The sequence below is a fragment of the Snuella sedimenti genome, from assembly GCF_016428595.1.
GTDB classification, from domain to species: Bacteria; Bacteroidota; Bacteroidia; order Flavobacteriales; family Flavobacteriaceae; genus Snuella; species Snuella sedimenti.
This window is the reverse complement of record NZ_JAELVQ010000006.1, coordinates 115,344-173,014: the sequence shown is the minus strand read 5'-3', so window position 1 is coordinate 173,014 and position 57,671 is coordinate 115,344. Positions and strand designations below refer to the sequence as shown.

The window sequence follows — 57,671 nt, the reverse complement described above, 5'->3', positions numbered from 1 at the left end:
TGTAGTTGTCTTCTTCGGAGATGGTAATACCGGTGTCAAATAAATGTCCTGTAAAATGCGAATTAATAGTAATAGGTGTGTTCGATAGATTGGTAATTGTAAATTGTTGTAAAGCAGTATGTCCCGATAGAAATACCAACACGAGTTTAACCTTTATGGTTTCGTTTTTATAGGTTTGTTCCAAATGACTTGCGTAGCTGTTTTGGCTCACAAGATCGTTTTTCCAATCGATAAGGTTTTTGTTGTCCGAGCCATTGCCAAGGTGGAGCTGTGTTAAACAAGGGGTTAGCCATGTGCCATTGTCCTGTGTCATTAAATAGGGGCCTGAGAACCCACCGTAATTAGGTGTACTATTGTTTAAACCATATGCAAACCACGTACCTTGATCGGAAAACATTAAACCCGATTTATCTTGAGGTTGTTTAGGCGTGATTTTATAATTTAAAATATTGTTTGATGTCTTGAGGTGCTTTGTAGGAGGTTTAGTTTTTTGGTAATTAGAATTGGATTTAGCACAGCTAAACAAGCTTAAAATAATTGTGATTACAAGTATGCATTTGTTGTCCATGATCAAAAGATATTAAATCTCTATAACAGATTTATAGAGATTTGTTAAAGAAATAACCTTCTTTTAATTAAAAACGAAATGAAGTAGCAACTAAAGGAAAAACGTTGTTGCTTCGTATTTGGACGGGTGCAATGTACAATTTTTTTTTAAAGTAGCTATTCGATATTATGGAATTCTAATTTTTTATCATTAATATTATCCCTAACTTTTAGCTAACTTTGGCGCATATTATTTGATATATTTTGGATTCTAATTCTGTTTTACAGGAAATACAAAAGAAAAATCGTTTTGTCTTTAAAAAACTTTTTAATGAGCTCTACCAAGATATGGTAAGTTATGCCATGGGGTATTTGTTTGATAAAGGTAGTAGCGAAGACATTGTACAAGATATTTTTGTTTACCTATGGGAAAAATCAGAGACTATTAATATAGAATCCTCTTTAAAGGGGTATCTTTTTATAATGGTTAGGAATAGATGTTTAAACCATTTGAAATCGATTAAGATAACCGATAATACAAATGTGCTGGCTTTGCATACTATACTGGATGAAGCCTACGATCTGGAGGTGTTTTCTGCGGAAGACAAATCGATAATCTACAATCAGGTTCTTAAAATAATAGAAACCTTGCCTGGTAAAATGAAGCAGATTGTAAAGTTGCGATTTATAGATAACTATAAGTATGCTGAAATAGCAGATGAAATAGGCGTTTCTGTAAATACAGTGAAAACACAACTTAAAAGGGCAAAGGTAAAAATTACACATTCTTTGGGAGCTGTTATCGTTTTGTTGTTAACTAATCAATAACAGTGCTTGTTTTTTGCTGAATCGACGTTTTTAAATGTGTAAAATTAAATTTTTCTTAATTTTTTTTGTCACCCATTTTAATTTTTCGTTGTCGTATTAGTATATGGCCGATTAAATTGGATGGATGCTATGGAGTTTAAACTCATTTTAAAGAAAATAAATAACACTCTTACTAAAGAGGAGGAAACGGTTTTTAACGCTTGGTTTTCGGAGGACGAAACCCATAGAGCGTATTTCTATAAGGTGCAAGAGTACTATTTAAAGTCTCCTGATGAGGTTGATGTTCAAAAGGGTTGGAGTGAAGTTTCCACTAAAATCAATCCGAAGGCTAAAGCAAAAGGAGATTGGAAATATGCAGTGGCAGTTGCGGCAGTTTTGTTACTAGGAATTTTTGTTTTTGTAGAGAAAAAGGAGGAACCTACTGTAGTTATACCTAAAGTTGTTGAAACAAATTCTATAGAGATAGGTACCGATAAAGCTACTCTAACTTTAGAAGATGGTTCTAATATAGTGTTGGAAAAAGGAGCATCTTTTGAAGGTGAAAACCTAACCAGTAATGGTGAGCGTATAGTTTATACTGCAGCGCCTAAAAGAGCTAAGGAAAACAAACCCATTGCCTATAATGTGCTGACAATACCCAGAGGCGGACAGTTTTTTATAACCTTGTCTGATGGTACAAAGGTTTGGCTAAATTCAGATTCACAATTAAGATACCCAGTAGTGTTTGCAAAAAACAAACCAAGGCAAGTTGAACTTGTTTACGGAGAAGCTTATTTTGATGTGTCCCCAAGTTCTGAACATAATAATGCCCATTTTATGGTTAACACACGCGAACAAAACATTGATGTTTTGGGAACGGAGTTTAATGTTAAGGCATATAAAGAAGATACAGCCATAGCAACCACTTTGGTTGAGGGGAAAATACTGTTGAAAGCGAATGAGGTTTCAAAGTACTTGGCTCCAGGGCAACAAGCAAAATTAAGTATAGGGTCAAATCAAGTTAGTATTTCAGAAGTTAATGTGTCAGATATAATTTCTTGGAAAGATGGCTTTTTTAGCTTTAAGGATAAACCACTTAAAGAGATTATGTTAGTGCTTTCTCGTTGGTATGATATTGAATTTGAGATAGAAAATGAAACTATTGGAGAGGTTAAGTTCAATGGTGTATTTAATAAAAAACAACATATTGAGAACATTTTAAAAATTATAGAAAATACGAATGAAGTAAAATTTGAAACTAAAGGAAAAACGGTCAGAGTCAAGTAAAAAAGGGAATGAAGTTTAGATCTGGACAATTTAGAACTTCATCCCCAAGGATTATTAATTATTTCTAACTAATACAAACAAATTTATGAAAACTAAATTTATTAAGGTACCTATAGGGTATAGAAAAAAACTTTTAATTACGGTTATGAGAGCTTTTATTTTTTTATGCTGTATGGCGACCTTTGGACTGGGGGGTAACAATGGGTTTTCCCAAAACACAAAAATTGTTATTAAAGCCGATGCAGAGCTGTCTGTAGAAGAAGTCTTTGATCTTATAAAGGAGCAAACAGACCATCCTTTTATCTACAGATCAGATTTATTTATTAATGCGCCCAAAGTCCGTGTAAAAAAAGGTAAGATTAATGCAGGCGATTTATTGAGGAAAAGCTTGTCTTTTGGTGATTTTGAATACAAATTCTCTGAAGACGGTTCTATTCTTTTGAATAAAAAAGCAGTTAAGCTTATCGAACAAACGCAACAAGTAATTACCGGTTTGGTTTCCGATACGTTTGGAAACCCATTACCAGGGGCGACAGTAACTATTAAGGGAGACGAAACAAAAGGTGCTCAAACAGATTTTGACGGCAACTACTCTATTGAGGTTTCTAACGCTCAAGTTGTTTTGGTCTTTAGGTATTTAGGATTTGTAACTAAAGAAATACGCGTTGGTAATCAAACTAAAATAGATGTTGTTTTAGAGGAAGATGCACAAAGTTTAGCCGAAGTTGTATTAGTAGGGTACGGTACTCAAAAAAGAGAAGAAGTAACAGCGGCCATTACGTCGGTAGATGTATCAGAGCTTCAAAAAATACCAACAGCAGATATTGCTACATCCTTGCAAGGTCAAGTTGCTGGAGTTAATGTATCTGTGGCTTCTGGAGCTCCGGGAAGTGATCCTGTAATTCGTGTTAGAGGTCTTGGGACGATTGGGAACAACAATCCATTATTTGTAATCGATGGTATCCCGGGAGATTTATCTTATGTAAACCCGGCAGATATTGCCAACATCAGTATTTTAAAAGATGCCTCGGCAGCAACAATATATGGGTCAAGGGCCTCAAATGGTGTTGTTATTGTAACCACAAAGCGGGGGAAAAAGGGTGAGCCTAAAGTAACTGTAAACTCTTATTTAAGTACACATGCGATTACAAATAATATTTCTGTAGCCAATAGGAACCAGCATGATCAGATAAAATTAGAAGCCTATAATAATGCTGGTGTTACACCTGCTCCCTATTTAACGAATGGGATGGATTATGCAGATTCTGATTGGGTTGGAGCTTATTTAAACAATGCTTTCGAGCAAAAACATGATATTGGTATATCTGGAGGCTCTGAAAAGATGGCTTATAACTTCTCCAGTGGTTATTTTGAGAATACAGGAACCGTAATCAATACGGATTTTAATAGGCTTAACACGCGTTTGAACATGGATTTCAAACTGTTGGGAGATAAGTTAAAAGTATCCCCTGGTATTGGTTATACTAGAGAAAATACCCGTGATATTTTTGAGCCGATAGGAGGAGGTAATGCCAGCTTCTCTCCATTTTTAAGTATCTATTCACAATTACCGCATAAAGCCATTTATGATCCGAATTCGGTTAACGGGTTTGCAACGCCTGCAGACGGACTGGGATCTGAAAATCCAATTGGCGTGGGCGAATTAACCGATCGTACCAATCAAAATGATTACTTACAGTTTAATTTATCGGCTACCTTAGAGATTGTTGATGGGTTAACCTATCAGTTTCAATATGGAGCCAATGTAGAAAATACACATTTTTCATTCTTTTTACCAACTTATAATTTTGGACCCCAATCAACAAATGAAGATCCATTTTTAAGTGAGACAAGAACACGAACAAATGACTGGACGCTAAACAATACCGTAAATTTTCGTAAAGCATTTGGAAGTCATGATTTGGATGTTTTATTAGGAGTTTCTCGTGAAAAAAGTGAATTTAGATCAGTTGGAGGTTCGAATAATACTTTGGCATCAGATCAGTTATTGGCGTTAAGTGCAGGTATAGGTGATGAATCTGCTTTTGGGTTTAATTCAACTAACACATTACAGTCTTATTTTGGACGTTTAAATTATGATTATAACAATAGGTATTACGTTCAAACAAGTGTAAGAAGAGATGGTTCCTCGCGATTTGGAGCCGATAATAAGTATGGAACGTTCTATTCTGTATCATTGGGCTGGGCTTTGCATAACGAAGCGTTTTTTGATTCGGGATTAGTAAGTCAGTTAAAACCTAGATTTAGTTATGGTACTTTAGGTAATCAGCTTATAGGGGAGCATTTGTTTTTAGCTCGAATTGGTTCTGGGGGACAACAGTTAAATTATCCCTTTGGAGAAGGTGTGAGTCAAAACGTATTAGTTGGAGCCATAGCCAATTCATTGCCAACACCAGATATACAATGGGAAGAAACGGCGACAACCAATATAGGAGTCGATTTAGCCCTGCTTAATAATCGCATTAAAGCAACCTTCGATTATTTTATGTCCAAGACAACCGATATGTTGGTGTCTGTTCCAATACCTGCGAGTTCTGGAATAACATCGTTCCCGTTAACCAATGGCGGTAATCTTGAAAATAAAGGATGGGGATTGTCGCTTAATTATAGTAGTGACTCAGCTAAAGATTTTACTTTTGATGTTTCCGCAAACATAAGTACCTCAAAAAACAAAGTAACAAAATTAGGAGTGGCTAACGAGTCGTTTACTGATGGTTTTATAGAATTTAATAACTTTCCAACAACACGTACAGAGGTTGGAGGCGAAATAGGTCGTTTTTATTTATTTCAAGCCGATGGTATTTTTCAAAGTCAAGCAGAAGTCGATGCACATGGCATCCAACCCGATGCTGCTCCTGGTGATTTAAGATTTGCAGATGTGAACGGTGATAGTGTTTTGGGAGATGACGATAAAAAATATATGGGTAGTGGATTGCCAGATTTTGAATACGGAATAACATTTAATGCTAAGTATAAAAACTTTGATGCCAGTTTGTTTTTTCAAGGCACTCAAGGGAATAAAATTTATAATGGTGTGAAGATGTGGTTATATAGAACCGATAGAAACAACATGTCTTCCGATTTATTAAATGCTTGGACACCTGAAAATTCAGGAAGTAATATACCTAGAAATGCTTTTGGAGATCCTAATAACAATATTCGCCCATCAAGCTACTTTTTAGAAGATGGTTCTTATTTAAGGTTAAAAAACATCCAAATAGGGTATACACTACCAGAAGATGTAACATCTAAAGTAAAACTTTCAAGAGCCAGAGTTTACATTACAGCCAATAACTTGTTTACAATAACGAATTACTCAGGATTCGATCCAGGACTTGGTAATGGAGGTACGTTTACAAGAGGGGTAGATAGAGGGTTTTACCCATTGACAAAATCTTTCATTTTTGGTGTTAATCTATCCATGTAATTAGGCATTAATTAAAAAAACAAAACGATGAAAAATATTAATTATATAATAATTGCAATTCTATTTTTTGGGTTTGCAAATTCATGTAGTGACAATTTTATTGAAGTTGAAAATAAAGAGGTGCTAACAGAAGAAAGCTTTTGGCAAACCGAAGATCATGCAATGCAGGCCTTAACCTCTGCCTATGCAGCTATACAAGGTGCTGATGGAAGTAAATGGACTTTTTTTGAGGAAATGTATACATCTATGGCGTACCGAGCAGATGATGTGGCCAATAATACAGCAGAAACTTACGGACGTTCTTTAGCAAGTTTCTCTAATACAACCGAAGAAAGTGGCCCTTTTAATATCTGGAAGGCTAGTTATGCAGGTATTGGTAGAGCCAATCAAATATTACAGAAAGTGCCAGATATGGAAGCGCTTTCAGATGCTACTAAAAAAGGCTTAATTGCAGAAGCGAAATTCTTGAGGGCTTACTACTATTTTTGGTTGGTAACCGGATTTGAAAATGTTCCTTTAATTACAACTTTTAGTGGAGAATTGGATAATTTGTTTCCAAATCAGGCAGAACCATCAGCTGTATGGGCACAAATAGAAACAGACTTATCTGAGTCAGAATCAGATTTGCCAACAGATTATCCTTCAGAATGGAAGGGGAGAGCAACTAAGGGTGCTGCTAAAGCCCTATTGGGTAAAGTGTATTTATTTCAAGAAAAATGGGGGCAAGCAGAATCTAAACTGGAAGAAGTGACAGGTATGGGCTATGCATTGCTGCCAAACTATGGCGATAATTTTAACGGTAATGCAGAAAATGGCGTAGAAAGTATTTTTGAGATTCAATTTTCAGGAGACCGATCTAATGGAAATGACGAACGACAAGTGTTTAATTTTCAAGTGTCGCCATATGCCTTTGGTGGTTGGGAGCTATTTTACCCCTCACAATGGTTGGTAGACGAAATGAAAACAGATCTAGATGCTTCAGGAGATCCTAGTGAGCGTGTTTATGAAAGCATTTTCTTCGACGATCCCAATTCTGAAATGTATAATATGGATGCGGGTGAAAATCAGTTGTATAGCGATGTGTCAGACGCATTAAACCATCCAAAATATTTCAAGAAATATTCTTGGAATGCCGATGAGAATTTTTATAACGGGACTAATATTTCTGTGATTCGTTATGCCGATGTATTATTGATGTATGCAGAAGCATTGAATGAGAATGATAAAACGACGTTGGCTATCGATCAGGTTAATCTCGTTAGGGAAAGAGGCGGAGCGGTTCCTTTAGGAAGTATGACAAAAGAGGCCTTAAGAGCTCAAATTAGGCATCATGAACGACCAGTAGAATTGGCTATGGAGTTTGGTATACGCTGGTTTGATTTGTATAGATGGCAACGCGGTAGCACTGCAACAGAATCTATAAAAACAACTTTAGAAAGTCACAATAAACCCTTTGCAGAGAACTTTCAGGAGAAACATATTGTGTACCCTATTCCATTACAGGAAATAAACATAAATGCTAACCTGCAGCAAAATACAGGTTGGTAAGTTATTTAGTAGTATTTGATTAGTTATTTTTAAGTGAATCACCTAAAGATTTTTTCGTCTTTAGGTGATTTCTATTGCTATTTTTAGAGCGTTTAATTATGGCCAAGTTTATTCAATATCTTAAGGTTTATCTGGTTGTTGCAATTATTATGTCGTGTAAGGATAGCGGTAATATTAAACCAGCTGTTAAACAGTTGCCATCAAAGACTTTATTTACGCAATTATCTGTGTCACAAACAGGCATCGATTTTATTAATGAAATACCAGAAAGTAGTGTTATGAATAGCATGGTATATGAGTATTTCTATAATGGAGGAGGTGTTGCTATTGGAGATATTAATAACGATGGTTTGCCAGATATTTACTTTACTTCTAACCTAAAGGAAAATAAATTATACTTAAATAAAGGCGATTTTAGATTTAAGGATATAACCGAAAAGGCTAAGGTGAAAGGAAGTTTTGGCTGGACTACAGGAGTAACCATGGTAGATATAAATGCCGATGGTTGGCTGGATATTTATGTGTCAAAGTCCGGAAAAGGAAAAGCAGCAAATAGACAAAATGAACTGTACATTAATAACAAAAATGAAACATTTACGGAAGCAGCCAAAGATTATGGCTTAAATTTTTCGGGATATAGCACCCAATCTGCTTTTTTTGATTTCGATAAAGATGGAGACTTGGATATGTTTCTGTTAAATCATAATGTCACACCCGTAAATACTAATAACCCCGAAGATTATAAAATGCAGGAGAATACCATGGTAGGTGATAAACTGTATAGAAATGATAATGGGAAGTTTGTCGATATTTCTAAACAAGCAGGTATTATAGGGAATACATTAGGGTTTGGTTTGGGAGTTTCCATAGGCGATTTGAATCAAGACGGTTGGCCAGATATCTATGTCGCAAACGACTATATTGAACAAGATTACCTATATTATAATAAAGGCAATGGTACGTTTAGGGAAGCCTTAAAATTAGCGATAAAGCACACTTCTAATTTCTCGATGGGAACCGACATTGCAGATGTTAATAATGATGGACTGTTGGATATTATGACTTTGGATATGGTGGCCGAAGATAATTATGGCATAAAGACCAGTATGAGTGGTATGAATCCTAAAGCATTCAATCATGCAGTCGATAATGGCTTTCATTATCAGTATATGTACAACACCCTACAACTTAATATAGGTGATCATAAGTTTAGTGATATAGCCCAGATGGCAGGTGTTTCTAATACCGATTGGAGTTGGGCACCTCTTTTTGCAGATTTTGATAATGATGGGTTTAAGGATTTATTTGTTAGTAATGGTCTTAAACGTGATTTTAGAAACAACGATTTTAGAAAATATAAGCTCAAACGTTTAGAGCAAGCTAAGCAGAATGGAGAAAAAATGAAGCTTGTTATCGAAGAGCTGGTTCAAAAAACACCCCAAAGAAAAACACAAAACTATTTTTTTAAAAACAAAGGTGATTTAACATTTACAAAAACAAATCAAGCGTGGGGAGTTACGAATACAACCTTTTCTAATGGAGCTGCATATGCCGATTTGGACAATGACGGCGATTTAGATTTGGTAATTAATAATATTGATGAGGCTGCAACAGTTTTAAAAAATAATTCAGATAAAAACTATCTCCAGTTTAAGCTAAGAGGGTCGGCTAAAAATCCATATGGTATTGGAGCAAGAATAGAAATAGAATCTAAAGGTAGAAAACAAGTTGTCGAGAATTATGTCACTCGGGGATATCAATCGGCTGTACAACCTTTGGTGCATTTTGGTTTGGGTAATAACGAGCATGTCGAAAAGGTAACTGTTACTTGGACAGATGGTAAAACCCAAGTTTTGGAAAACGTAAAAGCCAATCATGTAATGACACTGAACTATCAGGATGCAACTGAAAGGCAACATCATGATGAAGTAAATAAGCCCTATTTTAAAGATATTACAGAAGTCTCTAAGGTTGATTATCTTCATATTGAAAACGAGCATGATGATTTTGAAAAGGAGAGTCTGCTTCCACATAAAATGTCACAATTCGGACCAGCATTAGCAGTAGGAGACGTTAATAATGATGGCTTAGAAGATTTCTACGTTGGAGCTGCTAAGGGCTATACAGCAGCATTGTATTTACAAAAACTGGATGGTACATTCAGCGAATCAAATGATAAACTTTGGAAACAAGATAGCGATTTTGAAGATGTAGCAGCCGTTTTTTTTGATGCTGATAATGATGGCGATTTAGATTTATATGTAGTAAGCGGGGGTAATGAATGGCCTGATAAGCATACAATGTATCAAGATCGTTTATACATTAATAATAAAGGAAGGTATCATAAAGAAAATTTTAGGTTGCCTAAAATAGTGTCAAGTGGAAGCTGTGTTAAACCTTTTGATTTTGATAATGATGGGGATTTAGATTTGTTTGTTGGTAGTAGGTTGTTGCCTCAAAAGTATCCGTATCCAGGGAAGAGTTATCTGTTACAAAACAATGCAGGGCATTTTAAAGATGTTACAGAAACCGTTGCTCCCGAATTGGAACACTTAGGATTGGTAACCGATGCTATTTGGACCGATTTGGATAATGACAACCAAATCGAGTTGATAGTAGTAGGAGAATGGATGCCCATAACCGTTTTTAAGAAAGACTCCGAAACCTTTAGAATCAAAAGCGATGTATTTAAGAATACGAATGGTTGGTGGAATTGTATTAAAGAAGCCGATTTAGATAACGATGGCGATATGGATTATGTAGTAGGGAATCTAGGGTTAAACTATAAATACAGAGCCAGTCAAGAAGCGCCTTTTGAAGTGTATTCTATGGATTTTGATGATAATGGTACTAACGACATCGTACTGGGGTATTACAATCAAGGAGATTTGTTCCCATTACGTGGGCGTGAATGTTCATCTAACCAAATGCCTTTTATAAAAGCAAAATTTCCAACCTATAATGATTTTGGTAGTGCCAAACTAATAGACGTTTATGGAAAAGAAAAATTAGAAAAAGCTTTGCATCTAAAGACCTATATGTTTGCTTCTGTACTTTTGGAAAATAAAGGGCACAGTCAATTTAAAGTAGCCCCACTTTCAAACCAAGCTCAAATTTCTTCTGTCAATGATATAATTATAACAGATTTCGATAATGACAAGAAAAAAGATATTCTAATAGCAGGGAATATGTATCAGTCGGAGGTTGAAACACCAAGAAATGATGCCAGTTATGGTCAGTTATTAAAGAATGATGGGGAAAACGGTTTTACTCCTATTCCGGCTTTGGAAAGTGGAATTTTATTAGATGGTCAAATTAATAGTATATATTCTATACAGAGTAGGTCTAAAGAGAAAATAATCTTGGCCAGAAATAATGGTTCCTTATTGCTTATAGAAACTAATGATTAATAAAGCCAGTCGAGGAAACACTTCAAAAATCTGTTCTTAGCTACGAATAGAATATCCTAAAAGTTCCAAAAAATTATTCAAAATGATTCTCATTTTAAATGAGTTTATTAATAAGTAAAGTAAGTATAAATACATGAAGAAAGTTTTAATATTAGGAGCAGGTATGGTTGTAAAACCAATAGCTCATTATTTGTTAGATAATAATATAAAAGTCACCATAGCAAGTAGAACCAAGGCTAAAGCCGAAAGTGTGTTGGAAGGCTATAGCCATGGTGAAGCCATTGCTTGGACAATAGATGAGTTGGATGCTTTGGATACACTTATAAAAACACATGATATTATCGTGAGTCTGCTGCCTTACACCCATCATGTAACTATTGCGAAAAAATGCATTGCTAATAAGAAGAATATGTTGACAACCTCTTATGTTTCACCAGAGATGAAAGCATTGGATGTAGAGGCAAAAGAAGTTGGTGTTTTAATATTAAATGAAATAGGTGTCGACCCCGGTTATGATCACATGACCGCAATGCAAATAATAGATAGGGTACATGCCGAAGGAGGTAAAATAGATGCTTTTTATTCGTTGTGTGGTGCCCTTTGCGCCCCAGAAGTAGCCAATAATCCATTTCGATATAAGTTTTCATGGTCACCAAAAGGTGTGGTTATGGCAAGTAATAATGGTGCTCAATTTTTAAAGGAAGGAAACATTATTAATTTAGATACTTCCGATTTATTTAAAAATCCGTTAGTGGTGGATTTTCCTGAAGTTGAAGAAATGCATGTTTACCCTAATCGGGATTCCCTGCCTTATATTGATATTTATGGTATTCCAGAAGCCAAAACCATGTATCGGGGTACCTTCCGTTATAAGAATTGGTGTGTAGCAATGGATTTGCTAAAAGCACTCAAGTTAACCAGTTATGATATGTTGGATTTAAAAGGTAAAACCTTTGCCCAGATAACTTCAGAATTGAACGGTTTCAGTAGAGCGACTCTAGAAATTGATATAAAAAAGAAGTTTGGTGTTGATGAGAAACATGCAGGGTTACAAGCTATCAAGTGGTTAGGAGTATTGGACGAGAAACCGGTTCACTTGGAAACTGGTTCAGCTTTCGATTTGGTATCTGATCTTATGATAGAAAAAATGATGATGGATACAACCGAAAGGGATATGGTTATTATGCAGCATATGTTTAATATAACAAGAGCAGATGGAGAGCAAGAAACCATTGTTTCCAGAATGCTTGATTATGGAAACGATACCTATACCTCCATTGCGCGTACCGTTGCATTGCCTGCAGCTATTGGTGTTAAAATGATTCTTGATGGCGAAATAGCAGAAACCGGTGTCCATATACCAATCAAGAAAACGATTTATAAGCCCATTCTGACCGCGTTGGAAAAGCTTGGGATTAACATGGTGGAAATTAGTGAGACCTATGTAAACTAATTTGTTCTTTGTACTTTTATCACCATGTCAAAAATAACCTGTTTCGGTGAAGTCTTATGGGATGTATTCCCTAGTTATAAAAAGATTGGAGGAGCACCATTAAATGTGGCAAGTAGACTACAATCATTTAATCATGATGTGTCCATAATTAGTGCTATCGGACAAGATGAAAGTGGAGCAGATACTTTACAGTACCTTAAAGAATGCGGTATTGATACCAGTTGTGTTCAGGAACATAATGCGTATAAAACGGGTAAGGTAAAGGTAACGCTTAACAAAGAAGGGGTGGCATCTTACGATATTAAATATCCAAGAGCTTGGGATAAAATAAGGTTGACCAAAATGAACAAAAATGCTGTTGAAAATGCCGATGCCTTTATCTTTGGAAGCCTTGCCGCTAGAGATGATAGTTCCAGAAATACATTGTGCCAACTTATAGATCGTGCGAAATATAAAATTTTTGACCTTAATTTAAGACCTCCTTTTTATACAAAAGATATTTTAACTTATTTAATGGACAAAGCCGATTTTATAAAGTTTAATGATGACGAGCTTTATGAAGTTAGTAGGAACATGGGGGCTACATTTAATTCATTAGAACAAAATCTAAGGTTTATTGCTAATAAAACAAATACTAAGCACCTTTGTGTTACTAAAGGAGCACATGGAGCTATATTATTATACAATGATAAGCTATATTATAATAAAGGATTTCTTGTAAAAGTGATTGACACTGTTGGGGCAGGTGACTCATTTTTAGCTGCCTTAATTAGCCAATTGCTAAATAAAAAAGCGCCTCAAAAAGCTATCGATTTCGCATGTGCAGTAGGTGCTTTGGTAGCACAAAGAGAAGGGGCAAATCCTAAAATATCAGATTCAGAAATCATGGCATTTGTAAAATCATATTAAGATGTTGTTGTGGTTTTGTAGGATGGTAAGTGGTTTTTTAAGTTGTTTAAAGTTAATAAGTTAAGGTCTTGATAATTGTTTTAGCATTCTTTATTTCGTATTTTAGGAAGATTAATAATTAATTCAATAGTCATGAGAATGTTAGTTAATGTAACTTGCCCTATTGAACCTTTCAATTCAATGGTTAGAAATGGTACTGCAGGAGAGATCATTGGCCGTGTGGTCGAAGATATCAAGCCAGAAAGTATTTATTTTACCGAAGTAGACGGCCATCGGGGAGCTGTTATGATAGTGGATGTTGCTGAACCTTCAGCTATTCCCTCTATAGCAGAACCTTGGTTTTTAAATTTTGAAGCCGTTTGCGAGTTTAGAATTGCAATGACAACAGAAGATTTAATGAAATCCAACCTCACTATGCTTGCCGAAAAGTGGAATGGAGTTCAGATGAATTAAAAGAAAACTTTTTAATCTAAAGGAACCGCCTAATTATAAATTATGGTGGTTCTTTTTTTAGGGCATAGTGTAAATAGTATATTTTGGTTGTTGTATCTAACAAGGAGATAATTAATCAGGACGTATGCAACAAAAGGAGTATATCAAAATATGTTAATTCATTATTATTTAGTTAATTTACAGCCTCCAAGATATAAACAGACTTAATAAAACTTTTAATCTATAAATCTAAGGTGCTTACTAAAAGTGATTTAAAAAAAATATTTTACACATATTATGAGGCACTCGTAATATATGCAAATCGCTTTTTGATCTTTAAAGATGAGTGTGAAGATTTAGTGCAAGATATTTTTGTAAGTCTTTGGGAGAAAGATCAAAGTTTTCCAGATGAGGTGTCCTTAAAAGTATATCTCTATAAAGTTACCAGAAATAAATGTTATAATATTATTAAACATAACAAAGTAAAAGAACGTTATGCCGAAAGTGCATTATTGTCGGTTGAAGATGATAATTTATTTTTAAAGCAAGTCTTGGAAGAAGAGATTGTTAGACAGTTGCATAAAGCTATTGAGGTACTTCCCGATAGAAAACGGCAAATCATTCAACTAAGCCTTAAAGGTTTAAAAAATGCAGAAATAGCAGAAGTCCTGGATATTAAATTACAAACGGTTAAAACTTTAAAGTCGCAATCCTATAAAATACTACGAGAGCAGTTTAAAGATATGGAAACAATTATCTACTTCTTATTGACGTAGTTGCACGACTTTATTTGTTTCAGAGGTAACAAAAAATTGAATTTTACCCGTTGTTCATTTTGAATCAAAACAGTAAGAATATGCCATTTTGAGTGAATTTTTCGTTCCTCAAAATCACACAAGGGTTAAGTTTTTTTTTAAAAAAGTTTAAATTTTAATAGTACCTTTTTAATTATTGGTTGTTCTATATGTAAATGCATTAATGGAATGAATGATATATTTCAGATATCAAGACTAATAATTAAGAAAAAACTAAAAGTTTTAAGCGCAACAGGTAAAGAGCAATTAAAACAATTTAGAAAAACATATCCCTTTGTAAAGGATGTTGATTTTGAAAGTTTTGCAGATAAAATATCAGAATACAATACCATCGATAAAGACAATGCTTGGGATGAGGTTTTATTAAAGGCACAAAAGAAGCAAACAAAAACCGGTGTTGTAATCTTCAAGAAGCCTTGGTTTAAGTATGCAGCGGCAGCTTCCGTTGCTCTTATGGTAACATTAACCATATTCTTAAATAAAGAAAGTGAGACAGAGCGTATTGAACCAATCATTGTTAATATTAATAATATTGAAATAGGTACCGATAAAGCGACGCTTACGCTGGCTAATGGTGCCAATGTAGCCTTAGAAAAAGGAACAAGTTACCAAGATGATAATGTAAGCAGTAATGGAGAGGCACTTGTTTATGTGTCAAAAAAGAAAGCAAATAAAGCTGTTGAATACAATTACTTAACAATTCCCAGAGGCGGTCAATTCTTCATGACACTATCCGACGGAACTAAAGTATGGTTAAATTCAGAATCCCAATTAAAATACCCTGTAAGTTTTACAGAAGGTAAGCTACGTGAAGTAGAGTTGGTTTATGGAGAGGCTTACTTTGAAGTATCCCCAAGCTCAGCTCATAAAGGAGCAGGGTTTAAGGTGCTTAATAATAAACAAGAAATTCAGGTGCTTGGGACTCAATTTAATGTAAAGGCATATAAAGATGAGTCCCATGTTTATACAACCTTGGTAGAAGGCAAGGTAGCTGTAAGTTTTGAAGGAAACAAACAAAACTTAATACCTAATCAGCAATCAAATCTCGACCTTGAAACAAAAAATATTTCGGTAGCAACTGTTGATGTGTACAATGAGATTTCGTGGAAAGAAGGCGTATTTAGTTTTGATGAAAAGTCGCTTAAGGATATAATGCGCGTTTTGGCGCGATGGTATGATATGGAGGTGGTATTTAAGAACCCTGAATTGGAAAAAGAAGAGTTTAACGGAATGCTAGGAAAAGACCAAAAAATAGAAGAGATATTAGCAAGTATTAAAAATTTCGGAAAAATTACAGCCTATGAGATTCAAGATAAAAAACTAATATTAGAATAAAAAAAGAGGAGAGAAGCACAGACATTTGGCGGTATCTAACTTTCTCTCCCTTTATGTCGTATTAATTAAATGTTTAACTAACACCCAACAAATTTATGGAAATTAAATTAATTAATGTCCGTTTTCAAATCCGAAAACGGTTGTTACTCATGATTATGAAAACGTTTATCTTTTTATTGTGTGCTACAGTTTTTAGCTTTACAACCAAAAGTTCTTTTGCTCAGGAAAAGGTAATAATAGAAAAAGATCAGCTCATTATGGTTGATCAAGTATTTAAAATCATTAAAAAACAAACAGATTATCGTTTTATTTACCCCAAGAGTTTATTTAAGGACAGTCCAAAAGTACAATTAAAGAAAGGCGTTATAGAGTTAAGTAAACTATTAAACCTTTGTTTGAATGAGAATGCTCTTAACTTTGAGTTAACGCAAAACAATACAATTGTAATTAAGGAGAAGGAAAAAGAAGAAGTTAGCAGTGAAAACCAACAGCAAATTGAAGTAAAGGGAACTGTCACAGATCAGGATGGACAACCCCTTCCTGGGGCGACTGTCACAGTTAAGGGCGATGAAACTAAAGGGGTTCAGGTCGATTTTGATGGACATTATTCTATTGCAGTGTCAAGCTCCCAATCAGTTTTGGTGTATCGATTTTTAGGTTTTGTAACTAAAGAGATTGAGGTTGGAAACCAAACTGAAATCAATGCAATATTACAAGAAGAAGCTCAGGGTTTAAACGAAGTTGTAGTGGTTGGATATGCGACTCAAAAGAAGGCTAATTTAACTGGTGCTGTTTCTTCTATCAAGGGAGATGAGCTAACGACAAAGCCATTAACCGATGCGCGTCAGGCGTTGCAAGGTGTTGCAACAGGTTTAACTATTATAGACCGTGGAGGGTCGCCAGGAGGAGAGACCCTATCCTTTAAGATTAGAGGTAATGGTTCTGTGTCTGCCGGTACCGATCCTTTGGTTTTAATAGACGGGATCGAATCGCCTATCAGTGAGATTAATATGCAGGATATTGAAAGTATCTCTGTGTTAAAAGATGCCGCATCTTCATCTATATATGGTTCCAGAGCCGCCAATGGAGTTGTGTTAATTACCACAAAAAGAGGTAAAGAAGGAAAGCTTAGAATAAACCTCGATAGTTATACCGGGTGGCAAACAACAGCCACGTTGCCAGAATTGGTGGGACCCGAGGACTATTTAAATTTAGTAAATGAAGCTTTGGTTAATGCCGGACTTCCTGAGAAATATTCAGACGAATATATTCAAAACACCATTTCTGGGGCCGATCCTATAGCTTATCCATATACTGATATGTTTGAAGAGTTATTTAAGTCGGCACCTGTTCAAAATCACTCCCTTAGTGTTCGGGGCGGATCCGAATTAGCTAGGATCGCACTATCGGTGAATTATCTGGATCAGGATGGTATGCTGTATAACACCGGTAGTGAAAGAATAGGAACCAGGCTAAATACCGATCTAAAATTAAGTGATGCCTTTAGGTTAAGAGGAAACATTTATTTTAACAGCAGAGAAGCCAGAAAACCAAATAGGTTTGATGAAGCTATAGGTGCTATAGTTGGGAGTTCTCCGGTTAACGTACTACAATATCCTAATGGAGCCTATGGTTTAAATAAGGATAATACCAATGCCCTGGCAGCTTTAAAGGAGAGTGGTACAAACTTAAGAGTGTCGGAAGCTTTGAGCCTTAACTTAGGATTGGATTGGGACTTACTTAAAGGTTTGAAGCTATCTACAGACTACACTTATTTAAGAACACACATAAGAAATAAGAATTTTAAGGCGAGCTTTGATTTTAAAGACCCTAACGATTTAACGAATGTTGTGCACCGATGGACGCCAAATGAGTTGTCCGAAAGCCGGTGGGAAGAAACGCGGCATAAATTAAAAAGTATATTAAATTATGAAGTTACAATAGGTGATGAACATGCATTTAATGTCTTAGGAGGAATAGAAAGAATAGAAAATGCTGGCAATTACTTATGGGCGAGTCGACAAAATATTTATAATGAAGATTCTCCTGAGCTAAATACAGGTGATATTGTATCCAAAGATAATGCTGGTTATAGTGAAGACTGGGCTTTACTTTCTTATTTAGGACGTATTAATTATTCTTTTAAAGACAAATACCTATTTGAAGCCAATATTAGGCATGATGGCTCTTCAAGGTTTGCAGAAGGTCATAAGTGGGGTACTTTCCCATCCTTTTCAGGAGGTTGGGTTATTTCAAATGAAGATTTCATGAGTAATATCTCTGCCATTCAACACTTAAAGTTTAGAGGGTCGTGGGGACAACTAGGTAACCAAAACATAGGATTGTACAGGTTCGCATCAAATATAAATACGAACTATAGCTATAGTTTTAACGATGTTCAGGTTAACGGTTATTCTCAAAGCACTTATGCTAACGAGGATATTACCTGGGAAACCTCAGAGCAAACCGATATAGGAATAGACCTTTTGTTGTTTAGAGGGAAATTGGGTATTACAGCCGATTGGTTCCACAAAAAAACAAAAGATATGTTGCTAAACTTGCCTATATCGCCTTTAGTAGGGCTTGGGTCTTCCGAAATTAACATAGGTAGTGTGAGTAATAAAGGATGGGAGCTATCATTGAACTATAAAAACAGGGATCATGAATTTAAATATGCAATGGGCTTTAATATTACCGATATTAAGAACGAACTAACAAATTTTGGAGGTTTACCTCCTTCAATAAGTGCTTGGAGCGTATTGAAAGAGGGTGAGCCTATGTGGTCATTTTACGGTTATAAATCAGACGGGCTGTTTCAAACTCAGGAAGAGATTGATAACCATGCACCTCAGCCTAACCAATCCGAGTTAAAACCGGGAGATATTAAGTTAGTAGACTTAAATGGTGACGGAGAAATTAATGATGATGATAGAACCATTATAGGAAATCCAAATCCTAGATATGAGTACAGTTTTAATTTTTCGGCAGATTATAAGGGATTCGATATTAATTTCTTTTTGCAAGGAGTAGCTAAGGCCGAAAACTATTTTTATGGAGCAACCAATGAAGGACCGGCTTTTGAAATATTTACGACCACTAGGGTTTTAGACAGATGGACACCAGACAATCCAAATGCATCCTTCCCAAGATTGGAAGCAGCTTCAAATAAGAATAACTTTTTATATAATGATTTTTGGATACGTGATGCCTCGTACTTAAGACTTAAAAATATTCAAGTTGGGTATTCATTCAACAAAAACATATTGGATAAGTTAAAGTTATCAAAGGCTAGAATTTATACCGGAGCAACAAACCTGTTTACAATTACAGATGTAGAGTCTGGCCTGGATCCTGAAACGTATAGTGGTAGAGTAAATTATTATCCACCTACATCAACGTATACGATTGGCGTGCAATTGGCATTTTAATTATTCAAAACTTAAATTTTAGAAAATGAAACATCCATGGCTAAATTTCGAAACACAACGGAATGATCATATGGATGTTACATGTGACAATTTGAAAACAATAAATATAAACACATGAAACAATATAGATATATTTTTACCTTACTTACTATAGTCTTTATAGTAAGTTGTGATGATTCTTTTTTAGAAAAATCACCGAGTGATGCTATTTCAACAGCAACCTTTTTTAAACAGGAAAAAGATTTGGTATTTGCGGTTAATGCAGCTTATAATGTACTTGGATTTAACGATTGGGGAGAATGGGGAAGAGGAACCGATATGCTACGTTTGGATATAGTAACCGATGACGCTATTGATCATCATTCATGGGACCCGGCATACCGATTGGCAGATGGAACAGCAGGAGCAAGCGAAGGGTATTCTACAGCGCGTTGGAGAGAACGCTATAAAGGCATTCAACGGGTTAACAGAATTTTGGAAGGTGCCGATGGGGTTACCGATATCAATCCCGATTTTAAAGACCGACTTTTAGCGGAAGCTAAGGTACTAAGAGCCTACTTTTATTTTGACTTAACCTATTTATTTGGTGATGTTCCTTTTTTAACATCGAGTATATCACCAGAAGAACTTACACCAACAGTAAACGATGATGGAAGTTTAACACCAGCGGCTGGAGCAGCAAGAACCGATAGAAATATTATTTTGGATGCCTTGGTAGAAGAACTTGATGCCATTAAAATGGATTTACCATTAACCTATGGAGGTAGTGATAAAGGGCGTGTTACCAGGGGAACAGCTCTATTTTTAAAAGCTAAGATGTTGTTAATGCAGGAAAAATGGACTGAGTCGGCCGCAGCATCCAAAGAACTTATGGATCTAGGTGTTTATAGTTTATACCCTAGTTATGAAAACCTGTTTACTTATGAAGGTATTGGTAATAACGAAGTTATTTTGGATGTACAGGTAAAACAGGATGTTGATGAAGGTGAGTTCTATTGGTTAAATTTTGGTCCGAACTCCGTAGGTGGCTGGAGTGTATCGTGTCCCTTGCAATCGCTGGTAGATACTTACGAACTTACCGATGGTAAAACCATTGAAGACTCCCCTTTATACGATTCTGAGAATCCATATGACAACAGAGATCCAAGATTAGGGTATTCAATACTATATCCCGGAGCCGATTGGCGTGGAGGGGTTTATAACACCATTCCGGGAGCAACTTATCCGGGAAAAACCATAATTCCTGGTGATGATCTAACCGACGGAACAGGTGGTCAATGGAATAAAACATCAACAGGATACAACTGGTTAAAATATATTTCGAATGAAGATATCGATGTATCAAATGTTTGGGATGGAGGCGTACATTACATTCTTATGAGATATGCCGATGCCTTATTGATGTATGCCGAATCAAAAATTGAAGCCGGTGCTATTGATGCCTCTGTTTATGATGCTATTAATCAAGTGAGACAAAGGCCAGATGTTATGATGCCTGAAATACCTACAGGACTTTCCCAGGCCGAGCTAAGAGAGATCGTAAGACGGGAAAGACGGGTAGAATTGGCATTCGAAGGACAACGTTTATTTGATATAAGACGCTGGGATATTGCTAAGGATGTTATGCCAGGCGTGCCTAAGGGATTAACCTATAAAGATGAAAATGGAAACGATGTTACCTTAACATGGGGAGAGCGTACTTTCGATCCCGGTAAACATGGTTTATGGCCCATTCCACAAGCTGAAATTGATGTAACAGGTATGGAACAAAATCCAGGCTGGTAAAACATTGAGTTCGTAATTATGTTTGATTAGTTTAAGTTGAATACTCTACCCCAATTCAGGGGTAGAGATTCATTCTGAACATATTAATGTATGTATGCATTTTTTTGAGATGTTTCCAATAAGAAAGGGCGTTTCAAAAGGCATGTTTTCCTATAACTATATAACAATACTTTTCATTATGAAAAACACAAGAAGCCTTGTGCTGGTGCTTACCTTGTTGGTGTGTGTACAAACTTTCCATTCTCAAGAAAAGATTTATCCCGGAGCCGATGAAAAAACACCTTCAAGAGCACAGTATTTTTCGTGGATAAATAACACTAATGAGGGACCTACAGAAGCACAGACGCAAATAAATCTGGACTTTTTTAACTGGTTGAAGCAGGAGTACGGCATGCAACTAGATATTTATGCCTTTGATGCTGGAGCCATTGATGGTAAACGTTTTTATGGAAGTGTAAAGTCCGATCGGTTTAAGAACCAGTTTCCTTATGGGTTGGATTCTATCTACAAAAAAGCAACAGACATAGGTATTCGTCTTGGTGTTTGGGGTGGCCCCGATGGTTTTGGAGATAGTTCCGAAGAAGAAAAAGAGCGTACGGACCAAATGGTAGACCTTTGCCGCGATTACAATTTTGCCTTGTTCAAGTTCGATGCCGTTTGCGGACCATTGCGTCCGGAAAAAGAAGATGCGTTTATACATATGATGCAGGAAAGCAGAAAGTATAGCCCCGATCTCATCCTGTTGAATCACCGCTTAGGATTAAACAAAGGAAAGCCTTATGCTACGACATTTTTGTTTGGCGGCGCTGAAACCTATGTCGATGTTTTTATGACCAACGATGTAACAGCACCTCATCATAGAGCAGGAGCCATATCAAGAGGTTTGGTGCCTGGCTTGCAACGCTTAACAGAAGATCATGGGGTATGTTTGTCGTCATGTCTCGATTATTGGGATGACGATCTGGTTTTGCAAGCATTTAACAGAAGTTTGATTCTTGCACCAGAAATTTATGGGAATCCATGGTTTTTAAGGGATGACGAATTTCCCAAATTGGCGAGAATTTATAATGTACATAGGAAATACAAGGATATTCTTGTAAACGGTATGGTTTTGCCTGAAGCGCAATACGGCCCCAATGCGGTTGCCCGTGGAGATGAAAAAACGCGAATCATTACCCTAAGAAATTTAACCTGGTCACCTGTAGAATATCAATTAACATTGAATAAGGAAATAGGGTTGACCAACACGTCGGATGTTAAATTAATTCAATTACATCCAAACGAAAAATACCTAGGAACGTATAACTATAATGATAACATTCCTGTAGAAGTGGCTCCTTTCCGTTCCGCCATGTACCTGGTAACATCAGAAGATTATGATGACCCTCTAATAAAAGGAGCAGCATTTAATGTGCTTAGAAATGTAAATGGTAAATCTGTTTTAATTGATGTAGTGGGTGAGCCTGGATCTGAGGCAACAATTAATCTTGACAAGTATAATGATTACAAATCAGCTTTAATAAACGGAAAAGAAGATAAAAAGTTAGTCCAAGGGAAAAATATTAAACTAAGGTTCGGTGGAGAACAATTAAAATTAGATCCGAATAGAAAGTTAGCTGGGTTTAATGAAATTAGTATTCCCGAAGATGCTGAGGCCTTATACGAAGCCACTTTGTTTGCGGCCGATAATAATGCGTTGGAAGTCCGTTCGCTCTATCGTTCGGGAAACACTTCCATTCCGGAAGTTAGAAAAGCCCGGGACGCCTTTTTTGAGCAATCCGCTTTTGTGGATCGAGGCATTTGGGACAAAAACCTGTTTGATGGTGATATGGCAACCGGATTTTGGCCTTCCAAAAAATATGATATCGATCTTCGGATAAAAAAAGGAGCACTCCGATTGGATTTAGGAGAAGTTGTTGATGTTGATGAGATAATCGTTTATGTGCCCGATTATTTTTCGCTGCACCCGCTATTGCGAGAAGAAGGTAACTATGTAGAGGTGTCTACCGATTTAAAACGTTGGGAAACCATAACCTACTTGGCAGATCTTAAGTCAACTATTAATATCCATAAAAAAATAAGATATTTAAGATTTAGAAGTCAGTCACAACATATTGTTGAAATAGAAGGCTTTAAAAAAGGTAAACCTTTAGATCGTAAAAAATGGCGTGCCTCCAACCTGTTTGCACATCCTATAGCAATGCCAGCTGTTAAAAGCTGGAAATCCGAATTCACCTTAAACGAAATTCCTAAAGGCAGTTATTTAAGTGTAGCCCTTAACGGGAAACATGGTGAGGAAGGTGCCTATGCGGCAGCAAAAATTGGCGGAAAGCTTGTTGGTGCACCCGATCGGGCAGTCTCGTATCCATCCAACACCTGGGAGTATGTAAATGCCAAAAAGGATAGTAACTATACTTATTACATTCCACTGGATGCTTCATATAAGGGACAAAACATAGAAGTGTTTGTTATGAGCTACGATAAAGATAATACAGACTTCACCCCAGAAGTATGGTTATCTTCTGACGATGATGCCAACGAAAAAATAAGAGTAGAATTATTTCCTAATTAATTATGAAATGAGCCAAAACAAATCTTGATACCAATCGAGAATGTCTATTGGCGGAACCAAAGGTTCACGAACACGTTAAAATCAAATAGTTACGACGTGAGTAATTACATCTGACCGATGAAAAACAATAAAAATTAAAGATGAAAACATCACTATTTAAAATACCTATATGCGTCTTGCTGTTCCTTGCTTTTAATACAGTTTTGGCAAAGGACAAAAACTTTAAACTACAGTCTCCCGATGGCACAATTGTAGTTGAGGTCAAAGTCGATCAGGCAATTACCTATTCCATTTTTGTAGATCAGGAACAGGTTATAGATGCAGCTACTTTAGCATTAACAGTCAATGAAAATAATGTTTTAGGAGCCCATCCCAAACTTATAAAAAGGCAATCCCGATCTGTAGATAAAATGCTTTATCCTGAATTAAAAGTAAAGAGTGCCGAAATAAGGGATCGTTTTAATGAGATCACGCTTACGTTTAAAGGTAATTACAAAGTGGTCTTTAGGGCGTTTAATAATGGCGTAGCCTATAGGTTTGAAACGCAATTCGATAAAGACTTGATCGTCACATCCGAAACGGCAAAGTTCAATTTTACCAATAACAATCTGGTTTATTTCCCAAGAGAGGACGAATTTCAATCACATAACGAGCGCCTCTATGAACGTTTGACATTAGATAGTCTTTCAAATGAAGACCTATGTAGCCTGCCCGCGTTAATTGCCACCCAGGGTAAAACCAAATTACTCATTACAGAAACCGGGCTCTTGGATTACCCTGGCATGTGGCTTACCGGAACAGAGGATAACAGCTTGCAAGCCGTGTTTCCGCCAGTAGCACTCGAAGAAAAAGTAGACAATACACGGTGGACAGACGATAGAACCATTCGTGTCTCTAAAAAAGCCAATTATATAGCAAAAACCAAAGGAGCAAGGGCTTTTCCGTGGCGTATAATAGCAGTGTCCAAAACAGATGCAGACTTGATAACCAATCAATTGACTTATCAGTTAGCAGAACCTTCCAGAATAGCTGATTGCTCTTGGATTCAACCTGGGAAAGTGGCCTGGGATTGGTGGAACTATAACAATATCTATGGCGTGGATTTTAAGGCAGGTGTGAATACAGATACCTATAAATACTACATCGACTTTGCATCTAAATATGGTCTCGAGTACATTATTCTGGATGAAGGCTGGTATAAACTGGGGGATGTATTGGATGTGGTGCCCGAAGTGGATGTGGAAGCCCTAATACGATATGGAAAAGAAAAGAATGTAGGCCTTATTTTATGGGTGACCTGGAGCTCTCTGGATCAAAAGCTGGAAGCTGCTTTGGATGCATTTCAAAGTTGGGGTGCTAAAGGTTTGAAGATCGATTTTATGCAGCGTGACGATCAATGGATGGTAAAGTACTACGAACGCATTGCCAAGGCCTGTGCCGATCATAAATTATTGGTAGACTTTCATGGGTCTTATAAACCGTCTGGATTGCGAAGAACCTATCCCAATGTACTGACCCGAGAAGGTGTTAAAGGGAACGAAAACAACAAATGGGCCGATTATATTACACCAGAGCATAATGTAACCTTACCATTTATACGAATGGTAGCCGGTCCTATGGATTATACGCCCGGAGCCATGATCAATACCCAGCAAGAAAATTTTGGTGTGGCTTGGAACAAGCCCATGAGCTTGGGCACACGTTGTCACCAACTGGCTATGTACGTTTGTTTTGAAAGTCCATCGCAAATGTTATGCGATAGCCCTTCCAATTATTACAAAGAACCTGAATGTATGGAATTCTTATCTGCTGTACCCGCTGTTTGGGATGAAACCATAGTTTTGGACGCTAAGGTTTCAGATTATTTAATGTTAGCGAGAAAACATGGAGATAACTGGTATGTTGGTGCTATGACCGATTGGAGTTCAAGAGATCTTACTTTGAACCTATCATTTCTTCCGAAGGATAAAAAATATGAGATGACCTTGTATCAGGACGGTATCAATGCCGATAGGATCGCTATCGATTTTAAACAATCTAGAATGGTTGTGGATAGCGCTTACAGTAGTAAAATTCATTTGTCAAAAGGCGGTGGATTGGCAGTTATATTAACGCCAGTGCAATAAATCAACCTAAGGTTAAATTAAATAATGAAAATCATGAACAACATAAAATATATAATATTACCATTACTGTGTCTCTTTACCATTATGCTAACCCAAGGGTGTAATTCAGCAGACGATTCTGGTCCAAAAGCCACATCCATCATACATAAGTTGTTTGTAACTGCTAGCGAACCTGGTAGCGCTATTTATTTGGATGGTGTTTATACGGGCAAGGTAACGCCATCAGAGCTAGTTGTAGAAAAAGGTGAACACATGGTTGGTGTTGGTCTAAAAGATTCAAAAACCTATTTAAGAAGAACCGTAACCGTAGAAGTAACAACTAAAACCTTAACTGTCGATTTGAACAATAATGACCTACAGGGACCTAAAGTTTGGAAAGCACTGTTTATAGGTGTTAATAAAGTGACGGCGAATGTAGGAGCTTGTGTAAGCGAGTATACAACTGCCGAATTGGATCTGGCATACGAATTTTTTAATTGGAGCTTTAAGGACAAGGTGGAAGACTATTCGTATAACACGACAAAATGGGAAATAGAGAGGCGTGATATTAGTGATGAAACCATTGTGTTAAGTAATGAAAAGTTGATTACTCCCAGTATCATTGATAACTATATAACAGATATCAATAAAGGTGATTACGACTTAATAGTTACTTTTTTTAGAGGTGGAGCAGGTTCCCAGCAAAATTGCTTTATCGATAATTTTATTGGGATTGCCTGGTTTGATGTTACCGAGCTAAATTCGGATGCGTCATATTACACCATTAGGTATTACGATGATATTGAAGGTACGATAAACGATGCCAAACAAAACGACCCGGGTATGTTTATCCATGAATGGTTGCATACTACCGCAGAGATGTTCTACCCAGACAGGGGCGAAAAAGTCCCTTCAGATAACGGACAGGTTGTTCATGCTGCCGGAAAATATGGGTATTCTCACCCTTGGATGAGCTGGTATGAAGACCTTATTTCGGGTAAAGTAAGGGATGGATCTACTTACTCGGGAATTGGTCCAGATGCTTTTTTAGAATGTACCGTTAAGGAAAGTGCTTTGGGAGCATGTCCACAATGATAAAATATGATTAGATTGGTATATATAATGCAAAAAGCAAGAATACTTTTAGGCTGTTTTGCAGTGATATTATTAGTTACTTCTTGCTCAAAAAAACAAAAAGGGTCTCAAGTAAGTGCATTCGTAGCTGCAAAAGAACAGCATGTTTTAGGAAAAGGATACTCACCCGGAAGTCTTGAATTTAATCTAACAGAAGTGCCCTTTAGTATGAAAGGGGCTTCTATGGCCTGTTCGGCAAGAGGAACAAACGACCAAAAAGGACTTTATATATGGGATGTTTCGGGTAGAGGCGAAGAACGGGGAATCATTAAAATAGAACCCACGTTTAAGGGAGAAGTAGTACCTTCAAAAATAGTGGGAACACCAGAAAAATTAAGGGTTAGTACTGATTTTGGTAATCTTGAAATTTGTTTTGATGGAAATAGGGCCTTACGGTTCTATTCAAAAAAAGGTGTAGGGGTAAGGCTGTCGGTTAAACAATCGTATGCCTTGCCAAAAAACAATAAGCAGTTCAGAATTATTCAAGGGGATTTTTTACGCTATATGTTTACATCCATCGCTGGAAATGTTCAGATAAGTACAGATAAGATATCCAAAGGCATTCTGATAGATAAGTTACCAGAAAAAGATGGTACCATTGATTTTGTTCTTGAAGAATATGAAAGCGAATGGAGCGAACACAAATATGCCAATACATTTAATGATGCCGTAGAAAAGGTTAAAAATGAATTTTCAGAATGGATGGAGGAAACCCTTCCGTTAAATAAAAAGTATGACCATACAAGAACATTAGCAGCTTATATAAACTGGTCCAGTATTGTTTCACCAAGAGGTTTGCTTAAAAGGTCAACCATGCTAATGTCTAAAAACTGGATGCATCGTGTTTGGAGCTGGGATCATTGTTTTAATGCATTGGCTCTAGCCGAAGGGAATCCAAAACTGGCCTGGGATCAATTTATGATCATGTTCGATCAGCAACACGAATTGGGAGCGTTACCAGATTGTATGGATGACCACAGTTTAATTAGAGGCTATTTAAAACCTCCTATTCATGGATGGGCCCTAAAAAAAATGATGGCTATGGGGGTAGTGACTTCAGAAAAAATGCAAGAAATCTACACCCCCTTATCGAAATGGACAGATTTCTGGATGACCTATCGGGACGATGATAAAAATGGCATGCCCCAATACCATCATGGTAATGATTCGGGATGGGATAATGGGTCGGTATTTGCAGAAAATCGTTATGTGGAAGGCCCCGAACTTAGTGCCTATCTCGTAATTCAAATGGATGTTTTAGCAGAAATAGCAGGACAACTAGGAAAAACGAAAGCAGCGGGACAGTGGCATAAAAGGGCAGATGACTTGTTAAATACAATGATTAACAGAAGTTGGATTGATGGGCGATTTGTTTCAAAGTATTCTGGGAGTGAAAACTGGAATAAAAACAGCAAGAGCCTTATGGCTTTTTTACCGTTGGTATTGGGAGAACGATTACCCGCGCAGATCCGAAAAAAATTAGTGAACGATTTATGGTCGGATAAAGGCTTTATTACACCATTCGGACCGGCTACAGAAAATATTTATAGTGAGTATTACACTAAAGATGGCTATTGGCGAGGTGCTATTTGGGCACCCACAACCTATTTAATTGTAGATGGATTAGCGTCCTGTAAAGAAACAGACCATGCAAAAGAACTGGCAAAGCGATTTGTAGAGATGTGTAACAATAATGGGTTTGGAGAAAATTTCGATCCCATTACGGGGGCATCTCTGCGAGACCCTGCCTATACATGGACAGCAAGTGTGTTTTTGTTGCTTGCCAATGAATATGTGAATTAATATAGGACATTTAATAACCTGTTGCTAATATTTTGAGAAGCATATAAATAAAATTAAAATGAAGAATCATAGCATTGCACATCAATTGATCGTTCTGTTGTTAGGGCTGTTTACGTCATGCCACTCTAATAAGAAAGAAGAAGCGATAGACCAAACAGTCAATAAGGGTGAATTATTTACTATTCTTTCTCCAGAAAAAACAAATATTTCATTTAAAAATGAACTCACAGAAACGGTTTTTAAGAATGGACTGTTCTATGAATACTATTACAATGGAGCAGGGGTTGCTGTGGGCGATCTCAATAATGACGGGTTATGTGATGTCTATTTTCTGTCCAATTTAAAAGCCAATAAACTGTATCTGAATCAGGGTAACATGACCTTTAAAGAAGTAACCAAAGAAGCTAATTTAGAAGGAGGTTATGGTTTTCCGACAGGAGTGACCATGGTAGATGTCAATGCCGATGGACGTTTGGATATTTACATTTGTAAATCGGGCAAAATAGAAGATCCCGATAAACGAAGGAATGAATTATATATAAACCGCGGAAATAATTCTGAAGGAATCCCAGTATTTGAAGAAGAAGCCAAAACATATGGGTTGGACTTACCCCATTTTTCAACCCAGGCCTCTTTTTTTGATTATGACAAAGATGGCGATTTAGACATGTTTTTAATTAATCATGGTATTGAGATATATCCCGATGATGCCATAGAGAAAAGTTTAAACGTTGCATCGAAGTTTAGGGGAGAGCGCTTGTTTAGAAATGATAATGGTCTGTTTAAAGATGTTACTAAGGAGGCTAATATTATTAATAATCTCATTGGATTTGGTTTGGGGATTGCTATCGGTGATTTAAATAATGATGGTTGGCCGGATATTATTGTAGGTAACGATTTTTCAGAAAAAGATCATATGTATCTCAATCAGAAAAATGGAACTTTCAAAGAAGTTATAAATGGAGCCACAGGACATATTTCTAATTTTTCCATGGGAAATGATATTGCAGATATCAACAACGATGGCTTACTTGATTTTATTTCCGTAGATATGATGTCCGAACATAATTATGATATAAAAACCAGTATGAGCGGCATGAATCCCGAACGGTTTTACAAGCATGTCGATTTGGGATTACATCATCAGTACATGTATAATACACTGCAGCTTAATAGTGGAGTTCATGGAGGGCTTCCCAGATTTTCGAATATCGCCCAAATAGCGGGAGTCTCTAGTACCGATTGGAGTTGGGCACCATTATTTTTCGATATGGATAACGATGGGTTAAAGGACCTCTTTGTATCTAACGGAATAAAAAGAGATTTTAGGAATAACGACTTTGTAAATTATAGAAAAAAACAGCAAGAAAAGCTTATTGAATTAAAGAAGGCTGGCCAGGATATAGATCTTAAAACTTATGTGAAGGACATTATGGATCATATGCCAAAACGGAAGAAAGAAAATTACTTTTATAAAAATAATGGTGATCTCACCTTTGGTACGATACATTTAAATGATAACGACCGTATACTAACCAGTTCCAATGGGGCTGCTTATGCCGATTTTGATAATGATGGTGATTTGGATATTGTGGTCAATAATTCGGATGATACCTCATTTATATACAAAAACAATACTTCGGAGAACCAAAAGAGACATTATTTAAGTGTAAAGCTCGAGGGGTCAAGTACGAATCCTTTCGGGATTGGGACCCGATTAGTTGCTACCCATAATGAACAAACACAGATTTTAGAGCAATACCTAACCCGAGGCTTTCAATCATCCGTGAGCGAAGTGTTGCATTTTGGATTGGGAGACAACGATATTTTGGAAACATTAAAAATAATCTGGCCAGATGGGAAGGTAGAAGAATTAAAGAACATAAAAGCAAATCAAGTTTTGACATTAAACTATCGAAATGCAATAGTTGACAATAACAACATTAAAACAGACAAAACCTATTTTAAGGATATAACAGATTTGGTAAAGCTGAATCATAAGCATATTGAAAATAAATTTGACGATTTTAAAAGAGAAAGTTTGTTGCCCCATAAAATGTCGAATTTTGGACCTGGCTTAGCAGTGGGCGATGTTAATGGTGATGGTTTGGATGATTTTTACATTGGTGGATCAAAAGGTTTTAGCGGAGCAATGTATTTACAAATGGAGAACAATGCATTTACAGCAATAGATGGAAAAGCATGGTATAGCGATAGAGGTAGTGAAGATATTGGAGCCGAATTATTTGATGCCGATGCCGATGGCGATTTGGATTTATATGTGGTAAGCGGTGGCAATGAGTTTAGCGAAACCTCTAAGGCGTTACAAGATAGGCTTTACTTAAACGATGGTAAAGGGCATTTTGTAAAAGCAGTCGGGGCATTACCAAAAATGCTAACAAGCGGATCTGTTGTGCGATCATGTGATTTTGATAATGACGGGGATCAGGATGTGTTTGTGGGAGGCCGATTGGTTCCTGGGAAATACCCTTTTCCAGCAGATAGTTATCTTTTAAGAAACGATTCAAATGGAGGAAAGGTAATGTTTAAAGATGTAACTGAATCCATGCTGCCAGAACTTAAAGAACTGGGCTTAATAACTGATGCCGAATGGGTAGATGTAACGGGAGATAACAAAAAGGATCTGGTTGTTGTAGGCGAATGGACGCCCATATTTGTCTTTAAAAATACAGGGCATACATTTGAAAATGTTACAGCGATATCCGGGTTAAATGATAAAACAGGATGGTGGTATAGTATAGCCTCGGCCGATATGGATAATGACGGTGACATGGATCTGGTTGTTGGAAATTTAGGGAAGAACTATAAATACAAAGCGAGTTATAAAGAACCCTTTGGTGTGCATACAACCGATTTTGATAATAACGGAACCTTAGATATTGTATTGAGCTATTTCGATTTGGGAAAAAATTATCCCTTAAGAGGACGGTCTTGCAGTTCCCAGCAAATGCCCTTTATTAAAAAGAAATTTCCAACTTACAATGACTTCGGGCAGGCCACATTACAGGAAGTGTATGGAGAAATTTTAGATAAATCCTTGTCGTATAGTGCCAATACTTTTGCAACATCATATATAGAAAATCAGGGAGATGGTACATTTAAGACGTTCGACTTACCTAATCAGGCACAACTATCTTCCGTAAATGATATCCTGATAGAAGATATCGATAAGGATGGGAACAAGGATATTGTATTAACAGGAAATTTGTTTGCTTCAGAGATTGAAACGCCAAGAAATGATGCTGGTCATGGCTTGTTGTTAAAAGGTAATGGAAAAGGAGAGTTTATGCCTGTTTCAGAACGCTTAAGTGGATTGTTTTTGGGCGGCGATGTAAAGCAGGTAAAAAAACTGAGGCTTAAGGGTCAAGCAAAGGAAGCTATTTTAGTTGCAAAGAATAATGATGTTATGCAAATGGTTGAATTTGATAATTAAATTATTTATGCGTTTTGGTTACTTTTAAAATAGTTTAAAAGTCTAAAGCAATCTCCAGTCTACTTTTAAATAGAAGTAGCAAAGTGTTTTTGAGAAGATCTTAAGGAGGAGGTTAACCAAAATAAAATAGATATGAGAGAAGACTTTTTATATAAACTTTTTTTGATGCGGCTAATGGCTCGACTTATATGTTTTTCAACAGTCCTTTCCGAGATATTCATTTGCATGGCAATTTCTTTGTAGCTATAGCCTTGTTTTTTATGTAAGATAAATGCCGATTTACATTTTTTAGGAAGCTCATCAATAGCATGTTCCAATGCTCTTAGTTTATTTTGAAGCACATCATCATTAAGTTCAATTAAATTATTTAGTATCTGAAACTTCATCTGTTCAATAGCTGCTGTCTCCTTTTGCTTTTTATTGTATTCAGAAATAAAATTATTGTAAACAGATCGAAAAAGATAACTTTTTAAGGAGGTTGTTATGGTGATCCTATCCTTATTTGTCCAAATTTTTATATAAGTATTTTGTACAATGTCTTCGGCCATAGGTAAATTGTTTGTTAAACCTAAGCAATAAACAAGAAGACGCTTGTAATAGGCATTATATAAGTGTTTATAAGCCTTTTCGTTTCCTTTTTTTAACTCGTGTATTAATATTTTATCTTCACTAAACAAAGCATGGTATTTTGAAAAGGAATTAAACTATTATACAAATATGTAAAAAAAATAATAAAAAATGTCGGGTTTTTGAAAAAGTACAAGTCTTATAAAGTATAAGATAGTCACTAAAAATAAAGTTTTGACAAAAAAACATTCAATTCTTTGAATAAATAAAGAAATAAAACTTGAAAAAGAAGATAGAAAGAATAATTCAAAAATACCTTGCCGGAAATCTCACCGATAAGGAACTTGCTCGTTTAATGGAGTTGTTTTCTGATGAAGAAATTAAAGAGCAAATAGAAAAATCTATAGAGTTAGATTATTTACTGTCCATGCATTATGTTAATGACAATTCAAAAGAAGCATATATTAAATTTCTTTCACGAATTAGGTTAGAAAGGGGTAATTTAAAAACTAAAAGAAGGCGATACACAGTTTTGAGTTATGCGGCACTATTAGTTTTGTTCTTAGGTGTTACCTATTATTTTAGTATTTATAATCAAAAGGAAAGCAATGTTCCAGTTGAATTGCCTAAACTTGTAATTGATGATGAAGCGATTATACTTAAATTGGAAGATGGCAGTATAAAGGTGCTGGGAGGAGATAATCCGGTAGTTGACAAACAAGGCCAGGTAATAGCATTACAAAAAGCCAATACCATTGTTTATGATGAAAAGCCAGATTTGGAAAAGCTGGTTTATAATGAGTTATATGTACCTTATGGTAAAATGCAGCAAGTACAATTATCTGATGGTACAATAGTGTATTTAAATTCTGGATCATCGTTAAAATATCCCGTAAAATTTCTAAAAGATTTAAAACGGCAGGTTTATATAACAGGAGAAGCCTATTTTAAAGTGACCGAAGATAAATCGCATCCTTTTATCGTTACTACAGATAAAGTGAATGTAAGGGTTTTGGGAACAGAATTTAATGTGTCTTCTTATAAAGAGGATGAACATATTAATACAGTTTTAGTATCTGGAAAAATACACTTGTATACCGAAACCGAAACTTATAATTCAACGGAAGCATTGAGTTTGTCTCCTGGTAAAATGGCGTCATGGGATAGAACAGGAAATGATTTTACACAAAACAAGGTAAATACAGATATCTATACGGGATGGATTGAAGGTAAACTTATTTTTAGGAATTTGCCCTTTAAAAAAATACGTAAAAAATTAGAAAGACACTATAATGTATCCATTACCAATAACAATGCATTGTTGGACGAAAACCCATTTAGTATCAATTTTGATATAGAAACTATTGATGAAGTCTTAGAGGCCTTTCATAAGAATTTTGGAATAGCCTATCAAATTATAGATAACAAAGTAATTATAAATTAACATTATTAACCAAACAACTATCGCCTATGATGAAATAACAACACTTCGCAAAACCTAACAAGCCTTAAAGAAAAATCGGAAAATGCTCGCAACATTTCCCGATTATAAGCTTGATTAAAATTAATTAACCAAAATTAACATTACAAAAATATGAAAAAAACAACGAAGTTTCGGTGCTTTTCCGGACTTGCATTTAAGTTCGACTTAAAAATGAAATTGACCACACTTTTACTTCTGGTAGCACTGTTTAAAACTAATGCGAACACCTACTCCCAAAGCAAGCGGATTACCCTTGATATGGCTCAGGTAAGTGTTCAGGAAGTTATCGATGAAATTGAATCGCTTTCCGAGTTTAAGTTTTTTATTGATAATAAAAAGGTTGATGTAACGAGAATAGTGACCATTAAGGAAGAGCGTAAGCGTATCTCTAAAATTTTGAAGGAACTGTTTTCGGGAACAGATATTAGTTACGAAGTATTTAATAAGCAGATTATCCTCAAGAATGAAAAAGAAGAGAAGGAGGATGATGTTATAGAAACAATACCTGTACCTGTACAGGAAGCAATTAAAGGGACAATTACAGATGCAAGTGGTGTGCCACTTCCCGGTGTTAATGTTGTTATTGTAGGTACAAACAAAGGAGCCCAAACCGATTTTGAAGGAAACTTTACGATAGCAGCCAATGATGGCGATGTTTTACAATTTACCTATGTTGGATTTAAAACCGTAAAGATAACGGTTGGAGCTCAGGCCAATTATAATATTGCACTTCAAGAAGATACTTCAGAATTGGATGAAGTTGTGATTGTAGGATATGGAACAATTGAAAAAAGAAAGTTAACCAGTTCGGTAACCTCAATTAATGTCGAAGACAATTTACAGGAAATGCCTTCAACAAATTTGTCTACAGCGCTTACAGGACGTTTTTCGGGTGTTAATATAATACAGAATAATGGGAAGCCTGGAACCACATCTAATATAAATATTCGTGGTGCAACGCAGGGTAGTTTTAGCGGAAGTACAGAACCTCTATATGTTATTGACAATGTGGTTAGCTCTAAGTTACAATTTGACTTATTGGATGTAAATGAAGTAGAAAACGTGTCTTTGTTAAAGGATGCTTCTGCTGCTGCAGTTTATGGAGCTAGAGCTGCTAACGGGGTTGTGTTGGTTACCACACGTCGTGGAAAAACAGGAAAACCAAGTATTAATATTACATCCAGTATTGGTACTACAGAAATTGCTTTCGAACCAGAATTTACTACAGCTTATGAGTATTCAAAATTATTGAACAGCTATTTTGAATATGAGAATGTGCCAGCTGGGGATCCCCAATATATTACCGCTACCGAGTTGGAATACCTTAGGCAAAACAATTACGGTAATTTTGCCGAACAATTTAGAGTGAGCCCAATTTTGGCAAGAAATGCAGTAAACGTTTCTGGTGCTACAGATAACATAAATTATTTTTTATCGGCTTCAAATATTAGGGAAACTGGAATGTTTGAAAACATGAGCTACGAAAAGACCAATTTAAGGGCTAAAGTAGGTGTAGATATAACAGATAATTTAAATGTTTCCCTAAACCTGGCAACTTCAAACGATAATAGAGAAGAGTTTTATTGGAGATGGAATGGGAGTGATGAAGATTTTGGGGATTTTTATAGGACCGCTACCCGTAATGGTATGTGGGGACCTGCAAGAAAAGACGGACTGTTTGTGGCTAACTTTAATGGTTGGAATGCAGGTAACATTATTGATAATGGACAGGGATGGAATAATAGACGAAACAGAAACACCAACATTATCGCTACATTAACCTATAAAATACCCTTTGTTGAGGGCTTAGAGGTAGGAGCTACCTACAACAGAAATAATAATAGGTACGAACAAGACTTGGTGAGATTACCATTAACTGACTATACTTTTGGTACCGACCCTAATAACCGCTTTTTACTAACAGATGAGATTGTTGGAGAGCGTGTTCGTTTTGATGACGGGTCTAATACTAACAGTATTGCTCAAAATACAAACGAAGAAGATACCTATCAATTAAACTTTCGTTTAAATTATAAAAACACTTTTGGTAAACATGATGTAAGTGCATTTGCGATATACGAAGAATCAGAATACTCTTTTGACAATATTTCTGCTCTACGAAGAGGGTTGATTTCTCCATTGGTACCTCAATTGTTTGCAGCGGACCCAGCAGCCGATCAGCAATTTGCGTCAGGAGGTGCTTCCGAAACAGGTAGGCAATCGGTTATTGGTTCTTTCAATTATTCGTATGATGATAAATATTTATTACAAGGAACCTTTAGAGCAGATGCCTCAGTTCGATTTGCACCTGAAAACCGTTGGGGTTATTTTCCAGCGCTTTCTGCAGGTTGGGTACTAAGTAAAGAGGACTTTTTTAAGTTAGATTTTGTGGATTTTGCAAAAATAAGGACATCTTTTGGTAAAACAGGAAATGATGATGTTTTATCGCAGTTGTTCCCTTATTTACAGCGGTATACCATTGGTACGGCTGGAGTTTTAGGAACCAGTGATGGCTCTGCCCAAGGAACATTTATTGGGGGTACACCAGACCCTGCAGTAACATGGGCAACGCAAACGAGTTTTAACTTAGGTTTAGATTTGGCATTTTTAGGGCATAGACTAACCACTTCTTTGGAAATATATAAAAATAAGAGACGTGATCTTTATGGTTCTAGGGAAGGATTTATCCCTTTATCAACAGGTATTACATTGCTTCCGGAAAATTATGGAGCAGTTGATGTAAAAGGGTTTGAAATTGAAGCAAATTATAGAAATAATATCTCCGATTTTAATTATGATTTTGGCGTTAAGTTTGGTTATAATGATAATAAGTATGCAGCCATTGATGAACCAGAATCAAGAAGACCTTTCGAATTACTTTCAGGTAGATCCGTTGAACGTATTTGGGGGTTAAAAGCCTTGGGTATTATTCGGACACAAGAACAATTGGATCAATTAATAGCCGATGGGTATACTATAAGTGGTGGTGATCCGCAACTTGGTGAATTGTACTTTAAGGATGTAAGAGGTAACAGTACAGACGATTTTGATGGCGTAATACCAGACGGTATCATCGATGGAAATGATAATGAAATTATAGCCGACCGTACAACACCTCCAATTAATTACGGCTTTACGCTCAACCTGTCCTATAAAGGATTTTCATTGCAAGCTTTTGCTCAAGGATTAGCAGGACATTATAAGGCTACACCAGCAAATGGTAGATTTACATTTACCAGTATAGGTCAAGCATCCTGGGATAATTGGATAGATTCATGGACATCAGAAAACACCAATGCTTCCTTTCCAAGATTTAACTCTAGGTTTATACATACCCAAAGTACATTTTGGGTTAGGAGAGCAGATTTTATTAGAATGAAGTATATTAATTTTAGTTACGAAATACCAGAAGGTATTGTGTCTAAGATTGGGGCTAAAAGAATAAGCCTCTTCTCTAATGTTACTAACCCGTTCTTTATTTACCGAAAGGATATTAAGGATTTCGATCCAGAAATATCAGGAAGGGGTGTACCGCTTAATAAGACGTATAACATTGGTCTTAATATAACATTTTAACTAAAATCGAATGGAAATGAAAATATATAATATAACAAAAAAGATTTTAACAGTTCTATTAGGGGTGTTAGTTATGCAATGCAGCGATGTATTGGATAAACAGGACTTGTCTGCTTTTAATGAAGATAGTGTATGGACAGATGCCAATTTAGCAGAAGGCTTCATCAATCAAATCCATAATAGAGGAATGGATGGATGGCCTACAAGTAGTGCAGGCTTTTCAGATGATGCTCATGGAACATTTGGGGAAATGTATGGGGAAACCGATACGAATAGTAGAACAATGTACGACGGTGCTTATAGATTGATAAGGGATATAAACATTGCTTTAGAGGAATTAGGAGCGTCAGACTTTGAATCGGAAATCAAAGACCCCTTAATGGGACAGGCTTTTTTCTTTAGGGCTAAGATTTATTTCGATTTGATTTCTACATATGGAGGGGTGCCATTAGTATTGGAAATTCGTTCTTCAGATGAAGGTGAAGCGCTTAATGTAGCAAGAAACAAAACTACTGAGTGTATGGCGCAAATACGTTCAGATTTAGATACGGCTATAGGTTTGCTTCCAGATGCTTACGACGATGCGTCGTCTGATTATGGACGTATTACAAAAGGAGCTGCAATGGCTTATAAAGGTAGAATACTAAACCATTGGGCAAGCGAACAGTTCGATCCTACGCAAAGCGCAGGCCGATGGCAGGATGCATTTGCTGCAAATCAGGCGGCATTATCGAATTTAGAAGCTAATGGTAAAGGGTTACACCCAGATTTTGAAGGTTTATGGTTTGACGAGAGTGCAGGCAATGTTGAGGCCATTATGGTTCGGCGCTATACAGAAAACTTTTCACATAACAGAGAAGCTGGATGTCGTCCGTTTGTAGTAGGTACCAATGGTGAATCCTATAACAAGGCCACTAAAGGCTTGGTGGACGCATTCCCTATGAAAGACGGTAAATCTATTAATGATGCTACTTCTGCCTATACCTACGATCCAGTTATTCTTTGGGAGAACCGCGATCCGAGATTTGCAAAGAGTATTGCTTGGAACTCTGCGATTTGGGATTTAAATGACCCCGCTCCCGTTAGAACCAGTGTTATTGAATGGACTTTTCAGGAAAGTTCTATAGAAGCACAAGCCGATAGTAGAATTACTCCAACAGGATTTCATTGCAGAAAAGCTGTAGATGGAAGTGTGCCAGGAGGAGCAGCAGCATTAATTGGTACTACCGATTGGATTGAGATTCGTTTTGCAGAGGTGTTATTGAACTTAGCTGAAGCGGCAAACGAAGTAGGGGGCAATAGTGCTTTAATTTACGATATATTAACCGATATAAGAGAACGTGCTGGAATTGATGCAGGAGGTGATAACCTATATGGCTTACAGGCTGGTATGAGTCAAAGTCAGTTACGTGACGCCATTATGCTCGAAAGACGCTTGGAATTGGCCTTTGAAGGTAAGCGTTCTTATGATTTAAGAAGGCGTAGAATGTATGAAGATATCAATGGCACATATAGAAGGGGTTATTATATAGTTAGGACAGCAGCATTTGATGCTTTGGATCCGTCTGATGAAATTCTTGACGACAGAATTGCTTTAGAGAATATGATTCTTGGAGGAAGTATAGATATCAATGATGCAGCAACATATAACACTTATTTCGATACGCAGGTACAAAGTGTAGAACGTTTTGGAAATACCACAGATAATGGTGACGCTATAGACTATCAGGACAAGTATTACTTTTGGGATTTGCCTCAAACAGCAATAGATAGAAATCCATCACTAGTACAAACAGCCGGATGGCCTGGAGGAAGTTTTGATCCTTTACAGTAGAGAGATAAAAGTAGGTTTAGTTCATAAAGTTATTTTTATAGAACAAATAAAATCCCGGTATCATCCGGGGTTTTATTAGTTTGATTATATTTTTATAAAAATGAATTATAATTTATTAAATGAAAAAGCTCCCATTTCTTAAAGAATTATAAGACAATAAGGATATTATTATGATGCTTAACAGATCGGGAATACAATATTATGGCTTATTAGTAGGATTGCTGGTTAATTTTGCGCATTCACAGCAAAAAGTAGCACAATTATTTAGCCTGTTATCACCTTCGGAAACCAATGTAACGTTCAGTAATGTTCTAGAAGATACCGATAAAGAAAACATATTTATATATAAGAACTTCTATAAAGGGGGAGGTGTTGCCATAGGCGATATAAATAATGATGGGCTTCAAGATATTTACTTTTCAGGGAATCAGGTTGGTGATAAATTGTATTTGAACAAAGGCGATCTGGTATTTGAGGATATCACAGAAAAAGCAGGGATTTTAAACAGAGGAGGATGGTCTACTCATGTTACTATCGTTGATGTAAATAATGATGGACTTAAAGATATTTATGTTTGTAAAAGCCTTTATGATGACAGGCCAGATCTAAGGGAAAATGAATTATATCTCAACAAAGGAAACCTAAAATTTGAAGAAGTCGCCAAGACTTATGGGCTAAATGATAATAACCGTACAACCCAAGCTAATTTTTTCGATTACGACAAAGACGGCGATTTAGATGTGTTTATAATTAATCAACCACGTAATTCACATGTCTTGGCTCCTAATAATGGAGAAAAACGTATAAAACCAGAACAGAATTACCGTCTGTTGGAGAATAAAAATAATTTCTTCTTTCCTGCCAAGAACAATACAGGTATTTTGGGCTTGGGCTATGGATTAAGTTCCGTTATTGCGGATTTTAATAATAATGGTTGGCAAGATATTTATGTGGCCAATGATTATGAAACGCCCGACCTCTTTTTTGTGAGTAACCAGGATGGAACCTATTCCAATAAAATATACGATTATATCATGCATACCTCTTACTATAGTATGGGGGCGGATATAGGTGATATCAATAATGATGGATGGATGGATTTTGTAGTTGTAGATATGGTTGCCGAAGACAACTTTAAACTCAAAAGTAATATGAGTGGTATGAATCCTGCTAAATTTTGGCAAACAGTAGCCAATGGCGGACATTACCAATACATGTTTAATGTATTACAATTAAACAATGGAGTAAATAGCAATGGCGACATGAGCTTTAGTGATGTAGCCCAATTAGCAGGCGTATCCAATACCGATTGGAGTTGGGCACCTCTGTTGGCCGATTTTGATAATGACGGCTTATTGGATTTATTTGTTGCTAATGGGGTTCGACATGAAATTCAAAATACAGATGCCTTAAAAGCATTAGATCATGAAATAAAAGAAGTGATTGAAACCCATAATCCCAATAAGGACCCAAATTTTAATGCATGGCAATATTTAGATGTCCAAGAACTATTACAACTTTTCCCTTCAAACAAAACGAAAAACTTTATGTATAAAAACTTAGATGGGTTAAAGTTTGATAAAGTTGTGGATGCATGGGGGTTATCCCAAGAAACATTCTCCACTGGAGCTGCATGCGCAGATTTAGACAATGATGGCGATCTGGATTTGGTTGTGAATAATATTGATGAGGTTTCTTTTATCTATAGAAATAACACCAACGAAACCAGTAATAATAATTACCTAAGATTAAGTTTTATTGATACAAACAAGCATTGTAGTTTTTTTGGCACAAAGGCAACCTTGTATCATAAAAAAGGTCTTCAAATAGCAGAGTTAACCAATGCCAGAGGCATTAATTCCAGTAGTGAAGACATCTTACATTTTGGATTGGGGAATATAAAAAAGGCCGACAGTATTTATGTTAAATGGAATACAGGAAAAACTTCTGTGTTGAAGGGTATAAAAGCAAACCAAACGCTTACAATTAATGTTAATTCTGCTGTGGATTTAATTTCAAATAAAAAAGAAAGTCAATCTTTTTTATTTGAAGATATTACCCAGTCTGTTCACATTAACTATGTACATAAAGAAAATAAATTTGACGATTACGATCGTGAAGTACTCCTACCCCATAGAATGTCAACTCTGGGTTCAGGTATAGCCGTGGCAGATATTAATGGAGACGAATTAGAAGATTTTTATATTGGAGGCCCGTTAGAAGGCATTGGGAAACGAGTTTTCCAAAATTCTGATGGAACATTTACTGAACGCATTTTAAAATTATTTCCAGATAGTTCTAGGGAAGATATAGGAGCCGAGTTTTTTGATGCCGATAATGATGGCGATATGGATTTGTATGTGGTTTCTGGAGGGAATGAATCCGAAATCGGTGCCGAAAACTATCAAGACCGTTTATACATAAATGACGGAGAAGGCAATTTTAATTTATTCGAAGGATTACCAAAATTAAGGGCCAGTGGGTCTAGAGTCAGGGCAGCAGATTATGATAACGATGGCGATATAGATTTGTTCGTAGGAGGTAGGCAGGTGCCAGGTAAATATCCAGAACCAGCAGATAGTTATTTGCTGAAAAACCTGTTAAACGAAATAGGAAGATTACAGTTTATAAATACCCAAGAAGCCGTGTTTGCAAAGTTGGGTATGGTAACCGATGCCGTTTGGACCGATTATGATGGTGATAACGATTTAGATCTATTGCTTACAGGTGCTTGGATGCCCATTACATTTTTAGAAAACACCAACGGTAATTTTTCCAATAGTACTAACAAAGTAGGATTACAGGATACAGAAGGCTGGTGGTTTAGTATTACTAAAAACGATATAGATAATGATGGAGATGATGATTATGTTTTAGGTAATTTAGGCTTAAATTATAAATACAAAGCAACAGCCCAAGAACCGTTTTCAATACATTATGACGATTTTGACGATAATGGCAAAAATGACATCGTTCTAAGTTATTACAACTATGGTAAACAGTATCCTCTAAGAGGCCGCTCCTGTTCCTCTCAGCAAATTCCGGATATAAAGAAGAAATTTGAAAGCTATAATACATTTGCATCAGCCACGCTATCGGACGTGTATGGATTGGAAGAGTTAAACAATGCACTGCATTACGAAGCTAAAACATTTGCAAGTATCACGTTGGAGAATTTAGGAAATTCCAAGTTCAACATTAAACCACTACCCAATTTAGCACAAGTATCCAACGTAAATACATCAGTAGTCTATGATGTTGATCATGATGGTATAAAAGACATTATCATAGCAGGAAATATGTTTGGTTCAGAAATAGAGACCACTAGAAATGATGCTGGATTTGGGCTTTTTTTAAAGGGTAAAGGCAACTTTGAATTTGAAGCTAAGAATATGTTCGAAACGGGCTTGTATTTGCCCTACGATGTAAAGGAGATCAAACTCATAAACTATAAAGGGGGAAAAGCACTTATCGTTGCTGTAAACAATGGTCCGATGAAGCTTTTACAGCTAAAAAAATAGAATATGAAGCAACTTTACTTTGTTTTTTTTGTTTTGTTCACGTTTAAGTTTTGTGTTTCCCAAAACAAAACCCCAATATTTACTTTAGTAGACCAGCAGCATTCAGGAATAGATTTCCAAAATGAAATAGAAGAAACCTTGGCGTTCAATTACTACCAATATATGCATATGTATATGGGATCAGGAGTAGCTACAGGCGATTTTAATAACGATGGTCTGCCAGATATATTCTTTTCTTCCAATACAGGGAGCAATAAACTGTATATTAACCAAGGTGATTTTAAGTTTAGGGATATTACAGAAATAGCAAAGGTGTCTGGAGAAGGAGGTTTCTATACAGGTGTAACAACGGTAGATATAAATAATGATGGTTGGCTAGATATTTATGTGTCTTGCTCAGGTCCAGAAGATAGATCCATACAAAAAAACCTATTGTTCGTAAACAATAAAGATCTAACCTTTACAGAATCGTCCATGGCTTATGGCCTTTCAGAACATCGAAGCCATTCCATTCAAGCTAATTTTTTTGATTATGACAACGATGGAGATTTAGATGTTTATATTGTCAATACCCCAGTAAAGTTTAGTTTGGCTAACGAAGTTACCAATGTAAAAGACATCTATAGGAACTCAGGTAATAAGTTTTATGGAGGAGCCGATAAGCTTTATAGGAATAATGGAAACCAAACCTTTACTGATGTAACCGAAGCATCTGGAATATACCCCGATATTTTTTTCGGATTGAATGCTGCTGTATCAGATTTTAATAATGATGGCTGGATGGATATTTTTGTGTCTAACGATTTTGCTGGACCCGATTATTTATACATGAATAATGGAGATGGCACCTTTACCGAAAAGGCCAAAACATTTTTTTCACATATTACAAACTTTAGTATGGGAGCCGATGTAGGAGATGTTAATAATGATGGTTATCAGGATCTTTTTGTGTTGGATATGCTACCCGAAGATTACAAGCGTTCCAAAACATCAATGACCATGATGCCCAGGGAACTCATGTACAATATGGTAGATTCTGGTTACCATTGGCAATACATGCATAACGTATTACAGATAAACAGTGGTATGTTTAAAGAAGGCATGCCCGCTTTTAGTGATTTGGCCTATTTTTCAGGGATAGAAAATACCGATTGGAGTTGGTCCTGTCTGTTGGCAGATTTTGATAACGATGGCTTAACTGATATCCATGTAACAAATGGCATACTAAGGGACGTTACGAATGTAGACTCAAAACTAAAAGACAAAAGTTATTTTAATGACTTAAAGCAGCAAAGGGTTCAGGCTACAGAAGAACACCTTAAAACATCACGAGGGTTTTATCCCTCGGTGAAATTGTCCAATTACCTTTTTAAAAATAATGGTGATTTTGTGTTTGAGGATGTAAGCACCAAAGAAAATGTAGGACCTCCATCATTTTCAAATGGATCTGCTTACGCCGATTTCGATAACGATGGCGATTTGGATTTGGTTTGCAATAATGTTAATGACAATGCTTTTTTATTTGAAAACCTTACAGATAGAAAAAATAGCAACTATATAAAAATAAAATGCAAGGGGACAACAATGAATCCTTTTGGATTGGGTGCCAAAGTAAAAATAGTTATTAATAACGAGGTACAAGTTAAAGAACTTCATGCCACAAGAGGTTATTTTTCGGCATCAGAACCTATACTACATTTTGGACTTGGCGATAATAAGGTAATTGATCGATTAGAAGTAAATTGGCCTGATGGGAAGATGCAAAATTTGTCCTCTGTAAAAGCAAATCAAACGTTGATTTTAGACTATGCTGATGCTATTGAGGTTACTAAGGAAATAAGCGCTATAATGCCAATATTTAAAGATGCTAATAATAGGTTTTCCGAACGTATTAATTGTACCGATATACCGTACGATGATTTTAAAGAACAACTATTATTACCTCACAAATTATCATCACAAGGACCGTGTGCTGTAAAAGGCGATTTCAATAGTGATGGCCTGGAAGATTTTTATGTTGGTGGAGCTGCTGGGTTTAGTGGAACCCTATATCTACAGGAGGCTTCAGGTCACTTTAAAATTAAAGAAGTTTCCGATTTTAATACAGATAAAGATAGTGAAGATACCGCAGTTGCAGTTTTTGATGCCAATGGTGATGGCCATTTAGATTTGTATGTAGCAAGTGGTAGTTATGAGATGCCAAATAACAGTCCGTTATTAAATGACAGGTTGTATTTAAACGATGGCAAATCCAATTTTACCAAAGCCAACAAAACCATTCCTCAATTAACTAACTATGCATCAACAGTAGTTTCTTTAGATTTTGATAATGATGGGGATATGGACATTTTCGTTGGAGGACATGTAGAACAGGGACAATATCCGTTTTCGGCATCCAGCTATTTGTTGGAAAACAATAATGGTAAATTTATAGATGTTACCAAAACGCATGGAACTACATTTTTAGATTTAGGAATTCTTACCAGTATCGTTGCGACCGATTTTAATGGTGACGGATATACGGATATTATAGCCGTAGGAGAATGGATGCCCATTACGTTTCTTGAAAACAATAAAGGCATTTTTAAAAATAAAACGACTCAATATGGATTTAGTGATACTTCAGGGTGGTGGAATACCATCATTGCAGCTGACATAGACCAAGATGGTGATATGGATTATGTGGTTGGTAATTTGGGGTTAAATTATAAGTTCCACGCCTCAAAACAAAAACCCTTTCATGTATATGGGAGTGATTTTGACAATACGGGTAGTATGGATATTGTATTGGCAAAAAATATAGATGCCGATTTATTTCCTGTAAGGGGAAAAATGTGCTCATCGGAACAAATGCCATTCATCAATGAAAAATTTAAGACGTTCAATGCATTCGCTAACGCCGATCTTTCAGATATTTATGGAAGTGCTATGTTAGAAGAAGCACTTCATCTTGAAGCTAAGGAATTCAGATCGGTAATGATAATTAACACAAAAAAGGGTTTTGTTATTGAACACTTACCCAAGGAAGCACAGTTTTCTACAGTTAATGGTATTGTTTGTGGAGATTTTGATTTGGATGGGATTAACGACTTGCTTTTGGCAGGAAACAAATATGAAGCAGAGGTAGAAACCAGTAGAGCAGATGCAGGAATGGGTGTTTACTTAAAAGGAAAAGGAAATGCGGATTTTGAGTATATATCCTCCAAAAAGAGCGGTTTTTTTGTTCCAGGTAATATTAAATCCATTTTGGATATCAGAGCGGGAGATAACACTTTGATTGTCGTCGGAGAAAATAATGCAGTAATCAAAGGGGTTGTTAACAATAACAAAAAACCTTAGGCAGTAAGTGATTAGAATCAAATTACACTGCTAAAAAAGTATCGGTATTTATCAAGATAGTCAGGAAGAATAAAATTAGCAACCAGTAAATTAGCTCTTTACCATAGAGCCTTTAAGTATAACAAAGTATAAAGTATAAATGAAAATGAAAAAACCTAAAAAAAATAAAACAAGCATGCTTATTAAAACGGTAAAATGGAATTTTTATGCATTAGCATTTTGCGTAGCACTATCAACAATATCCTGTTCGGAAAAAGAGATTGTATTGGGTACTGAATCTTTTCAGATACGTATCGATAAAAAAGGCAATTTACAATCGTTAAAAGATATTAGTAATGGAACAGAGTTCTTAAAAAAAGACCAGATAGCACCATTATTGGCTATTCGTGATTTAAGCGATACTATAAATCAGCTACCATTGTCAGCAGACTTTAATAAGAAAGCAGAGACTATAAGCTTAAACTTTAAGAGTGGTGCTAAAATAGATATAGCATTTAGGGAAAAAGAGCACTATTTAACTTTCGAAGTTGTTTCTATCACACCTCAGGAAAAAGTGCCTGCCATAGTATGGGGCAGTTACCCTGTTAATATTGAAGGTATTGTTGGCGAAGTGGTAGGAGTTGCCCGAAACGAAAATTTTGCAATAGGATTGCAAGCACTTAATATTAAAACGACTGGAGGAGAGCTTACAAATAATGTAGGCGAAGTGGAAAACCGTAAAGGAGCCGCAACCAAAACCGACTTTGGCTGCACCTTAAATGCATTTACTATTGATAGGTCTGTAGAAAGAACAGCCAATGTATGGGCCAATCATTTTAAGAATATGCCAGTAAAACCTATTGAGGGGGAAACTGTTGTCGGGTCTAAAATTGCGCTTTTTGGCTGTGCTCCAGAACAGGTGTTGGAAACTATTGGAACTATTGAAGAAACAGAAGGCTTGCCACATCCAAAAGTGGATGGTCAGTGGATAAAAACGCATCCCGAACGAAGTAAAGCTTATTTGATTACCACCTTTACCGAAGATAACTTCGATGAACTTTTAGAGTACACTAAAAAGGCGGGGATGAATGCCATATATCATGCACATCCATTTAAAAACTGGGGTGCATTCAACTTGATTCCCGATCAATTTCCTAATGGGAGGGTAGGTATGAAAACTTTGGTGGAAAAGGCCAATACACAAGGAGTGCGTGTTGGAGTCCATACATTGACTACGTTTACCACGCCCAATGACCCTTTCGTAACGCCTGTTCCTAATAACGGACTTGTTTTTACAGGACAGGGAACTTTAACAGGAGATATAGATGCGACAAGCACCGAAATATTGGTGAGTACGAACGAGTATTTTAATAATGAAGAATTCAACTGGATGCATACGGTAAAAGTTGGCGATGAATTGATTCGCTATCGTACCGTTAGTAAAGATGCTCCGTATAAATTATTGGATTGTGAAAGAGGGACCTTTGGAACAAAGAGCTCAGAGCATCAAAAAGGCGACGTGGTAGGAAAGTTGTTAGACCATCCGTACAAAGTGTTTTTTCCTGATTTTGAGCTTCAGAAAGAAATGGCTCAGAATATGATCGATTTTTTCAATGAAACAGGTATTACCCAAATGGACTTCGATGGTCATGAAGGAGCTTTGGCTACCGGGCAAGGAACATACAGTATGGACGATTTTGCAAAACGGGTGTTTGAAGGTACACAACAGAATCTTGTTAATGGTTCCAGTCGTACAACACATTATTATTGGCACATTAACCATTATATCAATTGGGGTGAGCCTTGGTACGGAGGCTTTCGGCAAAGTCAATCTGAATACCGTTTTAATAACCAACCGTTTTTAGAGGCCAATTATCTGCCCAATATGTTGGGGTGGTTTTCATTAACACCTCATACAACCATTGCCGATATCGAATGGATGCTGGCAAGAGGTGCGGCTTACAATGCCGGATTTGCGCTGTCGGCTAATCCTAACGCCTTAAGCAACAACCCAAATACAGATACTATTTTAAATCTCATTAGAATATGGGAAAAAGCAAGACTTAGTGGGGCATTTTCAGAAGAACAAAAACAACAATTAAAAGATCTTAGTAAAGAGTTTCACTTGGAAGAGACCATACGAGATAAAGAATGGAAGCTCATGATGTTTCAAGATTACGATTTTGTCTTCGAAAAGGTCGAAGTGCAACCTGGTCAACCCACTTATGCCGAATGGAAATATACCAACGAAACAGGAGAGCAACCATTTAAGGCCTTTATTACATTGGACGGTCAAAAAGATGCTGTAGTGAGTGATATAACTATTGAAGTAAGTAACCATGCCTCTATTTCTATACCTGAAAAATTAGAACAAGGTCAAGAATTAATTCTTGAAAACAATAAACTTGTCATTTCAGATGCAAAAGGTAAGTTAATTAAAGAGCGTAACATAGTGCTTCCAATACATGGAAAGGGAGGGCACTCCATTCAATTTGACTGTAAAATTCAAAATGGGGACCCTAAAGTAAAAGTCAAAATAAGGTTAGATGGAAAGGAAGAAAATATAACAGCTAGACTCTAAGGGTCTTTAGTTTTAAGCTAGAATTAATAAATCAATTATTATTTAAAAAAAATAAATGAATACCTGCTATAAGTAATAATTTGCGAACTGTCATTCAGAACGCAGCGTAGTGAAGTGAAGAATCTTTTGATTTTTAAAGAGATTCCTCCTTTTGTCGGAATGACATAATACTATTTTTTGCATTATGAGCAGAACAGATATTCAAAAAATAAGTCATCAAATGAATACATTAAACAAACTGTATATTACCGCACTATTATTTTCTATTACTTTCTTAAATGCCCAACAAAGTTCTTGGTATGAATTAAATATCTCCGATTTGGACTTGAAAAAAGTAGAGCAACCCTGGTGGACGGCTCAAAAGAATAAGGCCATTAATGGTGAAACAATTAGTATTGCAGGGGATAAATACCGTATGGGTATCGGTACCATATCCAGAAGTAAAATGTTTGTTTTTTTGGATGGTAAGTCCGGTCGCTTTAAGGCGTTGGTTGGTATTCAGGATAAACAAGAGCTAACAGGAGGATTAAAGTTTAATGCTTTAGGAGATGGCAACAAGTTATTTTATAAAGAAGAAGAAAAGGAAAGCCGCTTTGTTGGGATAGCCAATACAGAAACTTCGATTCAGAAGGGATCAGTAAAATTTGTTATTTATGGCGATGGTAAAAAGCTGTGGGCAAGTAAAAAAGTTAAAGGGGGAGCCAAAGCAATACCTGTTGATATCTCGGTAAAGGACATTAAGGTTTTGGAACTTATTGTAGAGGATGCCGGCGATGGTGTGTCTGGAGACCATGCCGTTTGGGCCAATGCTATGTTGACCTATAACGGTTACAAGCCCCAAATGGTAGATGGAAACTATTTAAACAGAATGAAAAAGGCTGATGTTGTTTTTACTAATAATATAGCCCCTTTGATTAACAAATTGCCAAAGCCAACCAAACCGTATATGGAGGGTGTAAAAAACGATTGGCTTATAGAAACAACAACCTTACCATCGATGGTGTATAAGTCGGAAAATGGTAAAGAAATTACCATTTCTAATGGTTTGGTAAGCCGAACGTTTAGAGTAACCCCCAATTGTGCTACTGTAGGGTTTAAAAACTTAGTAACAGGAGAATTTCTATTACGAGGCGTAAGCCCAGAAGCTATATTAAAATTTGATGGACAAGAATATACCATTGGAGGTTTGGACGGACAAATTGAATACGGCTATTTAAAAACAGAATGGCTGGATCAAATGTGGAGTCCAACAAACGCGTTTCAGGTACAAACCTTCCGGATTGAAAATATAACACCGCGAATTGATTGGAAAAATAGAAGATGGGCTTTAGAACAGAAAAAACCAATAGAAGGAAAAGAGCTCATTTTTGAATATGCACATGTAAGCTTACCAGGTATAAAAGTAGAGTTACATTATGAAATTTATGATGGCATCCCATTAATAAGTAAATGGATAACCGTTGAAAATAAAAGTGCTAAAGACATAAACTTAGATAGTTTTAAAAGTGAAATTTTGGCTACTGTAGAGCCTGAAAGCGCAGTAGAACGAGGTGAAACGGGTTGGGAATTGCCAAATATACATGTAGAGAGCGATTATGCCTTTCATGCCATGTCTTTTAAAGGGTCAAACCAAGTGGTTCATTGGGAAAAGGATCCGCGTTATACGTCCCAAACAAATTATCCGTTATTAATGCCCTGTTTATTAGAATGCAAGTTGCCCCTGGGGCCTAACGAAACTATAAGTGTTGGAGATACCTACGAGACTTTTAGAGTATGGGAAATGCCCTTTGATAGTTATGACAAACAAAGAAAAGGGATGGCTACAAACAAATTCTACAATTTGGTGGCACCTTGGACAAGTGAAAACCCCTTGTTTTTACATTTAACAACAACAGACGAAACAAAGGTTAAAAGGGCAATTGATCAATGTGATGAAACAGGTTACGAAATGGTGATATTAAGTTTTGGAAGCGGACTTAATATGGAAGATACTTCCGAAGAAAATATTGCTAAGTTTAAAGGTTTGGCGGATTATGCCCATAGTAAAGGCATCGAGCTAGGTGGTTATTCGTTATTGTCGAGTCGGTGGATTAGTGAAGAGGTGGATGTTATAAATCCTGAAACAGGAAAAAGAGGCGGAGTGATTCATGGTAGCTCTCCATGCCTAAACAGTCAGTGGGGGATTGACTATTTCGAGAAACTTAAAACATTCTTTGAGAAAACTGGTTTTGATCTGTTAGAGCACGACGGGTCTTACCCAGGACAATTCTGTGCTTCAACGAAGCATGTAGCACATAAAAATGTGGAAGATTCACAATGGAAAGCTTGGAAACGAATATCAGATTTTTATAAATGGTGTAATGAACGCGGTATTTCCCTAAACATTCCAGATTGGTATTATTTAAGCGGGAGTACCAAAAACGGTATTGGTTACCGTGAGGTAAACTGGTCGCTACCCAGGGAACGTCAATTGGTTTTAGGACGTCAAAATATATACGATGGTACTTGGGACAGAACCCCAAGCATGAGTTGGACCTTTGTGCCCCTTACCCAATATCATGGAGGCGGTGCGGCAGCAACTATAGAGCCTCTGGATGAGCATTTAGAAGCTTATAAAGCGCATATGATTCAAAATTATGGTATGGGTATCCAGGCCTGTTACCGAGGGCCGAGGTTGTACGATACAGAACGCACCAAAGTCACTGTTATAGAAACTGTTAATTGGTATAAAAAATATAGAGAAATATTGAACTCTCCAGTTGTTCATATCAATAGAGCTAATGGCAGAGATATTGATGCTATGATGCATGTTAATCCGTACTTAAAAGAAAAAGGATTTGCTATGTTTTTTAATCCCACAAATCAAACGATCAAAAAGAGTATCAAGGTTCCGCTGTATTATACAGGCTTAAAGGAAAAAGCAAGAACAACAATGGCAGATGGTTCTACGAAGGAATACACATTAGATAGAGATTATACTATAGATATGGAAATCGAGGTGGAAGGAAATGGTTATAATTGGGTGATTTTTGAATAGAGGTTCTTAATAATGATTTTCATTATTGAAATCTCATAATCTATTAAATTAGGAAGTATTGCGAAAAAGCCCCGGAAACACTACTTTTCGAGGCTTTTTAGTTTCAAAATCGTTACAGTTGTCCCCTAATTTCCCCTCCTAGGTGCGATGTAGTATGTACATTTACATAAATGTTACCAGCTCTCATGGCATCAATAAGGTCGCTAAGTCCTGATTCTCCAATATCATCAGCAGTAATGTAGCCTTCTGCAAGGATTCCATTAGCAGGACCAGAAGGTTGATTAGGATTTGAATATAAGCCAACTACCACACCGCCATTTGAACCTGCAGGTGCCATATGGAAATGGGAAGCGGTTACATTTTCAATATTGGCAGTAATTAGCTTGAAATGAATCATGGTTTCTTCCTTGTTAATTGAAACGATAGCTTCTCCAGTAGCATTTGAGTCATTAGCAGGAACTTCATTTGAGCCTTTTAAAGAGGCGTTAAAATGTAACTTATCCTTTTTTTCTATGGATAGAGTGGCTGCGTCTTTGGCTGAATCGTCGTTTGTTTTGTTGCTAAATCCAACTATAGTTAGTCCAAAGACTAACAGCAAAAGATAGCTTTTTACAGAGTTAATGCGTGTAATCATAACAATTAAATATTTAGTTAAACAATAAATTTCAAATATTTAAAAGATATGGGGAATAATATAAGTAAGGAATGTTGTTCAGGAAGTAGAAATTTGGCAACTTTTTTAAATATAGAAAAAAAATCTGACTTTACATAACAAAAACGCTGAACTACAATCTGTTAGGTTGAACGCTTATTTAAGGAATTACTGATGAAGTAAAACGAGGGTTTTAATATATCTATGTTATCACTGATTTATAGCTTTGCCCTTTATGTAGACAGAGTCGATGTGATTAGAGCCAAAAGCATAGGGAATAAAGCCTATTGAATTTACAGGTTTTGTAAGGATTAAATTCGCTTGTTTACCAATTGTAATCGATCCTGCTTCTTTTTCCAGTCCCATAGCGTAAGCGCCGTTAATGGTAGCGGCATTAATGGCTTCTTCCGGTGTCATTTTCATTTTTATACAGGCGGTACTCACTACAAAATTCATATTGCCGCTTGGGGTTGATCCGGGATTGTAATCTGTGGCCAGCGCCAGGGGGAGTCCCGCATCAATCATCTTACGGGCCGGCGTGTACGGAATACTTAAAAAATAGGAGCAACTCGGTAAGGCAACCGGCATGGTGTTGGTATTTTTTAACGCTTCTATGTCTTCATCCCTCATAATTTCCAAATGATCTACAGATAGTGCATGGTATTTAACACCAGCCTGAACCCCTCCAATGGCTGTAAATTGGTTAACGTGAATTTTAGGAATTAAGCCATAGCGTTTGCCTGCTTCTAGGATTTTTTCGGTATCGGCAACAGTAAAATAACCCGTTTCGCAGAAGATATCGATGTATTCAGCCAATTTAGCTTCTGCTATTTTAGGAACCATCTCATTAACAATTAAATCCAGGTATTTGGATGTATTGCCTTTATAGTGGGATGGCAGGGCATGAGCACCTAAGAAGCTTGCTTTTACAGGGATGGGGTAGCTATCTTTTAAGCGTTTAATAACACGTAACATTTTTAGTTCTGAATTTACCGTAAGACCATAACCCGACTTGATCTCCACGGCACCAGTACCCAATTGCATTATTTCTTCCAGGCGGACTTTACTTTGTTCGTAAAGGGCTTCTTCGGAGGTTTCCTGTAAGGTTCTGGCTGAATTTAAAATGCCACCGCCTCTATTGGCAATTTCTTCGTAGGATAAACCATGGATCCTGTCTATAAATTCACTCTCCCGATTGCCAGCATACACAATATGGGTATGTGAGTCGCACCAGGTGGGGAGTACCATTTTTCCAGTTGCATCAACGGTCTCTTCCATAGATGTTGTTGGACAGTCTGCCATACTCCCATAGTCTGCTATTTTTCCGTTTTCAACTACTAAATAGGCATTTTTTATGGTTGGAAGTGTTTTCATAGCCGTTCCGGCTACAAAGGATACAGATTCGTCCCGAACCTGGATTAACTCTTTTATATTTTTAAATAGGGTAGCCATTAAAATAGGTGGTTTAATAATTCATCTTCAACTAAATTAGGGATTGTAACCTTTAAACTTGGGGTGCGTTCCATTTCACGCTTTATAGCGAACAGAGCCTCACCGTTCCTTGCCCAACTACGTCTGGCAATGCCATTATTTACATCGTAAAATAACATATTTTTTAAACGTACTTCAGCTTCGGCCGATCCGTCCAGTAGCATCCCAAAACCACCGTTGATCACTTCTCCCCATCCAACACCACCACCATTGTGGATCGATACCCAGGTAGCCCCTCTAAAGCTGTCTCCAATAACATTGTGTATGGCCATGTCGGCCGTAAATTTACTGCCATCGTAAATATTGGAAGTTTCTCTGTAAGGCGAATCGGTGCCACTTACATCATGGTGGTCTCGACCCAAAACCACCGGTCCGATCTTCCCGTCTGCAATGGCATCATTAAAGGCCTTGGCTATTTTAGCCCGACCCTCGGCATCGGCATAGAGAATACGGGCTTGCGAGCCCACAACCATCTTGTTTTTTTTAGCATCTTTAATCCAGGTAATATTGTCTTGCATTTGTAGTTTGATCTCATCAGGAGCACTTGACATAATATCTTGAAGCACTTCCATGGCTATTTGATCTGTAATGTCCAGATCGTCTGCTTTACCGGAAGTACACACCCAGCGGAAAGGGCCGAAACCATAGTCAAAACACATGGGGCCTAATATATCCTGCACGTAAGATGGATACTTAAAATCAATACCATTTTTAGCCATCACATCGGCACCGGCACGTGATGCTTCCAATAAGAACGCGTTACCGTAATCGAAGAAATAAGTGCCTTTCTTTGCATGGTTGTTGATCGATGCCGCATGACGTCTTAGGGAGGCCTGAACTTTTTCTTTAAATACTTCAGGTTCCTCACGAATTAATCTGTTAGATTCCTCATATGATACGCTTACCGGGTAATATCCACCGGTCCAAGGGATATGTAACGAGGTCTGATCGGAACCAACATGAATAAAGATGTTCTCTTGGTCAAAACGTTCCCAGACATCGACTACATTTCCGATAAAAGCAATAGATACTACCTCATTTTTTTCCTGGGCTTGTCGAACTTTTGCTATCAGTTCGTCCATATCGTTAATTAAAATGTCGACCCATCCTTGCTCATAGCGTTTTGTAGCTGCTTTAGGGTTTACTTCTGCGCAAATGGTAATACAACCGGCTATATTACCAGCTTTAGGTTGGGCCCCACTCATGCCTCCCAAACCGGCGGTTAGAAATATTTTACCCGCAGGTGTTTCCGTTTTGGACAAAATGTTTCTGAAGGCATTCATAACCGTAATGGTCGTACCGTGAACAATGCCTTGAGGACCAATATACATGAAAGATCCGGCAGTCATTTGACCGTATTGTGAAACACCCAGCGCATTGAATTTTTCCCAATCGTCCGGTTTGGAATAATTAGGAATAACCATCCCGTTGGTAACTACTACGCGTGGTGCATTTTTAGAAGACGGAAATAAACCCATTGGATGTCCGGAATACATGTGCAGTGTTTGTTCATCTGTCATCTGAGATAAGTACTTCATGGTCAGGAGATATTGTGCCCAGTTTTGAAAAACAGCACCATTACCACCATAAGTGATCAGTTCTTCCGGATGTTGCGCTACGGCAGGATCCAGATTGTTTTGTATCATGACCATAATGGCAGCGGCTTGCAATGACTTTGCCGGGTATTCTGAAATAGGGCGTGCATACATGGTGTATCTGGGCTTAAAGCGATACATGTAAATACGTCCGTAATTTTTTAGCTCTTCTGCAAACTCGACGGCCAGTTCTGTATGCCAGGCTTTAGGGAAGTAACGTAGTGCATTGCGAACCGCCAGTTGTTTTTCTTCCTTCGATAAGATATCCTTCCTCCTGGGAGCTCTGTTGATCCCTTTGGGATAGGTGTGTATTGGTGGTAAAGTATTTGGGATGCCCTGTGTTATTTGTTCTTGAAATGTCATAATGGTTGTCATTTATTTTACTACAAAAGCCTGCGTTTTAACCAGACGGATCATGGCGTCGATGTCTTCTTTTAAAACTCTGTCCTCTTCTAGTTTAGCAACTCTACCTCTGATTATTTTAAAATTAGCTTCTATAATTTCTGAAAAGGTATTAGGTCTTCTAAATTCCAAAGCTTGCGCTGCGTACATTAATTCTATGGCCAATATACTTTCAATATTCCCTAAAATCTGATTGAATTTTCGTCCTGAAATACTACCCATAGATACATGGTCCTCTTGTCCTAATGAGGTAGGTACACTATCGGCAGAAGGAGGAAAACATAGGGACTTGTTCTCGGTAACCAAGGCAGCCGTTGTGTATTGAGGAATCATAAAGCCGGAGTTTAAGCCACCTGCTTCTGTTAGCAAGCGGGGTAATCCGTATTTGCCTTCCAGGAGCAAGTAGCATCTTCGGTCTGATATATTACCTAACTCCGAAGCAGCTAAAGCGCCATAATCGATGGCCATTGCCAGAGGTTGTCCATGAAAGTTGCCACCGGATATCGCTTCAGTATTACTTACTATAATGGGGTTGTCGGTAACGGCATTCATCTCTATTTCTGCTAATTCCTTTAAGTGGTAATAAGCATTTCGTGAAGCGCCGTGAACTTGGGGAATGCACCGTATTGAATAGGGATCCTGTACGCGTGGGCAATCAAAATGGTTCTTGAGGTTTTGAGAATCTTTAAGGAGCATACGCATGCGCTCGGCAACAGTTAAGCATCCTTTAAATGGACGAATAAGGTGTAGAACCTCTTTAAAGGGCGATGCGCTTCCCTGGAAACCTTCTAAGCTCATGGCGCCAGCTACGTCAGCTAAATCCAGCAGATATTCCATTTTTTCAAGTCCTTTAATGGTATGAGCTAAAATAAATTGAGTGCCGTTAATTAATGCCAGACCTTCTTTAGCTTGTAGTTGTATAGGATCCAGGTTGTGCTGTTTTAATACATCCATTGCAGGAACAATGGTATCATCTACCCAAAACTCGCCTTTACCTAAAAGGGGGAGAAATAAATGGGAAAGTGGGGCCAGATCGCCCGAGGCACCTACGGAGCCTTGCTCAGGAACAACCGGTAATAAGTTATGCTCAATAAAGTATAGGATACGTTTAATAACTTCTAAGCGAATACCGGAAAATCCCTGGCATAGAGCATGTACTTTACAGATCATCATGATTTTGGACAATTCTTGATCAATAGGTTTCCCAACACCTACAGCATGTGTTATTAGTAGGTTTTCCTGTAGCTTATTTGTTTCTTCCGGTGTTATTTGTGTGTCGCATAAAGGACCAAATCCAGTGTTGATACCATAAACAGCCTTGTTGGAGTTAGCCATGGTCTCTA

The 57,671-nt window shown here is 36.8% G+C and carries 30 protein-coding genes (2 of these 30 cut by a window edge); 24 read left to right on the top strand and 6 right to left on the bottom strand.

The genetic code is table 11. The features are described 5' to 3' along the window. On the bottom strand, positions 1-568 hold the 5' portion of the coding sequence (locus tag JF259_RS06840; protein WP_199114568.1) for an MGH1-like glycoside hydrolase domain-containing protein. Its footprint begins 1,466 nt before the window's first position; 568 of the gene's 2,034 nt are visible here — the first part of the coding sequence; its start codon is at positions 566-568; its stop codon lies off the left edge, out of view. A gap of 242 nt (positions 569-810) precedes the next feature. Between JF259_RS06840 and JF259_RS06835 the strand changes: the two genes are divergently transcribed. From JF259_RS06835 to JF259_RS06755, 17 genes are all read left to right on the top strand, one after another. Further along, positions 811-1,374: an RNA polymerase sigma-70 factor gene (locus JF259_RS06835; protein WP_199114567.1), complete on the top strand. Its 564-nt coding sequence runs from the start codon at positions 811-813 to the stop codon at positions 1,372-1,374. Positions 1,375-1,503: 129 nt separating this feature from the next. Further along, a complete protein-coding gene (locus JF259_RS06830; protein WP_199114566.1) occupies positions 1,504-2,640 on the top strand; it encodes a FecR family protein in 1,137 nt (378 codons plus the stop codon). A gap of 85 nt (positions 2,641-2,725) precedes the next feature. After that, on the top strand, positions 2,726-6,088 hold the full coding sequence (locus JF259_RS06825) for a SusC/RagA family TonB-linked outer membrane protein (RefSeq protein ID WP_199114565.1): 3,363 nt from the start codon (positions 2,726-2,728) through the stop codon (positions 6,086-6,088). Positions 6,089-6,115: 27 nt separating this feature from the next. Beyond that, positions 6,116-7,636 (top strand): RagB/SusD family nutrient uptake outer membrane protein, encoded by a 1,521-nt coding sequence (locus tag JF259_RS06820; RefSeq protein ID WP_199114564.1) that lies wholly within the window; start codon positions 6,116-6,118, stop codon positions 7,634-7,636. Between the two features lie 98 nt (positions 7,637-7,734). Beyond that, positions 7,735-11,046, top strand: a complete 3,312-nt coding sequence (locus JF259_RS06815) for a VCBS repeat-containing protein (protein WP_199114563.1) — start codon at positions 7,735-7,737, stop codon at positions 11,044-11,046. A gap of 133 nt (positions 11,047-11,179) precedes the next feature. Further along, positions 11,180-12,499: a saccharopine dehydrogenase C-terminal domain-containing protein gene (locus tag JF259_RS06810; RefSeq protein WP_199114562.1), complete on the top strand. Its 1,320-nt coding sequence runs from the start codon at positions 11,180-11,182 to the stop codon at positions 12,497-12,499. Between the two features lie 24 nt (positions 12,500-12,523). Next, positions 12,524-13,408 (top strand): carbohydrate kinase family protein, encoded by an 885-nt coding sequence (locus tag JF259_RS06805; protein WP_199114561.1) that lies wholly within the window; start codon positions 12,524-12,526, stop codon positions 13,406-13,408. Between the two features lie 132 nt (positions 13,409-13,540). Further along, a complete protein-coding gene (locus JF259_RS06800; RefSeq protein WP_199114560.1) occupies positions 13,541-13,861 on the top strand; it encodes a panthothenate synthetase in 321 nt (106 codons plus the stop codon). A 233-nt stretch (positions 13,862-14,094) separates the two neighbouring features. After that, positions 14,095-14,616 (top strand): RNA polymerase sigma-70 factor, encoded by a 522-nt coding sequence (locus tag JF259_RS06795; RefSeq protein ID WP_199114559.1) that lies wholly within the window; start codon positions 14,095-14,097, stop codon positions 14,614-14,616. 207 nt (positions 14,617-14,823) lie between these two features. Further along, positions 14,824-15,990, top strand: a complete 1,167-nt coding sequence (locus tag JF259_RS06790) for a FecR family protein (protein ID WP_199114558.1) — start codon at positions 14,824-14,826, stop codon at positions 15,988-15,990. A 95-nt stretch (positions 15,991-16,085) separates the two neighbouring features. Then, positions 16,086-19,418: a SusC/RagA family TonB-linked outer membrane protein gene (locus JF259_RS06785; RefSeq protein WP_199114557.1), complete on the top strand. Its 3,333-nt coding sequence runs from the start codon at positions 16,086-16,088 to the stop codon at positions 19,416-19,418. Between the two features lie 114 nt (positions 19,419-19,532). Next, entirely contained in the window at positions 19,533-21,203 is a 1,671-nt protein-coding gene (locus tag JF259_RS06780) for a RagB/SusD family nutrient uptake outer membrane protein (RefSeq protein ID WP_199114556.1), read from the top strand. A 178-nt stretch (positions 21,204-21,381) separates the two neighbouring features. Beyond that, positions 21,382-23,775, top strand: a complete 2,394-nt coding sequence (locus tag JF259_RS06775; RefSeq protein WP_199114555.1) for a hypothetical protein — start codon at positions 21,382-21,384, stop codon at positions 23,773-23,775. 140 nt (positions 23,776-23,915) lie between these two features. Next, positions 23,916-25,901: a glycoside hydrolase family 97 protein gene (locus JF259_RS06770; RefSeq protein WP_199114554.1), complete on the top strand. Its 1,986-nt coding sequence runs from the start codon at positions 23,916-23,918 to the stop codon at positions 25,899-25,901. 33 nt (positions 25,902-25,934) lie between these two features. Then, on the top strand, positions 25,935-26,975 hold the full coding sequence (locus JF259_RS06765; protein WP_199114553.1) for a PEGA domain-containing protein: 1,041 nt from the start codon (positions 25,935-25,937) through the stop codon (positions 26,973-26,975). Between the two features lie 6 nt (positions 26,976-26,981). Beyond that, positions 26,982-28,817: an amylo-alpha-1,6-glucosidase gene (locus tag JF259_RS06760; RefSeq protein ID WP_199114552.1), complete on the top strand. Its 1,836-nt coding sequence runs from the start codon at positions 26,982-26,984 to the stop codon at positions 28,815-28,817. A gap of 58 nt (positions 28,818-28,875) precedes the next feature. Then, a complete protein-coding gene (locus JF259_RS06755; RefSeq protein WP_199114551.1) occupies positions 28,876-32,271 on the top strand; it encodes an FG-GAP-like repeat-containing protein in 3,396 nt (1,131 codons plus the stop codon). 65 nt (positions 32,272-32,336) lie between these two features. Here the strand turns inward: JF259_RS06755 and JF259_RS06750 are convergent, their stop codons facing one another. Continuing rightward, positions 32,337-32,948 (bottom strand): RNA polymerase sigma factor, encoded by a 612-nt coding sequence (locus JF259_RS06750; protein ID WP_199114550.1) that lies wholly within the window; start codon positions 32,946-32,948, stop codon positions 32,337-32,339. Between the two features lie 170 nt (positions 32,949-33,118). Here JF259_RS06750 and JF259_RS06745 point away from each other — a divergent pair, with 170 nt between their 5' ends. The 7 genes from JF259_RS06745 to JF259_RS06715 all read left to right on the top strand — a co-directional run bounded on the left by JF259_RS06745 (position 33,119) and on the right by JF259_RS06715 (position 52,188). Next, the gene (locus tag JF259_RS06745) at positions 33,119-34,282 is read left to right on the top strand and encodes a FecR family protein (protein WP_199114549.1); all 1,164 of its coding nucleotides are present in this window, start codon (positions 33,119-33,121) and stop codon (positions 34,280-34,282) included. Positions 34,283-34,432: 150 nt separating this feature from the next. Then, positions 34,433-37,897 carry a TonB-dependent receptor gene (locus JF259_RS06740; protein ID WP_199114548.1) on the top strand — a complete coding sequence of 1,155 codons (3,465 nt, stop codon included), beginning with the start codon at positions 34,433-34,435 and terminating at the stop codon, positions 37,895-37,897. A 16-nt stretch (positions 37,898-37,913) separates the two neighbouring features. Further along, on the top strand, positions 37,914-39,731 hold the full coding sequence (locus JF259_RS06735) for a RagB/SusD family nutrient uptake outer membrane protein (protein ID WP_199114547.1): 1,818 nt from the start codon (positions 37,914-37,916) through the stop codon (positions 39,729-39,731). Positions 39,732-39,901: 170 nt separating this feature from the next. Continuing rightward, entirely contained in the window at positions 39,902-43,252 is a 3,351-nt protein-coding gene (locus tag JF259_RS06730) for a VCBS repeat-containing protein (RefSeq protein WP_199114546.1), read from the top strand. A 3-nt stretch (positions 43,253-43,255) separates the two neighbouring features. Beyond that, positions 43,256-46,591 carry a VCBS repeat-containing protein gene (locus JF259_RS06725; protein ID WP_199114545.1) on the top strand — a complete coding sequence of 1,112 codons (3,336 nt, stop codon included), beginning with the start codon at positions 43,256-43,258 and terminating at the stop codon, positions 46,589-46,591. Between the two features lie 145 nt (positions 46,592-46,736). Next, positions 46,737-49,151, top strand: a complete 2,415-nt coding sequence (locus JF259_RS06720; RefSeq protein ID WP_199114544.1) for a hypothetical protein — start codon at positions 46,737-46,739, stop codon at positions 49,149-49,151. Positions 49,152-49,371: 220 nt separating this feature from the next. Further along, entirely contained in the window at positions 49,372-52,188 is a 2,817-nt protein-coding gene (locus JF259_RS06715; protein ID WP_199114543.1) for an NPCBM/NEW2 domain-containing protein, read from the top strand. A 112-nt stretch (positions 52,189-52,300) separates the two neighbouring features. Here JF259_RS06715 and JF259_RS06710 read toward each other — a convergent pair whose 3' ends face one another. From JF259_RS06710 to hutH, 4 genes are all read right to left on the bottom strand, one after another. Continuing rightward, positions 52,301-52,822 carry a CHRD domain-containing protein gene (locus tag JF259_RS06710; protein ID WP_199114542.1) on the bottom strand — a complete coding sequence of 174 codons (522 nt, stop codon included), beginning with the start codon at positions 52,820-52,822 and terminating at the stop codon, positions 52,301-52,303. A 228-nt stretch (positions 52,823-53,050) separates the two neighbouring features. Further along, on the bottom strand, positions 53,051-54,292 hold the full coding sequence (gene hutI, locus JF259_RS06705) for an imidazolonepropionase (RefSeq protein ID WP_199114541.1): 1,242 nt from the start codon (positions 54,290-54,292) through the stop codon (positions 53,051-53,053). Beyond that, a complete protein-coding gene (locus JF259_RS06700; RefSeq protein WP_199114540.1) occupies positions 54,292-56,289 on the bottom strand; it encodes a urocanate hydratase in 1,998 nt (665 codons plus the stop codon). Before JF259_RS06700 ends, hutI begins: the two co-directional genes overlap by 1 nt. Positions 56,290-56,301: 12 nt before the next feature. After that, positions 56,302-57,671, bottom strand: the 3' portion of a protein-coding gene (gene hutH / locus JF259_RS06695; protein WP_199114539.1) for a histidine ammonia-lyase. Its footprint extends 121 nt past the window's final position; 1,370 of the gene's 1,491 nt are visible here — the last part of the coding sequence; its start codon lies beyond the right edge, outside the window; the stop codon is at positions 56,302-56,304.

Bases quoted from the DNA above. Each gene is read 5' to 3' on its own strand.
- JF259_RS06780 (WP_199114556.1), top strand. From the start codon at position 19,533: ATGAAACAATATAGATATATTTTTACCTTACTTACTATAGTCTTTATA.
- JF259_RS06775 (WP_199114555.1), top strand. From the start codon at position 21,382: ATGAAAAACACAAGAAGCCTTGTGCTGGTGCTTACCTTGTTGGTGTGT.
- JF259_RS06805 (WP_199114561.1), top strand. From the start codon at position 12,524: ATGTCAAAAATAACCTGTTTCGGTGAAGTCTTATGGGATGTATTCCCT.
- JF259_RS06825 (WP_199114565.1), top strand. From the start codon at position 2,726: ATGAAAACTAAATTTATTAAGGTACCTATAGGGTATAGAAAAAAACTT.
- JF259_RS06755 (WP_199114551.1), top strand. From the start codon at position 28,876: ATGAAGAATCATAGCATTGCACATCAATTGATCGTTCTGTTGTTAGGG.
- JF259_RS06735 (WP_199114547.1), top strand. From the start codon at position 37,914: ATGAAAATATATAATATAACAAAAAAGATTTTAACAGTTCTATTAGGG.
- JF259_RS06815 (WP_199114563.1), top strand. From the start codon at position 7,735: ATGGCCAAGTTTATTCAATATCTTAAGGTTTATCTGGTTGTTGCAATT.
- JF259_RS06790 (WP_199114558.1), top strand. From the start codon at position 14,824: ATGAATGATATATTTCAGATATCAAGACTAATAATTAAGAAAAAACTA.
- JF259_RS06720 (WP_199114544.1), top strand. From the start codon at position 46,737: ATGAAAAAACCTAAAAAAAATAAAACAAGCATGCTTATTAAAACGGTA.
- JF259_RS06700 (WP_199114540.1), bottom strand. From the start codon at position 56,289: ATGACATTTCAAGAACAAATAACACAGGGCATCCCAAATACTTTACCA.
- JF259_RS06765 (WP_199114553.1), top strand. From the start codon at position 25,935: ATGAACAACATAAAATATATAATATTACCATTACTGTGTCTCTTTACC.
- hutI (WP_199114541.1), bottom strand. From the start codon at position 54,292: ATGGCTACCCTATTTAAAAATATAAAAGAGTTAATCCAGGTTCGGGAC.
- JF259_RS06730 (WP_199114546.1), top strand. From the start codon at position 39,902: ATGATGCTTAACAGATCGGGAATACAATATTATGGCTTATTAGTAGGA.
- JF259_RS06810 (WP_199114562.1), top strand. From the start codon at position 11,180: ATGAAGAAAGTTTTAATATTAGGAGCAGGTATGGTTGTAAAACCAATA.
- JF259_RS06715 (WP_199114543.1), top strand. From the start codon at position 49,372: ATGAATACATTAAACAAACTGTATATTACCGCACTATTATTTTCTATT.
- JF259_RS06830 (WP_199114566.1), top strand. From the start codon at position 1,504: ATGGAGTTTAAACTCATTTTAAAGAAAATAAATAACACTCTTACTAAA.
- JF259_RS06710 (WP_199114542.1), bottom strand. From the start codon at position 52,822: ATGATTACACGCATTAACTCTGTAAAAAGCTATCTTTTGCTGTTAGTC.
- JF259_RS06725 (WP_199114545.1), top strand. From the start codon at position 43,256: ATGAAGCAACTTTACTTTGTTTTTTTTGTTTTGTTCACGTTTAAGTTT.
- JF259_RS06760 (WP_199114552.1), top strand. From the start codon at position 26,982: ATGATTAGATTGGTATATATAATGCAAAAAGCAAGAATACTTTTAGGC.
- JF259_RS06740 (WP_199114548.1), top strand. From the start codon at position 34,433: ATGAAAAAAACAACGAAGTTTCGGTGCTTTTCCGGACTTGCATTTAAG.
- JF259_RS06770 (WP_199114554.1), top strand. From the start codon at position 23,916: ATGAAAACATCACTATTTAAAATACCTATATGCGTCTTGCTGTTCCTT.
- JF259_RS06800 (WP_199114560.1), top strand. From the start codon at position 13,541: ATGAGAATGTTAGTTAATGTAACTTGCCCTATTGAACCTTTCAATTCA.
- JF259_RS06785 (WP_199114557.1), top strand. From the start codon at position 16,086: ATGGAAATTAAATTAATTAATGTCCGTTTTCAAATCCGAAAACGGTTG.
- JF259_RS06820 (WP_199114564.1), top strand. From the start codon at position 6,116: ATGAAAAATATTAATTATATAATAATTGCAATTCTATTTTTTGGGTTT.